Annotated in this window: 42 protein-coding genes; 30 read left to right on the top strand and 12 right to left on the bottom strand. The window is 64.4% G+C overall.

Annotated features, from left to right (window positions below; genetic code table 11):
- The first annotated feature begins 116 nt into the window (after positions 1 to 116).
- From V6M52_RS12825 to gltX, 3 genes are all read left to right on the top strand, one after another.
- Complete coding sequence (locus V6M52_RS12825) at positions 117 to 1079, top strand: hypothetical protein (RefSeq protein ID WP_332701297.1); 963 nt, start codon at positions 117 to 119, stop codon at positions 1077 to 1079.
- A 131-nt stretch (positions 1080 to 1210) separates the two neighbouring features.
- Complete coding sequence (locus tag V6M52_RS12820) at positions 1211 to 2878, top strand: NAD+ synthase (protein ID WP_332701296.1); 1668 nt, start codon at positions 1211 to 1213, stop codon at positions 2876 to 2878.
- A complete protein-coding gene (gene gltX / locus V6M52_RS12815) occupies positions 2875 to 4200 on the top strand; it encodes a glutamate--tRNA ligase (RefSeq protein WP_332701295.1) in 1326 nt (441 codons plus the stop codon). Before V6M52_RS12820 ends, gltX begins: the two co-directional genes overlap by 4 nt.
- On the opposite strand, the gene V6M52_RS12810 is transcribed toward gltX, so the two are convergent.
- Positions 4145 to 5296: a DUF2865 domain-containing protein gene (locus V6M52_RS12810; RefSeq protein WP_332686823.1), complete on the bottom strand. Its 1152-nt coding sequence runs from the start codon at positions 5294 to 5296 to the stop codon at positions 4145 to 4147. The genes gltX and V6M52_RS12810 overlap by 56 nt on opposite strands.
- Positions 5297 to 5443: 147 nt before the next feature.
- Here V6M52_RS12810 and V6M52_RS12805 point away from each other — a divergent pair, with 147 nt between their 5' ends.
- The 12 genes from V6M52_RS12805 to V6M52_RS12750 all read left to right on the top strand — a co-directional run bounded on the left by V6M52_RS12805 (position 5444) and on the right by V6M52_RS12750 (position 16874).
- A complete protein-coding gene (locus V6M52_RS12805; protein WP_332701294.1) occupies positions 5444 to 6445 on the top strand; it encodes a fumarylacetoacetate hydrolase family protein in 1002 nt (333 codons plus the stop codon).
- 120 nt (positions 6446 to 6565) lie between these two features.
- A complete protein-coding gene (locus V6M52_RS12800; RefSeq protein WP_332686821.1) occupies positions 6566 to 7015 on the top strand; it encodes a cytochrome c in 450 nt (149 codons plus the stop codon).
- A 238-nt stretch (positions 7016 to 7253) separates the two neighbouring features.
- Positions 7254 to 8717 carry a cysteine--tRNA ligase gene (gene cysS, locus V6M52_RS12795; RefSeq protein ID WP_332701293.1) on the top strand — a complete coding sequence of 488 codons (1464 nt, stop codon included), beginning with the start codon at positions 7254 to 7256 and terminating at the stop codon, positions 8715 to 8717.
- Between the two features lie 83 nt (positions 8718 to 8800).
- Positions 8801 to 9208: an endonuclease domain-containing protein gene (locus V6M52_RS12790; protein WP_332701292.1), complete on the top strand. Its 408-nt coding sequence runs from the start codon at positions 8801 to 8803 to the stop codon at positions 9206 to 9208.
- A complete protein-coding gene (locus tag V6M52_RS12785; protein WP_332686818.1) occupies positions 9205 to 9681 on the top strand; it encodes a GFA family protein in 477 nt (158 codons plus the stop codon). The genes V6M52_RS12790 and V6M52_RS12785 overlap by 4 nt, the downstream gene beginning before the upstream one ends.
- Positions 9682 to 10185 (top strand): GFA family protein, encoded by a 504-nt coding sequence (locus tag V6M52_RS12780; RefSeq protein WP_332701291.1) that lies wholly within the window; start codon positions 9682 to 9684, stop codon positions 10183 to 10185.
- A complete protein-coding gene (locus tag V6M52_RS12775; RefSeq protein WP_332701290.1) occupies positions 10178 to 10687 on the top strand; it encodes a GFA family protein in 510 nt (169 codons plus the stop codon). Before V6M52_RS12780 ends, V6M52_RS12775 begins: the two co-directional genes overlap by 8 nt.
- A gap of 5 nt (positions 10688 to 10692) precedes the next feature.
- On the top strand, positions 10693 to 12309 hold the full coding sequence (cimA, locus tag V6M52_RS12770) for a citramalate synthase (RefSeq protein WP_332686815.1): 1617 nt from the start codon (positions 10693 to 10695) through the stop codon (positions 12307 to 12309).
- A 176-nt stretch (positions 12310 to 12485) separates the two neighbouring features.
- Complete coding sequence (locus tag V6M52_RS12765) at positions 12486 to 14009, top strand: LysM peptidoglycan-binding domain-containing protein (protein WP_332701289.1); 1524 nt, start codon at positions 12486 to 12488, stop codon at positions 14007 to 14009.
- Positions 14010 to 14104: 95 nt separating this feature from the next.
- On the top strand, positions 14105 to 14425 hold the full coding sequence (locus V6M52_RS12760) for an ArsR/SmtB family transcription factor (protein WP_332701288.1): 321 nt from the start codon (positions 14105 to 14107) through the stop codon (positions 14423 to 14425).
- Entirely contained in the window at positions 14425 to 16320 is a 1896-nt protein-coding gene (locus tag V6M52_RS12755) for an ABCB family ABC transporter ATP-binding protein/permease (RefSeq protein ID WP_332686812.1), read from the top strand. Before V6M52_RS12760 ends, V6M52_RS12755 begins: the two co-directional genes overlap by 1 nt.
- 29 nt (positions 16321 to 16349) lie before the next feature.
- Complete coding sequence (locus V6M52_RS12750) at positions 16350 to 16874, top strand: GNAT family N-acetyltransferase (protein WP_332701287.1); 525 nt, start codon at positions 16350 to 16352, stop codon at positions 16872 to 16874.
- A gap of 71 nt (positions 16875 to 16945) precedes the next feature.
- Here the strand turns inward: V6M52_RS12750 and V6M52_RS12745 are convergent, their stop codons facing one another.
- From V6M52_RS12745 to V6M52_RS12715, 7 genes are all read right to left on the bottom strand, one after another.
- A complete protein-coding gene (locus V6M52_RS12745) occupies positions 16946 to 20299 on the bottom strand; it encodes an efflux RND transporter permease subunit (protein ID WP_332701286.1) in 3354 nt (1117 codons plus the stop codon).
- 4 nt (positions 20300 to 20303) lie between these two features.
- Positions 20304 to 21779, bottom strand: coding sequence for an efflux RND transporter periplasmic adaptor subunit (locus tag V6M52_RS12740; RefSeq protein ID WP_332701285.1), 1476 nt, complete (start codon positions 21777 to 21779; stop codon positions 20304 to 20306).
- Between the two features lie 15 nt (positions 21780 to 21794).
- On the bottom strand, positions 21795 to 22343 hold the full coding sequence (locus V6M52_RS12735) for a PadR family transcriptional regulator (RefSeq protein WP_332690572.1): 549 nt from the start codon (positions 22341 to 22343) through the stop codon (positions 21795 to 21797).
- A gap of 131 nt (positions 22344 to 22474) precedes the next feature.
- The gene (gene cysQ / locus V6M52_RS12730; protein WP_332690569.1) at positions 22475 to 23293 is read right to left on the bottom strand and encodes a 3'(2'),5'-bisphosphate nucleotidase CysQ; all 819 of its coding nucleotides are present in this window, start codon (positions 23291 to 23293) and stop codon (positions 22475 to 22477) included.
- Positions 23294 to 23307: 14 nt separating this feature from the next.
- Positions 23308 to 24180 carry a carboxylating nicotinate-nucleotide diphosphorylase gene (gene nadC, locus V6M52_RS12725; RefSeq protein ID WP_332690566.1) on the bottom strand — a complete coding sequence of 291 codons (873 nt, stop codon included), beginning with the start codon at positions 24178 to 24180 and terminating at the stop codon, positions 23308 to 23310.
- Positions 24181 to 24251: 71 nt separating this feature from the next.
- A complete protein-coding gene (locus V6M52_RS12720; protein ID WP_332701284.1) occupies positions 24252 to 25526 on the bottom strand; it encodes an AGE family epimerase/isomerase in 1275 nt (424 codons plus the stop codon).
- 196 nt (positions 25527 to 25722) lie between these two features.
- The gene (locus V6M52_RS12715; protein ID WP_332690561.1) at positions 25723 to 26736 is read right to left on the bottom strand and encodes a class 1 fructose-bisphosphatase; all 1014 of its coding nucleotides are present in this window, start codon (positions 26734 to 26736) and stop codon (positions 25723 to 25725) included.
- A gap of 217 nt (positions 26737 to 26953) precedes the next feature.
- Here V6M52_RS12715 and V6M52_RS12710 point away from each other — a divergent pair, with 217 nt between their 5' ends.
- The 4 genes from V6M52_RS12710 (at position 26954) to V6M52_RS12695 (ending at position 29826) form a co-directional block, all read left to right on the top strand.
- Positions 26954 to 27736: a transporter substrate-binding domain-containing protein gene (locus tag V6M52_RS12710; protein WP_332690558.1), complete on the top strand. Its 783-nt coding sequence runs from the start codon at positions 26954 to 26956 to the stop codon at positions 27734 to 27736.
- 62 nt (positions 27737 to 27798) lie between these two features.
- Positions 27799 to 28467 (top strand): amino acid ABC transporter permease, encoded by a 669-nt coding sequence (locus V6M52_RS12705; protein WP_332690555.1) that lies wholly within the window; start codon positions 27799 to 27801, stop codon positions 28465 to 28467.
- Complete coding sequence (locus V6M52_RS12700) at positions 28467 to 29126, top strand: amino acid ABC transporter permease (RefSeq protein ID WP_332701283.1); 660 nt, start codon at positions 28467 to 28469, stop codon at positions 29124 to 29126. Before V6M52_RS12705 ends, V6M52_RS12700 begins: the two co-directional genes overlap by 1 nt.
- Complete coding sequence (locus V6M52_RS12695) at positions 29104 to 29826, top strand: amino acid ABC transporter ATP-binding protein (protein ID WP_332701282.1); 723 nt, start codon at positions 29104 to 29106, stop codon at positions 29824 to 29826. Before V6M52_RS12700 ends, V6M52_RS12695 begins: the two co-directional genes overlap by 23 nt.
- 4 nt (positions 29827 to 29830) lie before the next feature.
- Here V6M52_RS12695 and V6M52_RS12690 read toward each other — a convergent pair whose 3' ends face one another.
- Entirely contained in the window at positions 29831 to 34495 is a 4665-nt protein-coding gene (locus V6M52_RS12690; RefSeq protein ID WP_332701281.1) for an NAD-glutamate dehydrogenase, read from the bottom strand.
- A 310-nt stretch (positions 34496 to 34805) separates the two neighbouring features.
- Here V6M52_RS12690 and V6M52_RS12685 point away from each other — a divergent pair, with 310 nt between their 5' ends.
- Entirely contained in the window at positions 34806 to 34970 is a 165-nt protein-coding gene (locus tag V6M52_RS12685; protein ID WP_332690543.1) for a hypothetical protein, read from the top strand.
- Positions 34971 to 34991: 21 nt separating this feature from the next.
- On the opposite strand, the gene V6M52_RS12680 is transcribed toward V6M52_RS12685, so the two are convergent.
- From V6M52_RS12680 to V6M52_RS12670, 3 genes are all read right to left on the bottom strand, one after another.
- Entirely contained in the window at positions 34992 to 35270 is a 279-nt protein-coding gene (locus tag V6M52_RS12680; protein ID WP_332690540.1) for a DUF6894 family protein, read from the bottom strand.
- Between the two features lie 91 nt (positions 35271 to 35361).
- Entirely contained in the window at positions 35362 to 35913 is a 552-nt protein-coding gene (locus V6M52_RS12675) for a flavin reductase family protein (RefSeq protein WP_332690537.1), read from the bottom strand.
- Between the two features lie 91 nt (positions 35914 to 36004).
- Positions 36005 to 36607, bottom strand: a complete 603-nt coding sequence (locus V6M52_RS12670; protein WP_332690535.1) for a superoxide dismutase — start codon at positions 36605 to 36607, stop codon at positions 36005 to 36007.
- An 83-nt stretch (positions 36608 to 36690) separates the two neighbouring features.
- On the opposite strand from V6M52_RS12670, the gene V6M52_RS12665 reads away from it, so the two are divergent.
- The 10 genes from V6M52_RS12665 to V6M52_RS12620 all read left to right on the top strand — a co-directional run bounded on the left by V6M52_RS12665 (position 36691) and on the right by V6M52_RS12620 (position 45614).
- Complete coding sequence (locus tag V6M52_RS12665; RefSeq protein ID WP_332701280.1) at positions 36691 to 37377, top strand: helix-turn-helix transcriptional regulator; 687 nt, start codon at positions 36691 to 36693, stop codon at positions 37375 to 37377.
- The gene (locus V6M52_RS12660; RefSeq protein ID WP_442881861.1) at positions 37374 to 37865 is read left to right on the top strand and encodes a group III truncated hemoglobin; all 492 of its coding nucleotides are present in this window, start codon (positions 37374 to 37376) and stop codon (positions 37863 to 37865) included. Before V6M52_RS12665 ends, V6M52_RS12660 begins: the two co-directional genes overlap by 4 nt.
- Before the next feature lie 98 nt (positions 37866 to 37963).
- On the top strand, positions 37964 to 39001 hold the full coding sequence (locus V6M52_RS12655; protein WP_332690529.1) for a sulfate/molybdate ABC transporter ATP-binding protein: 1038 nt from the start codon (positions 37964 to 37966) through the stop codon (positions 38999 to 39001).
- Positions 39002 to 39081: 80 nt separating this feature from the next.
- The gene (locus V6M52_RS12650; protein ID WP_332701279.1) at positions 39082 to 39705 is read left to right on the top strand and encodes a hypothetical protein; all 624 of its coding nucleotides are present in this window, start codon (positions 39082 to 39084) and stop codon (positions 39703 to 39705) included.
- 32 nt (positions 39706 to 39737) lie between these two features.
- A complete protein-coding gene (locus V6M52_RS12645; protein ID WP_442881860.1) occupies positions 39738 to 40694 on the top strand; it encodes a diguanylate cyclase in 957 nt (318 codons plus the stop codon).
- Positions 40691 to 41185: a GAF domain-containing protein gene (locus V6M52_RS12640; protein WP_332690523.1), complete on the top strand. Its 495-nt coding sequence runs from the start codon at positions 40691 to 40693 to the stop codon at positions 41183 to 41185. Before V6M52_RS12645 ends, V6M52_RS12640 begins: the two co-directional genes overlap by 4 nt.
- A gap of 160 nt (positions 41186 to 41345) precedes the next feature.
- Entirely contained in the window at positions 41346 to 42275 is a 930-nt protein-coding gene (locus V6M52_RS12635; protein WP_332701278.1) for an ABC transporter permease, read from the top strand.
- Entirely contained in the window at positions 42272 to 43444 is a 1173-nt protein-coding gene (locus V6M52_RS12630; protein WP_332701277.1) for an ABC transporter permease, read from the top strand. The genes V6M52_RS12635 and V6M52_RS12630 overlap by 4 nt, the downstream gene beginning before the upstream one ends.
- On the top strand, positions 43441 to 44475 hold the full coding sequence (locus tag V6M52_RS12625; RefSeq protein WP_332701276.1) for an ABC transporter ATP-binding protein: 1035 nt from the start codon (positions 43441 to 43443) through the stop codon (positions 44473 to 44475). Before V6M52_RS12630 ends, V6M52_RS12625 begins: the two co-directional genes overlap by 4 nt.
- A 119-nt stretch (positions 44476 to 44594) precedes the next feature.
- Complete coding sequence (locus V6M52_RS12620) at positions 44595 to 45614, top strand: ABC transporter ATP-binding protein (protein WP_332701298.1); 1020 nt, start codon at positions 44595 to 44597, stop codon at positions 45612 to 45614.
- Positions 45615 to 45868 lie beyond the last annotated feature (254 nt).

Raw genomic sequence — 45868 nt, 5'->3', positions numbered from 1 at the left:
GGCGAATAAACCGGCTGGCCGTGGGAAAACGGCTGGACGCGGGGCATTTAGCGGAACCTTAACCCTAACAGAGGATAAATTCTCCGGGACGACACGGCATCACCCCGGAGGATTAGATGAAGCGCACCATACCAGCGGCCGCCGCAATTCTGGCGACCTGCGCTTGCATCCCGGCTCTGGCCGCCGACTATCCCGAACTGCGCCCCGCCTATGACGAGGGCTGGGAAAACACCGACGACGACATCCGCTTCGAATTCGGCACCGCCTACTGGTATTCCTGGGGTGGCCGCGACGCTGGCTTCGCCGGCAGCGCGCCGCTGGGCAATATAGCGGTCACCTCCCGCGACCAGACCCATATCGGCGAACTGCATGGCAAGATCGAAGATCTGTCGACCCAGAGCTACGTCGCCGGCCGCGCCGGCATCGGCCTGCATACCACCGGCACCTACAAGATTACCCCTGCGGGCAGTGGCGCCATCGGCAACTCTTCGCGCATCGGCTATGCCGGCGCCGACTTCGGCTGGCTGCCCGCCGGCAATATGATCGGGGGCTTCGCCTTCGGCGGGCTGGTCGGCTACCAGTACTGGAAGGACGCGCCCGACATCGGTACCGGCCAATATGCAACCGGCTTTGCCGGTGGCGTACCGACGAGCTTTGGCGAGGCGCGCAACGAACTGGACATCCACGCGCTGCGCCTCGGCCTCAAAGGCACCGCCGATTTCGACATGTTCGACCTCCAGGGTGAGGTTGCGGCCGTTCCCTATGCCCACGTCTCCGGCGTCCTCGGCGGCAGCTCGCCCGGCGGCTATAACTTCGGCGGAACCGTCTACAACGAGAATGCCCCGACCACCTTCTCCGGCCGTGGCTATGGCGTCATGGCCGAGGGCATGGTGGGCTTCCACCCCACCGAAAACCTCATTCTGCGTCTCGGCGGCCGGGCCTGGTACCTCGAGAGCAACCTCGATGCCGTCTTCAGCGGCACCTCTGCCGGCGGCGCACAGCCCGCCACGACCATGCCCTCCACCTACGCCTCGCTCTTCCGCTACGGCCTGCGAGCCGAACTGACCGGCCGCTTCTGAAACTCCGGTATGGGGCGAAATGCTGCCCGACACGCCGGACAGCACCTCCCCCCTTGCGGGGGAGGCTGGGAGGGGGGTATGGCAGGGCAAGTATGTACCCGTCCTGCCCACGACCCAGTTAGGCCAATCCCGTGACAGACCGCCTCCGAATTGCGCTTGCCCAGCTCAATCCCAAGGTCGGCGACCTCGTGGGCAATCTGGCTCTGGCCCGCGCCGCGCTTGCCGATGCCGTGGCCGCCAAGGCCGACATCCTGATGCTGTCCGAGCTCTTCCTCACCGGCTATTTCCCCGATGACCTGCTGTGCAAGCCAAAATTCGTCGCCGACGCCATGCAGGCCGCCCGCGATCTGGTGGCGGACACCGCCGGCACCGATGTGGTTCTGGTCCTGCCCACCGTCTGGCGCGAAAAGACCGGGCTGCACAATACCGTGCTGGTTGCCGAGGACGGCAAGATCATCGCCACGCGCTTCAAGCGCGAATTGCCCAATTCCGACATCTTCTACGAGAAGCGCTATTTCATCGCCGGCCCGCCGCCTGAGCCTGTGCTGATCAAGGGCGTGCCCATAGGCATCCCGATCTGCGAAGATATCTGGCACGCCAGTGTCTGCGAACACCTCGCCATGCGCGGCGCAGAGATTATGCTTTGCCCCAATGGCTCGCCCTATTGGACCGATAAGCAGCATGTCCGCAAGGATCTGGTGCGGGCCCGTGTCGCCGAAGACGATGTGCCCATGCTCTATCTCAACCAGGTCGGCGGCCAGGACGAACTGGTCTTCGATGGCGCCTCCTTCGGCATCGAGCCGGGCAACCGGCTGGTGTTCCAGGGCAAGTCCTTCATCACCGATTTCATCATCTCCGACTGGGTCCGCGGCGACAGTGGCTGGACCTGCGCCCAGGGCGAAGTCACCGAGCTGACCACCACCGACGAAGCCCCCTGGCTGGCCTGCGTGCTCGGCCTGCGCGACTACGTGCACAAGAACGGCTTCAAGCAGGTCGTGCTTGGCCTGTCGGGTGGCATTGACAGCGCGGTGGTCGCCGCCATGGCGGTAGATGCCTTCGGCCCCGAAAACGTCCACTGCATCATGCTGCCCTACCGCTACACCTCCGAGGCCAGCCTCAAGGACGCCAAGGATTGCGCCGAGCGGCTCGGCGTTCGCTACGATATCGTCTCGATCGGCAACCCGGTCGACGATGCCCTGATCGAACTGGCCCCCATCTTCGACAATCGCGCCCCCGATCTGGCCGAGGAGAACATCCAGTCCCGCATGCGCGGCGTCGTGCTGATGGCCGTCTCCAACAAGCTCGGTTCCATGCTGCTGACCACCGGCAACAAGTCGGAAATGGGCGTCGGCTACGCCACCATCTATGGCGACATGAACGGCGGCTACAATCCGCTCAAGGACATGTTCAAGATGGAGGTCTATCGCCTCGCCGCCTGGCGCAATGCCCATGTGCCCGGCGACTGCAGAGGTCCGGCCGGCGAAGTCATCCCCCAGGCCATCATCGCCAAGGCCCCCAGCGCCGAACTGCGCCCCAACCAGACCGATCAGGATAGCCTGCCGCCCTATCCGGTACTCGACACCATTCTCGGCGCCCTGGTCGAGGATGAGATGTCGATCGCCGAAATCGTCGCCAACGGCTACGATCAGGCGCTGGTCGAGCGCGTCGAGCGTTTGCTCAATATCGCCGAATACAAGCGCCGCCAGTCCGCCCCCGGTCCCAAACTGACGCCCAAGGCCTTCGGCCTCGGCCGCAAGTACCCGATCACCAATGGCTATAAGGATCGGACCCTCGGATGACCGTTGTTCGCTGGGCGCCGTCCCCCACTGGCCGCATCCATCTCGGCAATGCCCGCCCGGCTTTGCTCAACTGGTTCTATGCCCGCCGCCATGGCGGCCGCTACGTGTTGCGCATGGACGATACCGACCAGGCTCGCTCCACCCGTGAATTCGCCGACGGCATCGAGGTCGATCTCGCCTGGCTCGGCATCACGCCCGACCTGCTGGTTCGCCAGTCCGACCGCACGGCGCTCTATGACGCCGCTCGCGACCGCCTCATTGCCGCCGGCCGGCTCTATCCCTGCTACGAAACCGAAGACGAGCTCGACCGCCGCCGCAAGCGCGCCCGCGCCCTCAACAAGCCGCCAATCTATGACCGCGCGGCGCTGAAACTCACCGCCGAGGACCGCGCCCGGCTCGAAGCCGAAGGCCGCAAGCCGCACTGGCGCTTCCAACTGGACGGCCGTCCGGTCCACTTCGACGATCTCATCAAGGGACCCCAGACCGTCAACACCGCCTCCATGTCCGATCCGGTTCTGGTGCGCGAAGACGGTTCCTACCTCTATACGCTGCCCTCGGTGGTCGATGACATCGATCTGGCCATCACCCACGTGATCCGCGGCGAGGACCACGTCTCCAATACCGGCACCCAGATCGAGATATTCGAGGCTCTGGGTGGCGCGGTCCCCACCTTCGGTCACCATAATCTCCTCACCGACGCCGAAGGGCAGGGCTTCTCCAAGCGCCTTGGTTCGGAGTCCATCGCCGATTTCCGCGCCGCCGGCTATGAGCCGATGGCCGTTGCCATCATGGCCAGCATCACCGGCACCAGCCTGCCCATAGAGACCTATGAGACGCTCGACGAGATCGCCAATCGGCTCGATTTCTCGATGATTTCACACGGCCCGGCCCGCTTCGATCCCGCCGAACTCGACGGTCTCAATGCCCGCCTCTTGCACACCATGCCTTACGAGGCGGCCCAGCCGCGCCTGTCCAGCCTTGGCCTCGAAGGCGAGGCGCTCTGGCTGCTGCTGCGCGACAATCTGCACAAATTTGGTGACATCACCGCGCTGGCCAAGCTGGTGACCGGCCCGGTCGAGTCCATCGTCGCCGACGAAGACCGCGATTTCCTCGCTCTGGCAAAAGCCCTGCTGCCGCCCGAACCCTGGGATCAGACGACCTGGTCGCATTGGACCGACGCGCTCAAATCCGCCACCGGACGCAAGGGCAAGCCACTCTTCCTGCCGCTGCGCCTGGCCTTGACCGGGCGCCACGACGGGCCCGAGCTTAAGTCCCTGCTCCCGCTGGTTGGGCGTAGGGCGTGTCTGGACCGACTACCCTGACAATCCTGTCGCCGAACTGCACCAGCCGCAGTTCGCTCTCCGCCTCGGCCTGAACTGGCCGTGTCACCGGTGTTTCGCCGGGGCCGGCGGGGCGCCGGCGGGGCAGGGGGATATCCACCAGCGTGGCAGTTTCCAGCGGCGCCACAGTCGCGGCCTGCACCGGCGCCTGCCCGCGCGGATCGCGCAACGGTAGCGGGAAACTGACGCCAGCCACTTCGATCATCATGCGCGCCGAGCCATCGCCCCCCGTCGCCACGCTCATCTTGCCATCGAACTGCGGCGCCACCTTGCAGCTGGCGCCGACGCTGGTGTCCAGCTCGTCGCGATAGCGGAACGCCGTCGGCAATGCCGAATAGGGTTCGCCAAACAGGTTCCGCATCTGCTCCGGCTCCTGGCCCGGATTGTCGTACATATAGAGTTCAACGGGCGTCGTCGGACAGCTCGCCTCGCATTGCATGGCATCATTGCTGGCATAGTCGGGCAGGGTGGCGTAGCTGATCGGCCAGAAGTAGCCGTCGCTGAGCCGCACGCAGACTGTGCGCACCGTCTGGTACCCCTGGTAGCCCCAATAGTCGCCGCCATCCACCATCTGCCCGTCGGTGAAGTCGCCCTCCGACGTTGTGCCGAAGATGCGGTCGAAGACCGACTGCCGCTCTCTGGTGAAGGTGGCGCTGGAGCCCTGGTTCGCGCCGCAGCCGAAGCGCGCCATTTCCTGCAGGATCGCTTCGCGCTGGCCGGCGACGGCGTTGGCCGTTTCCACCTGCCGCGATACGTCGGCGGCGACATCACGCAGCCGCAGCACTTCGCGCCCGATCTGCCGGCACTGGTCCGTCAGCGTGCGCCCCGCCTTGGCGTCGTCATTGCATCCGTCGCGGACATAGCGGCTTTCCATGGCCTGCACATCCTGCGCCGCCTGGCGCGCTGCCTGGGAATTGCCGCCCATTTGCCGGAACTCGGCATTGCTGTCGAACTGCCTCAGGGCATTGTCCAGCTGGGCACACTGAGCGGCCTGCGCATAGGCGGTGTTGACGTCCATGATCAGGCAGACCGCCGCCAGCATGATGAGAATGAGCGCGCGTCCGCCGTTCCTGCCCAAGCCTTGTCCTCGAATTCCATTCGCGGCGCGCCGCGCGCCTGCTCGTGACGGCCCTTAAGACAACGCTAGGACCGTTGGCAACACTATAGTGGCGGCGCCGGCCCCGTGGTAGCGCTGCAAGGCCACACAACTTCGAGATTGCGCCCGATGAAACTAGCAACGCTCCGCAATGGCCGACCCGATGGCCAGCTCGTCGTTCTCTCGGCCGACCTCGGCCGCTGCGTGTCCGCCGGCCGCATTGCGCCGACCCTCCAGGCGGCCCTCGACGACTGGGACGCCCACGCGCCGGCCCTTGCGGCACTGGCGGCCCAGCTCGACGCCGGTTCCATTGCCGGCCAGCGCTTCGATGCCGATCTGGCGCTCGCCCCCCTGCCGCGGGCCTATCAGTGGATCGACGGCTCCGGCTATCTCAGCCACCTCGAACGCGTCCGCAGCCTCAAGGGCAGCAAGGATGAAGAGCTGCAGTCGACCCGTCCCTTGCTCTACCAGGGCGGTTCCGATTCGCTGTCCGGTCCCACCGACCCCATCCGCGTGACCGACCCAGATCTCGCCATCGACTTCGAGGCCGAAGTCGCCGTCATCATCGGAGCGGTGCCCATGGGCGCCACGCGCGGACAGGCCGCCGCCGCCATCCGCCTCGTCACCGTCTGCAACGACGTGTCCTTGCGCCGGCTGGTTGTCGATGACCTGCAGAACGGCTTCGGCTTCTTCCACGCCAAGCCCTCCACCGCCTTCGCCCCCATCGTCGCCACGCCCGAAAGCCTGGGCGCGGCCTGGCGCGACAACCGCCTGCATTTGCCGGTGCGCGTCGAGGTCAACGACGTCCTGTTCGGCCAGCCCAATGCGGGCACCGATATGCATTTCGATTTCGCCGACCTGATCGTCGAGGCCACCCGCACCCGCAGCCTTGCCGCCGGCACCATTATCGGTGGCGGAACGGTATCCAACCGGCACGACGAAACCCTGCCCATCAAGCGCGACGGCATCGGCTTTGCCTGCATTGCCGAGGCCCGCACCGTCGAAAAGCTGAAATATGGACGCGCCCGCACGCCCTTCCTCAAGCCCGGTGATGTGGTCCGCATCGGCGCCGTCTCCGCCACGGGCCAGTCGGTGTTTGGCGACATGCTCCAGAAGGTCGCGCTCGCCTAACGCCTTGCAATTGCTGATAACATTCCCGTGTAGGCGTTGGGCGCGTCACGCAGCCATGCCAGACTTTAGTCCAGCGGATGCAGCTATGCTCCGCTTCGATAAATCCTTGAGGGTGCACTCATGTCGATCAATAAGATTTCCGCGATGGCCATTGCTGGCCTGATGACGCTTGGCGTCGTCGCAAGTGTGGCACAGGAGGCCTTCGTTGCCCCCGCCACCGCGGAAGAGGCCCTTGCGGCCCGCAAGGCGCTGATGCGCGAAGATGGTGGTCTGCTGCGTACCGCTGGCAATCTCTCCGGCGCCGAAGCCGCAGCCGCCATGCAGACGCTGCTCGACAACTATACTCACATTCCCGATCTCTTCCCCGAAGGCTCGATCGTCGGCGACAGCGAAGCTTTGCCCGCCATCTGGGAAAACTGGGATGCTTTTGTTGCCATCGTCGAAACCGGCAAGCAGGCCGCAACCGATGGCCTCGCTGCCGCCGAAGCTGGCGACGCCACAGCCTATGCCGCCGCCGTCCAGGCCCTCGGCACCACCTGCGGCGCCTGCCACCAGCAGTTCCGGGGCTAATACGCATCGCCTCCAAAGCGATTGGGCGATCCACCCGGATCGCCCTTTTTTCTTTTCGGCTTGATTTCCCGTCGGGCAGCGGTCAATCTCCGCGCCATGAAGACCCAGACCATTCTGATTAACCGCTGCATTATTACCTGCTAACCACTCGTTGGCGGCGCGGTCTTCTTCATCCTGATTTTTGATACCCGAAGAGCCCGTCAGCCAGCGCAACTCCGCATGGCCAGGATTTTTGACGATGACCTCGGGCACACCGCAGATAACCCTCTACAACACGCTGACGCGCACCAAGGAGCGCTTCGTTCCTTTGGATGCGAACAATGTGCGCATGTATGTCTGCGGCCCCACGGTCTATGACTTCGCCCATATCGGCAATGCCCGCCCGGTCATCGTCTTCGACGTGCTGTTCCGCCTGCTGCGCCACGTCTATGGCGCCGAGCATGTCACCTATGTCCGCAACATCACCGACGTCGACGACAAGATCAACGCCCGCGCCCTGCGCGATTTTCCCGATCTGCCGCTGAACGAAGCCATCCGCCGGGTCACCGAAAAGACCGAGACGCAGTTCCTCTCCGATGCCAGGGCGCTCGGCACGCTGGAGCCCACCGTCCAGCCCCGCGCCACCGACAACATTGCCGAAATGCAGGCGCTCATTGGTAGTCTGCTCCAGCGCGGCCACGCCTATAATGCCGCTGGCGAAGTGCTGTTCGACACCACCTCCATGCCCGATTACGGCCAGCTTTCCGGAAGGAATCTCGAAGACAATCTCGCCGGCGCCCGCATCGCCGTCGATGCACACAAGAAGAACCCGGCCGATTTCGTGCTGTGGAAACAGTCCTCCGACAGCGAACCCGGCTGGGACAGCCCATGGGGCCGCGGCCGCCCCGGCTGGCATATCGAATGCTCGGCCATGTCCGAGCGCTATCTCGGCCAGACCTTCGACATCCACGGCGGCGGCCTCGACCTCATCTTCCCCCACCACGAAAACGAAATCGCCCAATCCCGCTGCGCCCATGGCACCCACGCCATGGCCAATATCTGGATGCACAACGGCTTCCTTCAGGTCGAAGGCCAGAAGATGAGCAAGAGCCTGGGTAATTTCGTCACCATCAACGAGTTGCTGGAGACCGACAAGTTCGGCGGCCGGAAATGGCCGGGAGAAGTCCTTCGGCTGGCAATGCTGATGACGCACTACCGCGAGCCGATCGATTTTTCGGTGAGGCGGTTGGAGGAGGCCGAGAGCATCCTGCAGCGGCTTCGGCGAGCGCGAAACTCTGCAATGAATAGCCGGGGTGGTGAAATCCTGGGCGATGCCAGCGTTGAGCAACACGTCCCAAATACACTGGACATCGGGTATGAGGGTATCGTGAGATTTTTGGCGGATGACCTAAATACCCCTGCCGCAATTCAGACGATGCAGTCCCTGGCTAGGGCTGCGAGCAATGGCGTGGTCGCGGCGGGTGCTTCCTTGATAAATGCAGCCTTGCTGCTTGGAATCCGCCTTGATCCTCCGACGCAGCAACCGGCCGGTGAGGACGTGGCGGTCGATATGTCCATTGCCGCCCGTCTCGCCGCCCTCAACGCCAAGGACTTCGCCAAAGCCGACGCCATCCGCAACCAACTCGCCGAACAGGGCATCGCCCTGATGGACTACAAGGACGAGGCCGGCCAGCGCCAGACGAGGTGGGAGGTCAAGCGGTGACACCGCAAACCCCCTCATCCGGTCCTTCGGACCACCTTCTCCCGCACGGGGAGAAGGGGAGCTCCGAGTGCGGGTCCGGCACCATGCCCCCCTCTCCCCTCGCGGGAGAGGGTGCCCGAAGGGCGGGTGAGGGGGGCGATGCCGCCAAGCACGAAAGGCTGAAGACCTTCGCCCGGAGCATGCGCCACGCCCCCACAGAGGCGGAACGACAGCTCTGGCTGTTGTTACGAAACCGCCGTTTGGTTGATTTTAAGTTTCGGCGGCAGGTGCCCATCGATCACTTCATTGCAGACTTTGTCTGCTTTAGTGCGCGCCTCATCGTCGAACTCGACGGCGGCCAGCACGCCGAATCCACCTACGACACCGCTCGCGATGCCTACCTCCGCGCCCAGGGCTTCCGCATCCTCCGCATCTGGAACTCCGACATCCTTGCCCGCCCGGACGCCGTGCTCGATGCCGTCTGGGCCGCCCTACACGAGGCTCAATCATGACTGACAAGCCCGAAGCCCATACCGGTGGCTGCCAGTGCGGCGCGGTGCGCTTCCGCGTCACCCGGCTTGGCCGCCCGTCCATCTGCCACTGCCGCATGTGCCAGAAGGCCTTTGGCGGTTTCTTCGGCCCGCTCGTCACCGCCCACAATGCCACCTGGACCCGCGGCGAGCCCAAATGGTTCCAGAGCTCCAACGCCGCCCGCCGCGCCTTCTGCGGCGATTGCGGCACGCCCCTGGCCTATGAAACCCGCTACGGGCTGGAACTGGCCATCGGCGCCTTCGACGATCCCACAGTGGCCGCCCCGGTCATCCAGGTCAATCTCACCGACAAGCTGCCCTTCTTCGACGGCCTCACCGCGCTGCCGGCCCGTACCGAATCCAGCGACGAATGGCGCGATTTCCTCGCCGGCATCCACTCCAACCAGCATCCCGATCATGACACCGAAGATTGGCCACCCAGGGAGGATCGATAGATGAAGCGCTACGCCCAGGAGGTCAGTGGCGGCTGCCAATGCGGCGCCGTGCGCTACCACGCCACCGAAATGCTGGACAATTCCCACATCTGTCACTGCCGCATGTGCCAGAAGGCGGCGGGCAACATCTTCATTGCCCTTGTCGCTGCCCCACGGGAGGCGATTGCGTGGACCCGCGGGCAACCGGCCCGATTTCGCAGTTCCGAGCATGTCGATCGCGGCTTCTGCGCGAACTGCGGTACCCCGCTTTTCTATGAGAACGTGAAAGGCGGGCACCTCAATTTCACCACCGGTTCTCTGGACCACCCCGAGCTTTTCCCGCCGCATGTGCATTGCGGTATCGAGGGGCGCGTCTCCTGGTTCGCGGCCTTGCCGACCATGGAATGGCTTGGCACCACCGAGGCTGAAATGAGCGCAGAGGCGCCGGACATACGCGCCACCAATCGGCAGCACCCCGATCACGACACCAATGATTGGCCTCCCCGGAGCAGCGATCATGAGTGAGACCTGGTCCGGCGGCTGCCAATGCGGCGCCGTGCGCTATCGCTTTACCCAGAAGCCCAGCGGCTCCCATATCTGCCATTGCCGCATGTGCCAGAAGGCCTTCGGCGGCTTCTATGCGCCGCTCGTCGGCGGCCCGCGCGACAGCTTTACCGTCACGCGCGGCGATATCTCCATCTTCCTTTCGTCCGATCAGGCCGAGCGCGGTTTCTGTGCCAGGTGCGGCACGCCGCTGACCTTCGCCTATATGGAGGGCAACTGGATGAGCGTCTCCATCGGGTCGCTCGATGACCCCGAGGCCTTTCCGCCCATCGACCAGCACGGCGTCGAAAGCCGCCTGAGCTGGGCCAACGGTCTCGGCCATCTGCCCGATCGGCAAAGCACCGACGCCGAGGCGCCCGAGACTGCCGCCTTCATCAAATCCACCAATCACCAGCATCCCGACCACGATACCGAACGCTGGCCCCAAGCGGTTGGCCCGGGCCAGAGCCAGAAAACGAAGTAACGCCCATGTCCAAAGACCGCCTCTACATCTTCGACACCACGCTGCGCGACGGCGCGCAGACCGCCGGCATCGAGTTCTCGCTCGAGGACAAGATCTCGATTTGCGGCCTGCTCGAAGAGCTGGGCGTCGACTATGTCGAGGGCGGCTATCCCGGCGCCAACCCGGTCGACACCGAATTCTTCGAGCAGCGCCGCACCAGGAAAGCCAAGTTCACCGCCTTCGGAATGACCAAGCGGGCAGGGCGCTCCGCCGCCAACGATCCGGGCGTCCAGGCCCTGCTCAACTCACAGGCCGATGCCACCTGTTTCGTCGCCAAGAGCTGGGATCATCAGGTGACGGTGGCACTTGAAATTTCGCTTGAAGAAAACCTGGCAAACCTGCGCGACAGCGTTGCTGCTTCGGTTGCTGCCGGCAAGGAAGCCCTGGTCGACTGCGAGCATTTCTTCGATGGCTTCAAGGCCAATCCGGATTATGCCCTCGCCTGCGTGAAGGCCGCCCTCGATGCGGGCGCCCGCTGGGTCGTGCTCTGCGACACCAATGGCGGCACCATGCCGAGCGAAGTGCGCGACATCGTCGGCAAGGTCATGGCTATTGCCCCTGGCGACCGCCTCGGCATCCATGCCCATGACGACACCGGCCAGGCCGTGGCCAATACGCTGGCCGCCGTGGAAGTCGGCGTGCGCCAGATCCAGGGCACGCTCAATGGCCTGGGCGAACGCTGCGGCAATGCCAATCTGGTGACGCTGATCCCCACCCTGGTGCTCAAGCCGCTCTATGCCGACCATTTCGAAACCGGTATCGACGCGACCCACCTCGAACGCCTCACCCAGATTTCGCGCGCCTTCGATGACCGTCTCAATCGCGCCCCGACCCGGCAGGCGCCCTATGTCGGCGCCTCAGCCTTCGCCACCAAGGCCGGCATTCATGCCTCGGCTCTGCTCAAGGACTTTTCCACCTATGAGCATGTGCCGCCCGAAAGCGTCGGCAATGAGCGAGCCATCATGGTCAGCCAGCAGGCCGGCAAGTCCAACCTGCTGACCGCGCTGGCACGCCACGGCATCCACCTGGCCAAGGATGACCGTCGCCTCGAGCGCCTGCTGGCCACCGTCAAGGAGCGCGAATCGCGCGGCTATTCCTATGACGGCGCCGATGCGTCCTTCGCCTTGCTGGCCCACGAAGTGCTCGGCACCATGCCCAGCTACTTCACCGTCGAGAACTATCGCGCCAGCGTCGAGCGCCGCCACAACGCCCGGGGCGAAGAAATCAGCGTCACCGAAGCAGTGGTCAAGCTGCGCGTCGAAGGCGAGTTGTTGATGTCGGTTGCCGAGGGCAATGGCCCCATAAACGCCCTCGATCTGGCGCTGCGCAAGGATCTCGGCAAATATTCGAGTCGCATCGAGGATCTCGAACTGGTCGACTTCAAGGTGCGTATCCTGGACGGCGGCACGGGCGCGGTCACCCGTGTATTGGTCGAAAGCCGCGATGGCAGCGGCGAACGCTGGTATACGATCGGTGTTTCCCCCAACATCATTGATGCGTCCTTTGAAGCTCTGTATGAATCGATAACCTACAAGCTGTTGAAGACTGAAACGGCGCGGGGGACGACAGACAAAGTGGCTTAACCTGGCAGCCCGATTACGGGTCAATTGCCACAACGGTCCTGGAGGACAAACTGGCCGAAACCGCTCCGAAAAAACCTCTTGCGCTCACTCTCGGGGCAGCGGCGGTTACTCTTGTCGTCATCATAGGTATCCTGGCGGGACCATCCGTCGTCTCCTGTTTCAATTCCAGCGACGGCATGGGGCTGTGCCTGCGCGGCAAGATGGCCGATGCCGGCATTCTGCCGCAGCAGGCACCTGCCGCATCCGCCGATGCCCCGGCCGTCGCCACGACCGAACCCGCAATCGCGGTTGGCGAGCCGGCGCTCGATGTCACCCCGCCCGAAGACCTGATTGCCGCGACCTTCGGCCTCTTGCGCGCCGAGCCGGATGGCTCGATCGTCATCGCCGGCAGCGGCACGCCGGGAAGCCAGGTCGAGATCTATTCCAACGGCGTCCTGCTGGGCACGGCAACGGTCGAATCGAGTGGCGATTGGGTATTCGTCCCCGACGCACCGATTGCGCCCGGCGGCACGGAGATCACCCTGGCCGAAGCCGGCAAGCCTGGCCGCGCCGCCCAGTCCTTCGTCGTCGTCATCAATGATGACAAATTCAGCGAACCGCTGGTTGTTGCCAGCACGCCCGGCGCCGCCAGCGAAGTGCTGCAGGGCCTGGATCGTCCAGGCTCCGAGAGCCCGACCCAGATCGCGGCTGTCGATCCCGTTGCGCCAGCATCCGCACCGGCTGCTCCTGCTCCAGCCACCGCACCCGCGACCCAGCCGGCCGAATCGCCGCAAGCCGCCGCGCCGCCGCCGGTTGAGCCTGCCGCAGCACCGGAGCCTGCGACTGCGCCAGAGTCCGCGCCGCCGGCCACCGCCGAGCCCGCTGTTCCGGCTCCATCTGAGCCTGCCGCAGTTGCTGCGCCAGCAGTTGAGCCGGCGCCCACAGCTACCCCCGCCGCCGCCTCCCCGGCTCCGGCCGCCGATGCACCGGCCACCGCCGTCGCTGCAGCCGATCCAGCTCCCGTTACGCCGCCCGCACCCGCAATTACATTCGACGGCATCCCGCCCACCATCGACGCCATCGAAATCGAAGATGGCCGCACCTTCTTTGCCGGTGCGGGCCCCGACGGCGCCACCATGCGCCTCTATGTCGACGATAGCTTCATCGCCGATGCGCTCGTCTCCGCCGGCCGCTGGCTGGTCGAGGCCGGTAATGTGCTGACCAAGCCCGAGCAACGCGTCCGCATCGATATGCTCCAGCCCGACAGTGCCGAAGTCGCGGCCCGCGCCGAGGTGGATTTCGTGGTGGATGTCCCTGTGATCGATGCGCCACCCATCGCAGTCGCTGAAGCACCCGCCGCCGCCGTTCCGGCAACTGAACCGGTTCCAGCGCCTCAGGCTACCGAGCCAGCACCAGCCACTGCTGCTACAACTGAACCAGCAGCTGTTGAACCAGCTCCCGCTGAGATTGCCGCTGCCACGCCAGCGCCAGTCGCCACACCAGCCGTTCCCACCTTGATAGGCGTCTCGATCGGCGGTCCCGACGCCGAGCGCTTTGCCGCCGGCAAGGCCATCATCCGCCGCGGCGACAATCTCTGGACCATCGCCCGGCGTGTCTATGGCGAGGGCATCAAATACACCACGATCTACCAGGCCAATACCGGCCAGATCCGTGATCCGGACCGCATTTACCCCGGTCAGGTGTTCGAACTGCCCAACTAAATGCGTACAAAGTGGCCCGCCCTTCGGCGGGCCATTGATTATTTGTGTGCCAGCCCCCATTTTATCGTCAAATGACGATTAACTCTGGCAAGACCATGCACGACGACGATATTGCCACCATCATGCGAGCGATGGGCCATCCGGTGCGGCTCAATATCCTGCGCATCCTGGCAAAGCAGGAGCGCGGCGAGTGCTGCTGCGCCGACGTGACCGACGAACTGACCCTCGCCCAATCCACCGTCTCCCAGCACATCAAGGTGCTGCTGGATGCGGGCCTCATCGAGCGCAAGCCTCGCGGCACGCGCAATTGCTACATCGTCCAGCATGACCGGCTGGCGGCGCTTGGCGCAGCCTATTCCGGCATGATCGCGGGCTTTAGTCCCGCTCCATCCAAACTGGAAGCGGAACCCGCCTGATGTCGTCTGACAGCGCTGGAAGCAAGCCATCCGTTAGCGCGGACGAAGGATCCTTGCTCTCTACGATGAAGAATCTCTGGTCCTATATGTGGCCGGCAGATCGTCCCGACTTGCGCATGCGCGTGATGCTGGCCATAGGCGCCCTGCTGCTCAGCAAGGTTGCCACCACGCTCATCCCCTTCGCCTATAAGGGCATTATCGACGGCCTTGATGGCTCGGCGCCCAATGGCGCGGTGATCCTTGGCCTCGCCGTGCCCATCGTGCTTGTCATCGCCTATACGCTGGGCAATGTCATCGATGCCGGTTTCCAGCAGCTGCGCGACGTGCTGTTCGCCAGCGTCGGCCAGCACGCCGTGCGCAAGCTGGCGCTCCAGACTTTCCATCATCTGCATCGCCTTTCCCTGCGCTTCCACCTGGCGCGCCGCACCGGCGGGCTCAGCCGCGTCATCGAGCGCGGCACCAAGGGCATCGAAACGGTGGTCCGCTTTGCGATGCTCAACATCGCCCCCACCATTGTCGAATTCATCGTCACCGCCATCATCTTCGTCTGGCTGTTTGGCGTCAGCTATCTCGGCGTGCTGGTGGTGATGATCTGGGCCTACCTCTATTTCACCATCAAGGCATCGAACTGGCGCATCGGCATTCGCCGCGCCATGAACGATTCAGATACCGATGCCAACGGCAAGGCCATCGACAGCCTGCTCAACTACGAGACGGTGAAATACTTCGCCAACGAGAAGATGGAGGCCGCCCGCTACGACGTCTCCATGGCCGGCTATGAACGCTCGGCCATCCGCATCTGGACCTCGCTTGGCTTCCTCAATTTCGGCCAGGCGGTCATTTTCTATACCGGCTTCCTGATCATCGCCGTCATGTCCATCGTCGGGGTCATGAATGGCACGCTGACTTTGGGTGACTTCGTCCTGCTCAACACCTTCCTGATGCAGATCTATCGGCCACTCAACTTCATCGGCTTCGTCTATCGTGAACTGCGCCAGGGCCTCACCGATATCGAGGCAATGTTCAAGCTGCTGGACCAAGCCCCCGAGGTCGAGGACACGCCCGGCGCCAAGCCGCTCACCATCACCGGTCCGGTCATCCGCTTCGACAACGTCACCTTCCACTACGATCCCGATCGCCCCATCCTCAAGGGCGTGAGCTTCGAAGTTCCCGCCGGCAAAACCGTCGCGATCGTCGGCCCGACAGGCGCCGGAAAATCCACCATCTCCCGGCTGCTCTACCGCTTCTATGATGTGACTGGCGGCTCGATCACCATCGACGGCCAGGATCTGCGCGATGTCACGCAGGAGAGCCTCCGATCGGCCATCGGCATGGTCCCCCAGGATACCGTGCTGTTCAACGACACCATCGGCTACAACATCGAATATGGCCGCCCCGGCGCCACCGTCGAGGAAGTCCGTGCCGCGGCCGCCATGGCTCAGGTCGGCCCCTTCATCGAAACGCTGCCCAAGGCCTATAAGACAGCGGTCGGCGAGCGCGGCCTGAAGCTCTCGGGCGGCGAGAAGCAGCGTGTCGCCATCGCCCGCACCATCCTCAAGGCGCCATCCATCCTCATCCTCGACGAGGCGACCTCGGCCCTCGATACCAAGACCGAACGTGATATTCAGTCCGCTCTCGACGTCGTGTCGAAAAACCGCACCACCGTCGTCATCGCCCACCGCCTCTCCACCGTGGTCAATGCCGATGAAATCCTGGTGCTGCGCGATGGCGCCATTGCCGAGCGCGGCAATCACGCTGCCCTGTTGCAGCAGGACGGCCTCTACGCCCAGATGTGGAACCGCCAGCGCGAGGCCACCGAGGCCGAGGAACAGCTCCTGCGCACCGCCAACGATCCCGAAGGCTTCGTCAAGCGCGGCGTTCCGGCAGGGGAATAGCAGACGGCCCATCGCGAAACCGAGCAGGAATGCTCCATCTCGCGATAAGCGCGAACTGGCTCTATCCTGTCCGCATGACCCAGTCCGAGATTCGTCTTGTCGCCGCCACGCTCGAACAGAAGCCGGTCGTCGCCAACCTGGTCCAGCTTTACCTCTACGACATGACCGAGAGCATGCCGTTCCCCGTCGGCGCTGATGGCCGCTTCGAGTATGGCTTTCTCGACCGCTTCTGGTGCTTTCCCTACCTGATCTACGCAGGCGACGAGATCGCCGGCTTCGCTCTCGTCATCGATGAGTGTCCACTAACCGGTCGCCAGCCATGCTTCTTCATGGCCGAGTTCTTCATCCTCAAACCCTATCGGCGGCGCGGGGCAGGGCAGGCCGCGGTCGCCGCAGCGCTTCGCGCCCATCCCGGCGACTGGCACATCGCCGTGCCTCTGGCCAATGCGGCGGCAATGGCCTTCTGGTCTGCTGCGCTGTCCCGACACGAGCCACGTCGGAGCGCCATCAATTTCGATGGCGATGATTGGCTGCTCAACGCTTTCGTCGCCTGAAACCACCGACTGCACGACCGCGGCAACAACAAAGGCCCGCATCGCTGCGGGCCTTTGTTGTTCGTTGTCGCCTATTCGGCGGCTTCGGGTCGGCTGACCACGGTCACGCCGTTCTTTTCCTTTTCCACCAGCCCCGCATCGGGGCTGACGATGTAGCGCTTGCTGCCGTCTGCATCGGCGGGGATTTCCACGGCCATGCCGTCGAACCCGGCGGGAACTGCCGCCGCCGTCCGGCCGCGACCAGTGACCGATTGCCCAAGGCGGGCGAACTGGTGGCCGAGCCACTTGATCTGCCCCCACAGCACGGTCGGGGCCACCACCATGACCGGCACCATGACCAGCGTCAGCGCAGTAGAGACGAACAGGCCGGACACCAGGGCGGCGCTGAGGTGGATGAACCACGAGCCCGCGATGCCACCCACCACGATCTCGCGGCGAATGAAGTCGAATTCGACGTTCATCGCCATCGGGATCACGCCCAGCGACGTCACCGTGGCGGTCAGCAGCACCGGGCGAACGCGCTGGCTGATGGTCAGCAGCATGGCCTTGATCGGCTCGACATGTTCGTCGCGGTTATAGTGGTTATAGGTGTCGATCAGCACGATGCCGTTCTTCACCACGATACCAGCGAGCGCCACGATGCCCAGGCCCGTCATGATGGCCGAGAAGCTCATCCCCGTGACCACCATGCCCAACAGCACGCCACCGAGCGACATGATCACCGTCGTGAGGGTGACCAGCACCTGGTAGAAGCTGTTATACTCCAGCAGCAGGATCAGGAAGATCAGGAACATGGCCGCGCCAAACGCCGACACGATGAAAGCATTGGTGTCGTCCACCTGCTCTGCCGCGCCGCCATAGACGATTTCGATCGACGACGGCCACTCCTGGGTCGCCTGCCATGCCTTGATCTCTTCGATCTTGCTTTCGGCGGCGATCTGCTCGCCCGCCGCGGTAGTCGGGTTGAGGTTGGCCGCCACGCTCATCGCATAGACGCCGTTGCGTCGCGTGATGTTGGCGACCTTGGGCACGGCCGTGCGCTCGATGAAGTTGCTCACCGGCACCAGGCCCTGCGCTGTCACGATCCGAAGCGAATCCAGCGCGTCAAACGTGCGCTCGCCTTCGGGCAGGCGAACCCGGATGTCGAGTTCGTCGCTACCATCGTCCGGACGATAGCTGCCCAGTTTCACGCCCGAAGTCACCAGCTGGACATAGGGGCTGAGCTCGCGCACACCGATACCGTATTTGGCAGCCGCTTCCCGGTCGATCGTCACCTGCCAGTCGATGCCGGGGGCAGGGCGGCCGTCTTCGATGTCGATCGTGTCGCCAAGATCGTTCTCGATGAAGTCGCGCAGCTTGGCCACGGCCGGGGTGACGTCGTCATAGACCGTGCCTTCGACGCGCAGATTGATGGCCTTGCCGGCCGGCGGGCCGTTTTCCTGCGCGGCGATCTGCACGTCGAGGCCCGAAATGTCGGCGACGCGGTTGCGGATATTCTGGAAGATCTCCGCTGCCTTGACGCGCTCATTGTAAGGCAGGAGTTGCAGGTTGAACGAGCCGATCGTATCGGGCGGACCACCGGCGCTCAGCCCGTCGCCACCACCGCCGAAGCTCATGATGACGTCCTGGATGCCCTGGACCTGCAGGATCTCGGTCTCGACCTCAACCAGCATGTCGCGGATTTCGGCGGGCGAGTAATTGCCGCGCGTGATCACGTTGACCGTGCCGAACTCGGGCTCTGATGCCGGGAAGGCTTCCGTGGTCGGGTTGCTGCCCATGTAGAGCACGAACATACCCACCACCAGCGCGAAGCCCACGCCCAGTGTCGGTATCGGCTGGTGCATCAGGTGCTGCATGGTGCGCACATAGACGCCGGTGATGCCGCCGACCTTCTCGGGGTCGAACTTGTCGGCATACATCACCACGTCCGCGGCTTCCTTGGCTTTCGGGTCCACATGGGTCGAAGCGATGAAAGCGCCGATAATGGGCATGAAGATGAGCGCCGAAACCAGCGAGGCGCACATCACCACGATCACGATGATCGGCAGATAGCTCATGAACTTGCCGATGATGCCCGGCCAGAACAGCAGGGGCACGAACGCACCCAGCGTCGTGAAGGTGGCCGCAACCACCGGCACGAACATCTTGCGGGCCGCCAGGATGAACGCTTCCTTCTTGGAAACGCCCTCTTGCAGCTTTCGTTCGGCATATTCGACCACCACGATGGGGTCGTCCACCAGCACGCCCACCGCCAGCACCAGGCCGAACATGATCATCATGTTGATGGTCATGCCGAGCATCTGCACGACGAGGAAGGCGATCATGAACGAGATCGGGATCGACATGCCGATCATGATGGCAGGGCGCACGCCGAGCGTGGCCACGCAGGTGATCATCACCAGGGCCACGGCAGTCAGCACTGCGGCCTCGAGCGACCGGAACAGGCCCTTGGTCGTGTCCGCCTGGTCGATCAGGAAGCTGGTCTCGATGCCCTGCGGCCAGTTGGCCGTGAACTTCTCGGTGACGCGGCGCACGTCATCGGAGATGGTGATGACATTGGTGCCCAGCTTTTTGACCACGCCCAGCGTGATCGCCGGCTGGCCATTCACATGCGCATATTGGGTCGCGTCCTCAAAGGTGCGGGTAATCGTGGCGACGTCGCCAAAGGTCACCACCGTGTCGCCGACGGACTTGAGCGGCAACGAATAGACGTCGGCGGCATTCTTGATCAGGCCCGGGACCTCCACGTTGAACGAGCCCTGGCCGGTATCGAGCGTACCGCCCGGCACCACCATGTTGTTCTTGCTCAGCGCGTCCAGCAGCTGTGCGGCGGTCAGGTCATAGGCTTCGAGGCGGTTGAGGTCGATGGTGACCTCGAGCACTTCGTCGCGCGACCCGGACAGTGTCACGCTCTGCACGTCGCCCATGCCTTCGAGCTCTTCCTGCAGGTCCTTGGCCCGCTTGACCAGCTCGCGCTCGGGCACCGAGCCATAGACCGCCACGGACAGCGTCGGCATGTCCGAGAACGAAATCTCGGTAACCGTCGGCTCGGTGGCGTCGTCGGGCAGCTCGGAAGCAATGCCGTCCAGTTCCGCGCGGATATCAGAAAGCGCGAGGTCCTTGTCGGCATTGACGTTGAATTCAAGGAACACCGAGGCGTGGCCGGTGGTCGCGGTGGAGGAATAGTTCTCCAGCCCGTCGATTTCCTTGATCCGGTCTTCGATCGGCTTGGCCAGCAACTGCTCGGCATCGCGCGGCGCTACACCGGTCTGGCTGACCGAGATGTAGAAATAGGGGATGTCGATCGCCGGGAAGCTTTCCTTGGGCAGCGCGACATAGGCCGCAAGACCCGCTCCCAGCAGCAATACCATGACCGTCAGAACAACTCGCGGCATCCGCAGGATGCGTTCGATAAAGTCCAGCATGATGTCAGCTCGCTGTTACATTGGTGGCTTCGACGGCCTGGCCGTCCGTGACATACTCCTGGCCGACGGTAATGACGTCGACCGATACTGGCAGGCCGAGCACCCACACGCCATTGCGCGTGTCGCTGGCAATCTGGATGGGCAGGAACTTGACCGATCCATCGACAACCGTGCTGACCCCGAGCACGCCGTCGTCATTGAGCGTCAGCACCGACTGCGGCAGCAGATGCGCCGGCGCGGAGCCCATGTTGACGGTGGCCGTTGCCGTAATGCCGTCGCGAATGGCGCCATTGGCATTGGGGATCTCGATTTCCACCGGGAACGAGCGGGTCGCCGTATCGGCCGTAGCCGAGATATAGGTCACCTTGCCGGCAACGCTCTGGCCGGTCACGGTGCTGATGGTGGCATCCAGGCCCAGTCTGGCGAGGCTGACGCGGGCTTCCGGCACCTGGCCGATGAAGACCATGGGGTCGAGCTGGACGATGGTGGCGCAGGGCTGGCCCTGGGGCAGCATCGAGCCGGCCACGGCGATCGGATCCTGCACCACGCCGGCCACCTTGGCCTTGATTTCAGTGCGATCGAGTTCGGCCTGGGCGTTGTCGAGACCAGCCCGGGCGGAGCTGATCGCCGCCTTGGCGCTGGTCAAGGCAACTTCAAGGCTGCGCTCGGTATTGGGGGCCGCCAGGCCCTTTGCGCGCAGTTCGGCATTGGTGTCGAAATCGGCCTGCGCCTCCACCAGGCCAGCATTGGCCTGTTCCAGCCCGGCCTGGGCCTGTGCCACCGCAGCGGCGCGGGTGCCTTGGTCGAGTGTGCAGAGCAGATCGCCCACGGCCACATTCTGGCCCTTGGTAACGTGCACCGTATCGACGATGCCGGCCGTTTCCGCCACGGCACCAACCGAGGCCTTGGCCTGGGTGCGCCCGCGCAGCGGCACTTCGATGGCCATGGCCTGAGCCACGAAGGTCGAGGTGCGCACCGACTGCACCGATATGCTCGCGCCCGTCTCGGCGGCATTGCGCTCAGCAATCGTCATCGTCGAATTGAGTTCGCGTTCAATACCGGCTGCCTCCGCCGTCGCAGCGTCGGCTTCCTTCTTCACCGCTTCTGCCGCCGCCGCAGCTTCGTCGGATTTCTTCTTGGCCTCTTCGGCCGCCACGCGCTTTGCCTCGAGTTCTTCGGCAAGCTCTGCTTTCATGGCTTCGGTATTCGCAGCGTTCAGAAGCCGCTGAGCTTCCGCGGCTTCCGCCGCAAGCCTGTCGGCCTCGGCCTTTGCCGCAGTGGCAGCCACGGTGCTGGTCTCAGCCTGGGCCGCCAGAGATTCGTCGCTCGTGTGGGCGCCCTCACCGGAGACAACCCCGATGATCTCCCGCTCCCCCTGGCCCGGCCCATTGCCGCCAATGACCAGGTGTCCGGTGAGAAACCATGCCCCCGCCACGACCAGGATCAGTAACGCAACGCCGTAGGAATACAGTGCACGCATCGAGAATTCGCCCCTTTACTCAGCCGCGTCTTTCTTAGGCTCGGCTCGCGCTAATGTGATCAGTTCGTGCATATGGGAGCGCAGGTGTTGTTCTGCAACCTCCATAATTGCACGTCCGTAATTGATGACCCATGTATCCGCTGCGTTGCAGCCGCGTTCTCCAAAGGTCTCATCCAGCTTGCGGCGGTCCTCTACGGTCCTCTGCAAGAATTCGTTGACCCGCATTTCCACCAGGTCGCGCGGCAGGATATGCGCGAAACGGGCGAATAGCAGGAATGGGCTGCGGAACACGTCCTCGCCTAAAGGCGCGCCGAGTTCCTCGGCAAAGGCGGCGCGGCCCGCCTCGGTAATGGAGTAGACTTTCTTGGCCGGCTTGCCCGTCTGTTGCTCGGTTCGGCTGGTGACGAGCTTTTCGTCTTCCAGCTTGGCAAGCGCAGGGTAGATCGAACCGAAACTCGCTTCGACGAAGTACGAGCATTCGCCTTCGACGCAAAGCCGCCGGATCTCATATCCGGTTGCTTCCTCCTCATAGAGGATCGATAAGCAAAGAGTTCTGACGTTCATGCGCGGGATCCGTCGACCTATGTCGGTCCGATATATGCCGGTTGTCTATATCCTCGGCGTAAATCGCGCAAGTTGAGAGAACTACCAGATCAGGCAGAGCAGTTACGATCAGGTTGCATGGCTCTCCCCGCTCAGGCCAGCAGGCGGGTCATTTCCGCGGCGGCGCGTTGCGCCAGCGCCTCGCTCGAGGCGGCGACGAAATAGGGGTTGAGGAAACCCAGATCGTGTTTCCCATAGCGCATCCGCGCCCCGTCCAGCGTAACCACCGCGCCGCCCGCCGCTTCCAGGACAGCCTGTCCGGCCGCCGTATCCCACTCGCAGGTGGGCGTGAAGCGCGGGTAGAGCTGGGCGTCGCCGCGCGCCAGGAGGCAGAATTTCAGCGACGATCCGACCGAGACATCGGCCTCGACCTCCAGCGTCTCGCACAGCATTGCCAGCGCCGCATGGCCGTGTGACCGGCTCGCCACGATGCGCGGCCGCGTGGCCGAAGCCACTGAAATGGCTCGCCGTTCCGACGCAATGCCGCTCTGCGTATCGCAGAACCAGGCGCCTGAGGCATCGCCGATAAAGGTCTCGCCGGTGGCCGGCGCCAGCACCACGCCCAGCACCGGCACGCCATGTTCCACCAGCGCGATATTCACCGTGAACTCACCGTTTCGCTTGATGAATTCCTTGGTCCCATCCAGCGGATCCACCACGAAATAGCGCTCGCCCAGCGTTGGAATGATCCCGGCCGCCACGCTCTCCTCGCCCAGCACCGGAATGCCGGTCGGCTTGAGATAGTCCAGGATCACCGCTTCGGCGGCCGCATCTGCCTCGGTCACCGGCGAGCCATCGGCCTTGATCGCCGCAGAAATGGGCCGGGCATACACTTCAAGGATCAGCCGTGACGCAGCGATCGCCGCATCCAGCACCAGCGTGGTCAGGCTTTGGTCCGTCGGTACTTGCATGGTCATCGCCATAATCAGCGTCCGATCTCGACATCGAGCCCGAGATCGAGCGGCGGGGCCGCCATGGTGATCTGGCTGGTGGAGATATAGTCCACCCCCGTCTCGCCGATCGAGCGAACCCGGTCGAGCTTCACCCCACCCGAGGCTTCGAGCTTGGCGCGACCCGTATTGATGGCCACTGCCTGGCGCAGCATATCGTTGTCCATGTTGTCGAGCAGCACCACGCGCGCTCCGGCGGCCAGCGCCTCTTCCAGCTCCGCCAGCGTTTGGACCTCGATCTCGATGGCCACCAGATGCCCGGCAAAGGCTTCCGCCGCCCGGTAGGCCGCCGTCACGCTGCCCGCGACGGCGATGTGGTTGTCCTTGATCAGGATGGCGTCGCTTAGCGAATAGCGATGGTTGGCGCCCCCGCCACACCGCACCGCATATTTCTGGAACGCGCGCATACCCGGCGTTGTCTTGCGTGTATCGCAGATCTGCGCCCCGGTCCCTTCCACCGCATCGGCATAGCTTCGCGTCAGCGTGGCAATGCCGCTCATGTGGTTGAGGAAGTTCAGCGCCACGCGCTCGGCCGACATGACCAGTCGGGCAGGGCCGCTCACGCTCGCCACCAACTCGCCCGCCGCCACCCGGTCGCCATCGGCAAGCCTGGGCTCGAACATCACGCCATCGCCGACCAGCCGGAACGCGGCCGCGGCCAGGTCCAGTCCGGCGATCACGCCGGGCTCGCGGGCGGACAGGTTCGCCCTCGCCGTCGCCTCCGGGGCCAGGGTCGCCTGGCTCGTCAGGTCGCCGGCCAGCCCCAGGTCTTCTTCCAGTGCAGCGGCAACCGCGCGCTCCACCAGCAGGCGCGGCAATTGGGCGGGCAGGCGGTCGGGACGCGACATTGGCTCAGTCTCTCAAATGTCGCGCTGATGTACCCGCGCCCCGCGCCGCTGGCAACAGGGTGCCAGCGCCACTAGATGTAGTGCCTGATCGTGTGATCCGCCTCGATGATCGCCTTGGTCAGGCTTCCGGTCGCCGGATAGAGCGGGATCAGGCAGGCTTGCAGCGCGTGATAGATATCCGGCTTGCCAACGAACAGCCGCGAGGTCGGCGTCAGGTCTTCCTTGAGCTCGCTCAGCCAGCCGCCACTGGCATGGTCGATCACATGGTTCTCGGCATAGTCCCAGAGCTTGCGATACCAGATCTGGAAATAGTCATGGGTCGTGTCATAGGCCGATAGGAACGCCGCCGCCCCGATAGCCTCGCTCACCGGCCACCACAGCTTTTCGCGCATGATGGGTTTGTTGTCCCAGTCCAGCGTGTAGAAGAACCCGCCATGGGTCTGGTCCCAGCCCAGCTCGATCGACTGGTGAAACAGTTCTCGCGCCGCGCCGGTCATCCACGACAGCCGTTTTTCTCCCAGCACCCAGAGCTGGTACAGCAGCCGCGACCATTCCAGCCAGTGTCCCGGCGTCGCGCCGGACGGGCGGAACATTTCCGACCCCTGGTAATTCTTGTCGAGCACCCAGTTCTCGTCGAAATGCTCGGCCACCCGGTGCCCCAGCGGCACGGCATGCTTGGCGATGACTAGCTCGGCAATGCGCTCGGCCTTGGTCAGATACGCTTTGTCGCCCGTCGCCTCAAACGCCGCCATCAGCGCCTCGGTCAGGTGCATGTTGGAGTTCTGCCCGCGATACCTGGTCCCGCCCGACCAGTCATTGGCAAACTCCTCGCGCACCGCGCCGACCTTGTCGTCCCAGAACCGGCGCTCGATCACCTCGGTCACATCGGCCAGCATCCCGTCGGCCAGCGGATGCCCCAGCAGCTTAGCGCTCGATGCTGCCAGCATGACGAAGGCATGCCCATAGGCCTGCTTGCTGGCATCCTTGGGTCGGTTGTCGTCCAGCGACCACACATAGCCGCCATGGCGCTGGTCGCGGTGCTTCTCCCATAGATAGCGCATGCCATGATCGACGATCTCGTCTGACCCCGGCCGCCCGATCAGGCTGCCAATGGCGAAGCAGTGGACCATGCGCGCGGTGCCATGAATCTGTCGTGTCGAATTGGCCGCGTCGATCGGCGTGCCGTCGTCATTGAGCTCGAAGAACCCGCCCTTGGGATTGAGCGAGGGCGCCTGGAAGAAATCGAACAGGTTATTGGCCTGCCGCATCAGATACTGCCGATGAAACGGCCGGTTCGGCCACGGGGTCGAATTGGTCTGGGACAGTGTCGTCTGCGCGTCGGTCATAGTGGCTCCTCATCTGGGCAGAGCTATAGCTAGCCAGTGAGAACGTTGCAATTCTTCGAACCGGCCGAAGGCAAAATCGCTCCGGCTTCTGAGCGTCACGCAGTGCAAATCGCTCCGGCGGAGCGATTTGAGTGAAGAAGGCCAGGAGACCTATGGTCGAGTGGCAGCGGGGTCCTGCTGAGACAGCGAGGGGAAACTACCCCCGCGCGTACCACGCCTCGACCCGCCCCACTTCCTCCGCCGATCCCAGGATCACCGGAATCCGTTGGTGGATTCCCGTCGGCACCACATCCAGCAGCCGTTCCCGCCCAGTCGTCGCCTTGCCACCGGCGGCCTCCACCAGAAACGCCATCGGGTTCGCTTCGTAGAGCAGCCGCAGCCGGCCCCCCTTGCTCACCGTCTCGCTGTCGAGCGGATAAAGGAAGATGCCGCCGCGCATCAGGATGCGGTGCACGTCGGCCACCATCGAGCCTACCCAGCGCATATTGTGCCGCTTGCCGGATGCCCCGGTTTCGCCCGCCACGTTCTCGGCAACATAGCCCTTGGTGGCCGCATCCCAAAAGCGCTCGCGCGCCGTATTGATCGCATATTCCGCCGAGGCTTCCGACACCTGCACATCGGTATCCGTCAGCACATAGCGCCCATCGGCATCGAGCGTGAACACCACAACCGATGCACCAAAGCTCAGTACCAGGCTTGTGGCCGGGCCATAGGCGACGTAGCCGGCCGCCAGTTGCGCACTCCCCTTCTGCAGCAGCCCACCGGCTGCATCCAGAATGGAAAAGATTGTGCCAACAGTGACGTTTACGTCCAGATTTGAAGACCCATCCAGCGGATCGGTCGCCACCACGTAGCGCCCCTGATTCTGAAACTGAAGCGGTTCATCCAGTTCCTCCGAAACCAGAATCGAAATCTCGGGATTTTGCTCCAGGTATTTGACGACAATGTCGTTTGAGATGATGTCGAGCTGCTTCTGCTCCTCGCCCTGCACATTGACACGACCGACCAGCCCCACCTGTCCGGCAACCGGTGCTGTCCGCAGGATCGCGGCGATCTCGACGCTGGCCGCGGCCATGCTGGCCGCCACGGATGCCAACCCGCTTGGCACGCCACCCGCACGCGTGAGTTCTGCAAGCCAGTCGGGAAGCGTCATTTGTTGCGGCATGGCGTGGGTGTCCTGCGATACGGGTTTCGGGCGCAGTGTGGTCAAGGCACCCCGGGTTGCAACCACGACTTTCGCCGCAGCATCGGTCGCTGCCTAACAATTGCACATTGTATACCGGGCGATGGTCAAATCGTGTGCAAGTTCTCCCGCAACATCGTCGACCCGGCCAAACGGCGGCAGTTTTGTCAGCGATTTCAAGAGACCTACTCTGGCACGGGACTTGCAAAACGGTCCGCACCACGACCCATCCAAGGAGAATTCAATGCGCCGTCGTTCACTCATTCTCATTGCTGCTGCCGGATTGGCCCTTGGGCTGGCTGCGCCCGCTCAGGCCGACGCGCTGTCCGATATCCAGGCCCGCGGTTCCATCCGCATCGCCGTGCCGCAGGACTTCCCGCCATTCGGCAGCGTCAGCATCGACATGACGTCGGTCGGCTATGACATTGATGTGGCCAAGGCCATCGCCGAGCACCTTGGCGTCTCGGTCGAGCTGGTCCCGGTGACCAGTGCCAACCGCATTCCCTATCTGCAGACCGGCCAGGTCGATCTGGTGATCTCCAGCATGGGCAAGAATGCCGAGCGCGAAGCGGTGATCGACTTCACCGACGCTTACGCGCCCTTCTTCAATGGCGTCTTCGGCGAGGCCGACGTGACGCTGGCCGGGCCGGAAGATATGGCCGGCTATTCGGTCGGCGTCACCCGTGGCGCGGTCGAGGATCTGACGCTGACCGATCTTCTGCCCGAGGGCGTCGAGATCAGCCGCTATGAAGACAATAACGGCACCATTTCGGCCTTCCTGTCCGGCCAGGTCGATCTCATCGCCACCGGCAACGTGGTGGCGGCCGCCATCATCGAAAACAATCCGGCCCGCCGCCCGGAGCTGAAATTCCTGGTGCAGAATTCGCCCTGCTATATCGGCCTCAACAAGAACGAGCCCGAACTGCTGGCCGCCGTCAATACGATCGTCGCCGAGATGAAGGCCGATGGTTCGCTCAACACCATTGCCCAGACCTGGCTCAAGGCCGACCTGCCGGCCGACCTCTAGCCTCCATTGCGGCGACCCGCTCTGCGGGTCGCCGTTTCCACTGAACGAGGCAGGGCAGGGCGATGGGTTATCAATGGAATTTCGACTGGCTGGTCGGGTATCTGCCGATCTTTGCCAAGGGCATCTCGATCACGCTGGAGCTGATCCTCGTTGGCGCCGTCATTGGCGTCGCGCTGGGCACCGCCTGCGCCTGGGCGCGCGCGCTGGGTCCGACATGGCTCAAGCCCTTCGTGGCGGTCTATGTGGAGCTGATCCGCAATACGCCCTTCCTGATCCAGCTGTTCTTCATCTTCTTCGGCCTGCCCTCGCTCGGCTTCAAGATGAATGCCCTGCAGGCCGCCAATCTGGCCATGGTGATCAATCTGGGCGCCTATAGCTGCGAGATCATCCGGGCCGGCATCCAGGCCACCCCGCGCGGCCAGTTCGAAGCCGGCCAGAGCCTGGCCATGACGCAGTTCCAGACCTTCCGCCACGTCGTGCTCATTCCCGCGCTGCAGCGGATTTGGCCGGCACTGTCCTCCCAGATCGTGATTGTCATGCTCGGATCGTCGGTAGTGTCACAGATATCGGTCGAGGACCTCACCTACGCCTCCAACTTCGTCCAATCCCGCAATTTCCGCGCTTTCGAGACCTATATCGTGGCGACCGCCACCTATCTGGTCCTGTCGATCCTGGTCCGCAAGCTGCTCGACGGCCTGGGCTGGGCGCTGTTCCCCAAGAGGGCAGCATAATGGCCCAGTTCACCATTTTCGACATCGCGCGCAATCTGCTCATCGCCACGCAATGGACCGTCCTGCTGTCGCTGGTCTCGTTTGTGGGCGGTGGCATCGTGGGCGGCATCGTGCTGCTCCTGCGCATCGGCAAGTCGCCCTGGCAGCGCAACGTGGCCAAGGTCTACATCGAAATCTTGCAAGGCACCCCGCTGCTGATGCAGCTGTTCCTGGCCTTTTTCGGCCTGGCACTGTTCGGCATCGCCGTCCCGGCCTGGCTGGCCGCAGGCCTCGCCCTGACCCTGTGGTCGGCCGCCTTTCTCGGCGAGATCTGGCGCGGCTGCGTCGAGTCCGTTGCCAAGGGCCAATGGGAAGCCTCGGCCAGCCTGGGCATGGGCTATATCCAGCAGATGCGCCACGTCATCCTGCCCCAGGCCCTGCGCGTCGCGGTGCCGCCCACGGTTGGCTTCTCCGTTCAGGTGGTCAAGGGCACCGCGCTGACCTCGATCATCGGCTTCATCGAGCTGACCCGGGCCGGCACCGTGGTCACCAACGCCACCGGCCAACCCTTCCTGGTCTATGGCCTCGTCGCCCTCATCTATTTCTGCCTCTGCTGGCCCCTGTCGCAAGCCAGCCGCGTTCTGGAGAAGAAGCTCAATGTCGCTCATAACCATCACTGACGTGCACAAGAGTTTCGGCGCCAACGAGGTCCTCAAGGGCATCGACCTCGACGTCAAGCGCGGCGAAGTCGTCGCCATTATCGGCAAGAGCGGCTCGGGCAAATCGACCCTCCTGCGCTGCATCAACGGGCTCGAATCCATCGATTCCGGCGCCATCGCCGTGTCGGGCGCTCAATTGCTGCCCGGCGAACAGGCTTTGCGTGCGCTGCGCCTCAAGGTCGGCATGATCTTCCAGCAGTTCAACCTGTTCCCCCATCTCAGTGCCGGGCGCAACGTCATGCTGTCGCAGATGGTGGTCAAGAAGACCCCCAAGCCCGAGGCGGAAGCCATGGCCCGCAAGATGCTGGAGCGGGTTGGTCTGACCGAAAAGTTCGATGCCTTTCCCGATCAGCTCTCCGGCGGCCAGCAGCAGCGCGTCGCCATCGCCCGCGCCCTCGCCATGGAGCCGGCAGCCCTGCTCTGCGACGAAATCACCTCGGCACTGGACCCCGAACTGGTCAGCGAAGTGCTGGCTGTGGTGCGCGAACTGGCGGCCGAAGGCATGACCCTGATCATGGTCACCCACGAAATGCGCTTCGCCCGCGACGTCTGCTCGCGCGTCGTCTTCATGCACCAGGGCCGCGTGCACGAAATCGGCCCGCCCGAACAGGTCTTCGCCAATCCCCAGACTCCCGAGCTGCGACAGTTTCTCGGCGTCTGATCGCCTAGACCTCGCGCGCCAGATCGGCCAGCAGGCCCGCCGCCACCGACAGCCGCGACACCGTCAGCTCGCCCTGCGTCAGCTCGGCCACCGATGCGGCGGTCCGTTCAACGACCGCCTTCTGCAGCGCCGCCCAGGCTTCCAGCCCACCCTCGGCCTGGAGCACATCCGCCGTCAGGTCGCGCTGGGCCCGCATCAGATTGGCCAGCGCCCGGTCCAGCGCCATGCGGTCGAACCGGTCGTTGAGCTGGATCGCGCGTCCCTGCTCGATCACCGGCCACAGCTGGAAAGCGGCGAACACCCCGAAGAACGCGGCCGCACCCTCGGTCACCGAAACGCCCGCCCGCTCGCTCACCAGCACGATGTCGCTGGCATAGCTCAGCACCGGCAATTCGGCGATGGCCCGTGCCGTTGCCTCCGGCACGCCCTGTGCCACCAGCTGGGCCGCCTTGGCCGCAATCCCCTCCGCCAGCGAGGCGGGCAGGGTGGTCCCCAGCATGTCCCGCAGCGCCGCGACGCCCGCGCCATGCCGCGCCACCAGCCCGGCCAGCCCCTGCGTCACATCCGCATTGCGCAGGAACCACAGGCTTTCCTGCCGCAGCAGTTCCATCACCGCGCCATAGAGTCCGAGCTGCACCTCGCCCGCCACGACGCCATCCAGCGCATCGATGGCCGCATTGAGCGCAGTCAGCCCATAGGCATCGCGCGTGCCGGCATAGGCCAGCGCCACCTCGCCCGGGCTGGCGCTGGTCGCCGCCCGCAATTCGCTGACGAAAGCCGGCCCGCCCCGGTTGATCATGGCATTGGCCAGGACGGTCGCGATCACCTCGCGCTTCAGCCGATGGCCCGCCACCGCCGCGGGATAGGCACCGTGCAGCGTCTCCGGAAAATAGCGGTAGAGCTCGCCCGCCAGATAGTCGTCATCGATCGAGATGCCTTCCAAGAGGTCCGCGTAGAGCGTCAGCTTGGCATAGGCCAGGATCACCGCCAGCTCCGGCCGCACCAGTGCCTTGCCCGCCAGGGCCCGCGCATCCATGGTCGCGTCCGATGGCAGGAATTCCACCGCCCGGTCCAGCAGCCCGCGTTCCTCCAACCGCTCGATCAGTTCACGATGGTCCGGCAGTTCGCCCGTGCCTGCCCGCTCCGCCAGCGAAAGCGCCAGCCCCTGCAGATAGTTGTTGCGCAGGCACAGCGCCGCGACTTCGTCGGTCATCGTCACCAGGAACGCATTGCGATCCGCGATGCTCAGCGATCCATTGGCCAGCAAGGGCGCCAGCGCGATCTTGATATTGACCTCGAGATCGCTTGAATTGACGCCGGCCGAATTGTCGATCGCGTCGGTATTGATCCGCCCGCCACTGAGCGCATATTCGACGCGCCCGCGTTGGGTCACCCCCAGATTGGCGCCTTCGCCCACCACCTTGGCACGCACTGCGCTGCCGGTGATACGGATGGCGTCATTGGCGCGGTCGCCGACCTCGGCATCGGTCTCCTGGCTCGATCGCACATAGGTGCCTATCCCGCCAAACCACAGCAGGTCCACCTCCGCCTTGAGGATCGCCGTCATCACCTCGCCGGGCGTCGCCTGGCTGACATAGAGCCCGATGGCCGTCTGCATTTCCACCGTCAGCGGGATGGATTTGAGGCTACGCGGAAACACCCCGCCACCGGTCGAGATCAGTCCCTTGTCATAGTCCTGCCAGCTCGAGCGGGGCAGGGCGAACAGCCGCTGCCGCTCGGCAAAGCTGGTCGCTGCATCGGGATTGGGGTCGATGAAGATGTCGCGGTGGTCAAATGCCGCCACCAGCCTGATGGCGGGCGAGAGCAGCATGCCGTTGCCGAACACGTCGCCGCTCATGTCGCCCACGCCCACCACGGTAAAGGGCTCGCGCTGGATGTCGCGGTTCATCTCGCGGAAATGTCGCTTCACCGCTTCCCAGCCGCCGCGCGCCGTAATGCCCATTTCCTTGTGGTCGTAGCCGGCCGAGCCGCCAGAGGCGAAGGCATCGCCCAGCCAGAAGCCGCGCCCGGTCGCAATGGCGTTGGCCGTGTCCGAAAAGCTCGCCGTGCCCTTGTCCGCCGCGACCACCAGATAGGGGTCATCCCCGTCCCGCCGCACCACGTCCCGGGGCGGCGCCACCGCGCCGTCGGCCAGATTGTCGGTCACATCGAGCAATGAACCGATAAAGATCGTATAGGCCGCCACGCCCTCCGCCTGGAAAGCCTCGCGCGCCATTCCGGGCACCAGCCGTTTGGGCACGAACCCGCCCTTGGCGCCCACCGGCACGATCACCGCGTTCTTCACCTGCTGCGCCTTGACCAGCCCCAGTACTTCGGTGCGGAAATCCTCCGGCCGGTCCGACCAGCGGATGCCGCCACGCGCGATGGCGCCAAACCTTAAGTGCACGCCCTCGACGCGCGGCGAATAGACCGAAATCTCCCGATAGGGCCGTGGCGCCGCCATCCCGTCCACCAGCCCGCTGTTGAACTTGATCGCCAGCGCCGGCATCCGCCTGCCTTGTCCGTCGCGCTGGAAGGCATTGGTGCGCACCGATGCTTCCACCAGGTTGACGAAGCGGCGCACGATCCTGTCTTCGTCGAGCGACGCCATCGCGTCCAGCGCCGCCGCAATGCGCTCCCGCGCCGCCTCGGCGCTGGCCTCGCGGTCCCTCTGCTGCGGGTCGTGCAGCGCGTTGAACAGTCCCACCAGCCCCGTCGCAGCGTCGGTCTGTTTCACCAGCACATTGGCGATATAGCGCTGCGAGTAGGAAATCCCGATCTGCCGCAGGTAACGCGACAGCGCCCGCAACAAAGCTGCGTCGGTCCAGCCCAGCGATGTGCGCGTCACCAGCGCATTGAGCTGGTCGCTCTCGGCCAGCCCGTCCCACACCGCCAGCAGGCCGTCCTCCACCGCCTGGCCTCGGGCCGCTACGTCGAAAGCGCCGCCGTCGGCCGGCTCCAGCACCATGTCGTGCAGATACCGCTCGACCCCGTCGCGCGGCACGACTGTATAGGTGCGCTCGTCGATCACTCGGAAGCCAAAGGCCTCCAGCATTGGCACCCGGTCGCTCAGCGGAATGGGGCTTTCGCGGTGGTAGAATTTGAGCCCCAGCGACCCATCGGCCCCGGTGCGGCTCCGCAGCCGGATCGCAACGCCGGCCCCGTCGCCCAAGCCGCGCAGCACGTTGATATCCTCATGCGCATCCTCAGCCGAATTGCGCGACTGGTAAGCCGCCGAAAACGCCGCGCGATAGTCGCTGATGATCGCCGGATCGCTGGCCGTCGCCACCAGCACGTCGCCAAAATTGGAGGTCAGCGCATCGACGCGAGCTTCGAGCTCCGCCCGGCTTGGCTGCGGCGTCGGCCCGCTCACGCGGCCGATGATCACATGCAGCCGCACCAGTTCCCCTTCCGGAAAGTGCGGATAGAACGCCGAAACCCGCCCGTCATAGACCTGCGCCAGATAGCGCGTGATCCGGGCCCGCGCTTCTCCGTCATAGCGGTCGCGCGGCACATAGACGAGAACGGAGACGAAGTTGTCGAAGCGGTCGATGCGCGGCAGCACCCGCACGCGCGGCCGGTCGAACAGCGCCGCGATTGCCGTGGCGAATTCGAACAACTGCTCGACGCTGATCTGGAACAGCTCGTCGCGCGGATGGCTGTCCAGCGCGCTCAACAGTGTGCGCCCGTCATGCCCCAGCGGATCGACGCCCGATTTGCGCATCACCTCGGCAATCTTGCGCCGGATGATCGGCACATCGGTATGGGGCGCCACCTGCGCCTGCGCGGTGAACAGTCCCACGATGCGGAGTTCGCCTATGGCCTTGCCGTTGGCATAGGTCTTGATGCCCACATAATCCATATGCACGCGCCGATGCACCCGCGCCCGCACATTTGCCTTGGTCACCAATAGAGGCTCGTCCGAAGCCATGAAGGCGGCATGCTGTGGCGTTGATTCCACAAAGGTCGGGCCGCTGCGCAGTACCTTGAGGTCCGGGTCACGCAATATGCCCAGCCCGCTTCCGGCCACCGGCTCCAGCCCGCCATCGGCGATGCGGTAGTCCCGCATGCCCAGAAAGGTGAAGTTGTTCTCGGTCAGCCACTCGAGAAACCGCAGCGGCTCGTCTTTCTGTGCCGAGGGGGATTTCTCCAGCGCCCCGATAGTCGCCCGCATTCGCGAGAGCATCTGTTCCCAGTCGTGCACGGCCCGCGTCACCTCGGCCATGGTCGCGGCGATCTCGGCGGTGAGCGCCGCGACATCGGCGACGGGGTCGCTGTGGATATGCAGCACGCTCAGCGCCCGTCCGCCAGCGTCGCGCACCACGGGATGGGTAAAGAGCTGCACCGTGCCGCCCGCCGCCCGCACCGCCGCGAGCGCGCTGTCGACGATGAACGGCATGTCGGGCGAAACGATATCGAGCACCAGCGGGTCGCCGGCCCGCTCGGGCGGCTTCGCAGCAATCTGGCTGCTGTCGCCCTTATAAGCCAGCAGATGCCGGTAGGACTGCCGCAGGGTAGCCTCGAACCGGTCCGGCGCCTGCCGCGCCAGGTCGTCGCCATCCGTCGCCAGGATCGCGGCCTTGAGGAAATGGGCAAACCCCGCATCCTCCGTCATCAGTGCCGCAGCCCGGTCCAGCAAGGCTGGACGGTTCGATTGACCCAGATCCATTCGGCGACTCCCAAAACGCATACGCAGTCTAGGCACCCTTCAGACGCCTGTCTGCCATACGATTGAATAATAGCGCCGCGCCAAGATGGTGCCATCGCACCGCCAAATGACGGAATGCCGTCGTTATAGTTCTGGTCACACTCTGGAATGAGATTGCGTCAACTCAGTCTGTGGACGTCCATTTGCGTCCATTTTTGCCGAATCCTGTTTGAATGAAGCAAGTTGTTCTCTTGCCGCCGGGCCGGCCGGCAAGCCTCGCCTTGCAATACTCTATCGTTCTGGTAGTCTTATGGCATCAGCGGAGACAGCGATGAACCACGCAACCAGATTGCTTGCCTACGCCGCCCTTGCCGCGGCCCTGACCCTGGGCTTTGTGGTGACAACCAATGCGCAGGATCGCGCCGGGGCCACAGTGCCGGCCCGCGAAATCGCCGCTCGAGTGTCTAAGCTCTTGCTTGCAGAGACCGGCGCGTAACGCCGGACAAGGGTCGTCCCTTTAGTGCACCGTTACCGGCTCCACAGGCGTCTCTGACCCGCCCGTCAGCTTTGGGCCGGCCCAGAACACCAGATACAGCAGTTCCTCGCCCGCCGCGTCGGTGATCTCGATCGAGCGCGGCACCCGCGTATCGCCGCCGGTGCTGGCGGCCCGCTCCACTATGGCCTTGGCTAGCGCGGCGGCATTGTGCTCCGCCGCGTCGAGGTCCGGCAGCTCGCTGCCATCCATGTCGCGGACCAGCTCGTCATCGGTGCGGTAGTGAAAATAGAACCGGGGCACAACTGCCTCCCTCGGCGAGGATTGGTCAAAGCGGCCCGCCGGTTTCCCGGACCGGGCGATCAGTTATGCCAGCTTGCCAGTTTCGCGCCTGTCAGTCGAGCCCGCCCAGTTGGTGATATTGGTGGCGTTGCCAGAGCAGGGGTGACCGGCTCGTCGTTGTTTCCGCTTCGACGACTGCCCCGGCGAACAGCACATGCGTCCCCGTCTCCATAGAACCGACCACATCGCAGTCAAGCGCCGTCACCGCACCCAGCAGCATGGGATGTCCCGACGGCCATTCGCTCCAGCTTGCCGCGCTGAACCGCTCTTGCGGTGCCACCCGGCCGGCAAAGGCGTCCGCCACTGCCGCCTGGTCGTCAGCCAGCATGGCGAATGAAAATCCACCCGTCTTGGCGATGAGATCGGCCAGCCGGCTCATGATGTCGATGGAGATCAATATCGTTGGCGGGTTCATCGACAGCGACAGCATTGAGGTCACCGTCCGCCCGATGCGCTCCTCGCCCCGGCGCGCCGTCACCACGCTGACCGTGGTGGCCATCGCCGCCATGGCCGAACGAAACTCGGTATTGCCGATCAGCGGCCGCCGGGGCGGTCGCAGTCGCATGGCATCGGGCAGCTCGAAATCAGCCATCGCTGTCGTCAATTTCCTTCTCCGGCTGTTCGGGAACACGCCGCAAACACGCGCTGGCCGAAGGCAATCCCGGCCAGCGCGTACAGCATAGCCTAGCAGTGTCCTAGGACAAATTGGCTTCCGCGAACTCATAGTTCGCCAGCTTGTCGAGGAAATTGCTCACATAATCCGGCCGGCGATTGCGGAAGTCGACATAGTAGCTGTGCTCCCACACATCGAGCCCCAGCAGCGGCTTGCCCTCGCCGGTCGCCAGCGGATTGGAGCCGTTCGGCGTCTTGGTGACCTTGAGCTTGCCGTCGCTGCCCAGCACCAGCCAGGCCCAGCCCGAACCGAATTGCGTCGTCGCCGCCGTCTTGAACTGCTCCTTGAATGCCTCGACGCTGCCCAGGTCGCTGACGATCTTGGCTTCGAGCTTCCCGCCGAGCTTGCCGCCATTGGGCGACAGCGCATTCCAGAAGTGGATGTGGTTCCAGTGCTGTCCGGCATTGTTGAACACCGGCGCCAGCTCCGCCTTGCCATTGGCAAAGGCGATGATCTCTTCCAGCGACTTGCCGGCCAGCTCGGCATTCTTCTCGACGAACCCGTTGAGCGCCGTCACATAGGCCTGGTGGTGCTTGTCATGATGCAGTTCCAGCGTTTCCTGGCTCATGCCGCGATCGGCCAAGGCAGAATGGGCATAGGGCAGGGCGGGAAGTTCGAAAGCCATCTGGAGTCTCCGTGATAGGGCGGCGCTTGCATTTCCGTGCTGCGCCGTTTAATTTCCAAGCAATGACTTTGAAAACCTCCGGCATGAATATGTCAAGCCAGAACTTGGAAAACGTGACGCCAGAAAACGGGGCCTGGTCGCCGCGCAGTCCGGCCGAGCGCGTGCTGATGGCGCTCAAGATGCACGGTGCTCTGTCGGCCGCCACCCTCGGGCCCATGCTCGGCACCACCGGCGAAGCCGTGCGCCAGCAATTGGCCCGCCTCGCCCTGGATGGATTGGTCGTGGCTACCAGCGAGGCCAAGGGGGTAGGGCGCCCCACCCAGCGCTGGAGCCTGACCGAGGCCGCCCAATCGCGCTTCCCCGACACCCACGCCGCCCTGACCGTTCAGCTGCTGGACATCATCCGTTCATCATTGGGGCAAAATGCTGTCGAAACGCTCATTTCCACTCGTGAGGACCTGACCCGCACCGCCTACCAATCCACCCTCGACAGCCGCGTCACCCTGCGCGACAAGGTTGCCGCCCTCGCCGACCTGCGCTCCGCCGAAGGCTATATGGCCGAGTGGCGCGAAGAGCCCGACGGCTCGCTGCTGCTGATCGAAAACCACTGTCCCATCTGCGCCGCAGCCACGGCCTGTCAGGGTTTCTGCCGCGCCGAACTCGATGTTTTCCGCGCCGTTCTCGGCCCCGATACGTCTGTGGTGCGCACCGAACACATCGTCTCCGGCGGCCGCCGTTGCACCTATTCGATTAAAGAGTCCCGCGCATGAATGACCACAATCCGCGTCCCCCCATCGGCACGCGCCACCAGCGCGTCGGCTGGGAAACGCCCGCAGGCCTCGACGAAGCCATGATCCGCGCCGTCGTCGACCGCTTCTACGCCGATGCCCGCCGCGACCCCGTCATCGGCCCGGTCTTCAACCGCATCATCGCCCCCGAAGCCTGGCCGGATCACCTCGCCACCATCGCCGATTTCTGGAGCTCCATGCTGCTCGGCACCGGCCGTTATGGCGGCCGTCCCATGCCCAAGCACATGGCCATCCCCGAGCTCTCCGACGCCCATTTCATGCGCTGGCTGGCTCTGTTCCGCCGCACCGTCGACGAACTCTGCCCGCCCGATATCGCCGCGCTCTTCATCGAGCGCTCCGAGCGCATCGGCAACAGCTTCCGCATGAACATCGCCATGCGCCGCGGCGAGGATATCACCGCCATGGCCCCGCTGGACCGCGAAACGCCCGTGTGGACCCCGCCACGTTAGAATATGCGCGGGTCACGATTTTCCGTTCCTCGCAAACGGCTCGCCTTGAGAAACGCGGGTGATCCACTAGGGTCGCGGCGTCTATGAGGTCGAGGTATATGGAAGTTCGCGTCCAGAATGTGCGCAAGGAATTCGATCGCTTCCCGGCGCTGCATGACGTTTCGCTCGATATCCGCTCGGGCGAACTGATCGCGCTGCTGGGTCCCTCAGGGTCGGGCAAGACCACTTTGCTGCGCCTCATCGCCGGTCTCGAAATGCCCACCCAGGGCAAGATATTCTTCGGCGACACCGACGCGTCAGAAAAGACCGTGCAGGAGCGCAATATCGGCTTCGTGTTCCAGCACTACGCCCTGTTCCGCCACATGACGATCCTCGAAAACATTTCCTTCGGCCTCAAGGTTCGCCCGCGCTCCAGCCGTCCCCCCGCCGGCGAAATCCGCCGCCGCGCCATGGAACTGCTCGATCTCGTCCAGCTCTCGGGCCTCGAAAAGCGCTATCCCGGCCAGCTCTCCGGCGGCCAGCGCCAGCGCGTCGCCCTGGCCCGCGCCCTTGCCATTGAGCCGGCCGTGCTGCTGCTCGACGAACCCTTCGGCGCGCTCGACGCCCAGGTGCGCCGCGAACTGCGCAAATGGCTGCGCGAAATCCATGACCGCACCGGCCACACCACTGTTTTCGTCACCCACGACCAGGAAGAAGCGCTCGAACTCTCCGACCGCCTCTGCGTCATGAGCCAGGGCAAGGTCGAACAGGTCGGCACCCCCGACACGGTCTATGACCACCCCACATCGCCCTTCGTCTTCGGCTTCATCGGTGAATCGAGCGAACTGCCCGTTACCGTGGAAAAGGGCGAAGTCTGGCTCGGCGGCCACGCCATAGGCGTCCCCGCCGGCGATGCGATGCCGGGCAGGGGCCGCCTGTTCTTCCGCCCGCATGATGTCGAACTGGTCGGGTCCGATGCTGCCCTCGGCGGCTTGATCGGCACGTCGCGCCGCGTTGGCGGCACCCGCCGTGTCGAACTTGAAATCGGGGGCGAAGGCCAGCGTGTCGAGATCGACCTGCCCTTCGATCACCCGGCCGCCGAACAGACCCGCATCGCCTTCCGTCCCCGCCGCTGGAAACTGTTCCCCGCCGCCTAGCGCGCTGCGAGCCTCGATACATTAGCATTCTGGCCACCGAATCCGGCTATGCTGGCCTGCCACCACACTGAGAGCGTCCAGTGTCCGACGTCCCCGCCAGCCTGATCGATGGATTTACGCGCGGCACGCATTTGCTGCGTGCCGGTCTTTGCGACGAAGCCATGGTCGAGTTCCGCGCCGTCTATGCCCAGGCCCGGCACCTGTCGAACGAAGACCTCATGGCTGCCTGCCTCTGCGAGATGGGCTGGTGCAACTACAAGCTCGGCCAGACCGAACATGCCCTGGAATGCGCCATGGGCGCTCGGGGCCTCCGCCAAAGGCAGGGCAATACGATCGAGCTTGCCCGCGCCCTGGCGGTCGAAGCCATTGTCTTCCTCGATCTCGGCTTCAGCGACGAGGCCTTCGACCTGTCGGTCGAGGCCGTCGACCTCGCCCAGGCGGGCGACGATGCCGCCGTCCTGGCCTTTGCGCTCAACGCCAAGGGTATTGTCCTGGCCGTGTGCCGCGAAACCGAACTGGGAATGGCGCTGATAGAGCGCGCCGTTTCGATGGCCGCCGAACAAGCCAATGTCGCCGCCGAAGCCTATTACCTGCTCAATCTCGGCTTCTGCCACACCAAGCCGAAGAGGCGGAGAAGTTCGGCGAGCCTGGCCGGGCCATCGGCGAGCGCGAGGCCGCCATCGACCTGTCCGAGCGCGCCATAGCCAGGGCCGAAAGCAGCGGCGATCACTGGACCTTGCGCGTTGCCCTCTGCAATACCGCCGAAATGCTGGGCCTGCAGGGCCGCCACGACCTGGCTTGTGCCTATCTCGAACGCAGCGCCGGCCTGCCCGGCGATCCGGGTCCAAGCCTGCGCATTCACTATCTCTATACCTTCGGCGACATATTGCTGCGCTCCGGCGATCCCCACCAGGCCCGCACAGTTGTCGCCGAAGCATTGACCCTGGCCGACGCCTGCCAGCAGGTCGACCATCAGGTCAATTGTGCCCACAAGCTGGCAGAAATCCTCGAAGCCTTGGGCGATGCCACGTCGGCTCTGGCCATGTTCAGGCGCTTCCACACCCTCTACGTCACCCAATCGGGCGAAGCGGCCAGGCGGCGAGCTCGTGTCGAGGAAATCCGCTCCGAAACCGAGCAATGGCGCAGCCGCGCCGCCACCCTGGCGGGTCAGGCTCTCAGCGACCCGCTGACCGGCATCGCCAATCGCCGCAGTTTCGATCAGATCCTCAATCGCCTCGCCGGCACGCCGGTCGCCCTTGCCATCCTCGATCTCGACCACTTCAAGGCGGTCAACGATCTGTTCTCCCATATTGTCGGCGACGCCGTGCTGCAGCGCGTCGCGCGGGCCATTGTTGGCCAGATCGGGCCGCACGGCCATGCCGCCCGGCTCGGTGGCGAAGAGTTCGGCCTGATTTTCCCCGACGCCTCTGAAGCCACGGCCGCGGCCTTCTGCGAGGGCATCCGCGTCGCCATTTCCTGTACCGATTGGTCCGATGTGGCACCCGGCCTGCTGGTCACGGCCAGCATTGGCCTGGCTGCTGGCGACGGCACGATACCCTCCGGTGAGCTTATGCAGGCCGCCGACAACCGACTCTATATCGCCAAGACCAATGGACGTGACCGCATCGTGATCACCGACGGTCCGGTTCTCCTCGCGGACGACGCTGCCGACCGCCAAAGGTGGCTGGCATGACCGGCGGAGCCTTTCGCCGGTTCGAAGAAAAGCTCGCCCGTTACACCGATCCCGTCGAAACGGGCACTGCGCTCCATGCGCTGGCGGCCACCATCATCCCCGCCCGCCTGTTCACGCTGACGGCCATCAATATGTCCGCCGGTCACGTCCGCCGCGTCTATTCCAGCCACCCGGACGTCTATCCGCTGCTCGGCACCAAACCACTTGTGATCGATGACTGGTTCCGCGCCATGCAGACCGAGCGCCGCATCACCGCCATCAACACGGCGGCCGGCATGGAGGGCCAGTTTCCCGACCTCGCCCTGATCCGCTCTCTTGGCTGCAACAGCTCCCTCAGCGTGCCCGTCATGGCCGGCAATGACCTGCTCGGCACCATCAACGCGCTGGATGCCGAAGGCAGCTACCCCCAAGCCATGGTCGAGCGTGCCGCCGACCTGATCATCCCGGCCCTCGCGGTCTTCCTGATCCTGCGCGGGCATTTCGAGCTGTAGGCTATCCCACCCACAGCGCGTCCCAGTGTTTGGCAATCGCACAAATATCTCTCCCATCCACCCTTGCAGTAAAAAAATTTTGATGGTGGAATAGCCGCCATGTCAGACATTTGCGGCCGTCCATCTCCTGCCGTTGCCGCCCATTCCGGGACGCGCTGACATGTCCACCTACATCCTCCAGCGCCTCGGCATGATGCTGCTCACCCTCTGGGCCATCGTCACGCTGACCTTCTTCCTCATGCATGCCGTCCCGGGCGGCCCCTTCGTCTCCGAGCGCATGCTCGCGCCCGAGATCGAAGCGGCGCTCAACGCCAAATATGGCCTCGATCAGCCTATCTGGCTGCAATACCTCGCCTACCTGCGCGGCATTCTGACTTTCGATCTCGGCCCGTCCTTCAAGTACCCCGGCATCTCGGTCAACACGATGATCGCCGATGGCCTGCCGGTCACCCTGCAGACCGGCCTGCTCGCCGTCATCTGTGTCGTCGCCCTTGGCATTCCGCTCGGCATCATCGCCGCGCTCAACCGCAATCGCTGGCCCGACACCACGGTCATGCTGATCGCCACCATCGGCGTCGCCATCCCCAGCTATGTCATCGCCACCGTGACGCTCTATATCTTCGCTCTGCGCCTGGGTTGGGTGCCCACCTTCGGCCTCGACGACTGGCGCGGCTACTTCCTCCCCGTCTTCGCGCTCTCGGGCTTCTGGATATCCTTCGTCGCCCGGCTCACGCGCTCATCGCTGCTCGAAACCTTCGAGCAGGACTACATGACCACCGCTCGCGCCAAGGGCCTCCGGCCCGGCCAGGTCCTGTTCAAGCACGGTCTGCGCAATTCGCTGGTTCCGGTCGTCACCGTCCTCGGCCCGGTCGTCGCCAATCTCATCACCGGCAGCTTCGTCATCGAACAGATTTTTGCGCTGCCCGGCATCGGTCGCCAGTTCGTGCTCTCCATCACCAATCGCGACTACACCGCCATCATGGGCATCACCATCTTCTACGCTGCCGCCCTCATGGTGATGATCCTCATTGTCGATCTGCTCTATGCCGTGCTCGATCCGCGCATCAAACTGGCGAGCGCCGCCGCATGAGCGATATTGCCCCCGAAATGTGGGAGAAGCTGTCGCCGGGCGATGCCTCCGTGGTCGCCTCGGCGCCGAGCCTGACTTATTGGCAGGACGCCCGCCGCCGCCTCTGGGCCAGCAAGCCCGCTATCGTCTCGATCGGCTTCATCGTCCTGCTCATCCTCGCCGCCATTTTCGGCCCGCTGTTCAGCCCCTACAGCTACGCCGACCAGAACCTGCGCCTGTCCAATATCCCGCCTGCCTTCGAGACCTACAGCGTCGTGGATGGGCAGGGGGCGACCACCCGCTTCTTCCTCAATGCCTCCAACTTCAACCTCTACGAGGTCGATGCCGAGGGCCACGTCCTTGGCCTGCTGCGCGGCGAGCGCAAAGACATGCTCAGGAAGGCCCAGCCCTTCATCTTCGGCGATACCACCATCACCCTCGATTACAGCAAGCTCCCCGCCAAACTCGTCGCTGCCGACGGCACCACAATCAGCCCTTCCGGCTGGTCCTGGAACCGCACCTATCTCTTCGGCACCGACCAGCTCGGCCGCGACGTCCTCGTCCGCCAGCTCTACGGCGCCCGCATCTCGCTCACAGTTGCCTTCGTCGCCACGCTGGTGAACTTCGTCATTGGCATCTTCTATGGCGGCATTGCCGGCTATGTCGGCGGCAAGACCGACGCAATCATGATGCGCATCGTCGAGATCATCGCCACCATCCCGCTGACGCTCTATGTCGTCCTGCTCATGGTGGTCTTCGACAGCGGCCTCTATTCCATCATCATCGCCATTGGCTCGGTCTTCTGGGTCGATATGGCTCGCATCGTCCGCGGTCAGATACTCTCCCTCAAGAGCCAGGATTATGTCGCCGCCGCCCGCACCATGGGCGCCGGCACATCGCGCATCCTCACCCGCCACCTGCTGCCCAATTCCATCGGCCCCATCATCGTCACCCTGACCATGCTGATCCCCTCGGCCATTTTCATCGAAAGCTTCATGAGCTTCATCGGCCTCGGCGTCACCCCGCCGCTTGCCTCCTGGGGCACGCTGACCTCGGAAGCCGTCGAGACCATGCGCGCCTACCCGCACCAGCTCTTCTTCCCCGCCGCCGCGATTTCCCTCACCATGTTCGCCTTCAACTTCCTCGGTGATGGCCTGCGCGACGCGCTCGACCCGCGGTTCCGCAAATGAACCCGGTCCTTTCCGTCCGCGACCTCACCACCTCATTCTTCTCCCAGCGTGGCGAAGTGCAGGCCGTGCGCGGCGTCAGCTTCGATGTCTATCCCGGGGAAGTCCTCGGCATTGTCGGGGAATCCGGCTCTGGCAAATCCATCACCGCCATGTCCATCCTCCGCCTGCTCAAGGCATCCGGCCGCATCAAGTCCGGCTCCGTTCATTTCGACGGCCAGGACCTCATTGCCCTCGACGAAGATGATCTCCGCGACATCCGCGGCAACAGGATCGGCATGATCTTCCAGGACCCCATGACCTCCCTCAATCCCACGCTCACCGTGGGCGAACAGGTCATCGAAACCATCCTCCGTCACCGCAAGGTCACCCGTGCCCAGGCCCGCGCCCGCGCGGTGGACCTGTTCGAACTCGTCCGCATCCCCTCCGCCGCCGAACGCCTGAAATCCTATCCGCACGAATTTTCCGGCGGCATGCGCCAGCGCGTCATGATCGCCATAGCCCTGGCCTGCGACCCCAAGCTCCTCATCGCCGACGAACCCACCACCGCGCTGGACGTCACCATCCAGCGCCAGATCCTGGGCCTGCTGAAAGACCTCCAGCGCCGCCTCGGCATGGCCGTCATCCTCATCACCCACGACCTCGGCGTCATCGCCGAAGTCACCGACCGCATCGTCGTCATGTATGGCGGCCTCGTCATGGAAACCGGCCCCGTCCGCGATCTCTTCAAGACCCCGCTGCACCCCTATACCCGCGGTCTGCTCGCCTCCGTCCCCGACCTGCGCGACGACACCCATCGCCGCCTGACCCCCATCCCCGGCAGCCCGCCCGATATGGCCCATCCGCCCACCGGTTGCCCCTTCACCCCAAGATGCCCCCACGCCATGCGCCAATGCGCGGCGGAACTGCCACCGATTTTCGGCGAAGGGCAGGGGGCAAGATGCTGGCTGCATCACCCGGACGCGCCTTCTCTTACCTCTCCCTTCGGGGGAGAGGTCGGCGCGCAGCGCCGGGTGAGGGGGCCTTCCCCATGACCACAAGCCCAACCACAAACTCGATGACACACCTCCCCCATGATGGGGGCCTTTCAAGCGGCCCGAAGGGACAAATCGCTCCAGTGGAGCGATTTGAGCGAAGGAAGGCCATGAGAGCTATGCTCGAATGGCGGGAGGAGGTGGACGCACCGACCGCTCCCCTCGTCTCCATCCGTAACCTCCACAAACACTTCGCCACCGGCCGCTCCCTCTTCGGCCCACGTCCCATCCTCCGCGCCGTCGACGGCGTCACCCTCGATATCCATCGCGGCGAAACCCTGGGCCTCGTCGGCGAATCCGGCTGCGGCAAGTCCACGCTGGCCCGCACCCTCATCCGCCTCTATCAGCCCACCTCAGGCTCGATTGACTTCGACGGCCTCGACGTCGCCACCGCCTCCGAACGCGCCCTCGCCCCCTTCCACCGCCGCGTCCAGATGATCTTCCAGGACCCTTACGCCAGCCTCAACGGCCGCATGACCGTCCGCGACCTCATCGCCGAGCCGCTGGAAATCGCCCGCATCGGCACGCCCCAATCTCGCACCGCCAAGGTCCACGACCTCCTCGCCCGCGTCGGCCTCCATGCCGACCACGCCAATCGCTTTGCCCACGAATTCTCTGGCGGCCAGCGCCAGCGCATCGGCATTGCCCGGGCCATCGCCCTCGAGCCCGACCTGGTCATCTGCGACGAACCCATCTCGGCCCTCGACGTCTCCGTCCAGGCCCAGGTCGTCAACATGCTGGAAGACCTGCAGGATCAGCTCGGCCTCACCTACCTCTTCATCACCCATGACCTCTCGATGGTCCGCCACATCTCCGACCGCATCGGCGTCATGTATCTCGGCCGCATCGTTGAGCTCGCCTCCGATACCGATCTCTACCGCCGCCCCTCGCACCCCTATACCCGCGCCCTCCTGGCCTCCATTCCTGTCCCCGATCCCACCGCGGCCCGTCCCGTCGAGCCCATGCGTGGCGAAATCCCTAGTCCCCTCCACATTCCCTCCGGCTGCCGCTTCCGCACCCGCTGCCCCATGGCGACGGACCTCTGCGCCAAAACCGAACCGGACCTCAGAGACATCGGCGGGGGGCACCTCGCCGCCTGCCACTATGCCGGCGATGCGACGCCTCAACCGGCGGCGTAAGCCAATCGCAAGCAGGCTGGCAGCAAACGACAAGCTTGCTGCCGGCAAAACGACGCAAAGGCTGGGTCACACCCCGCCAAAAAACAGGAGAGAAGACGATGACCAAGCACTTCCTGCCGCTGCTGACCGCAGCCTTCCTCGCCTCCACCGCCGGTGCCTTTGCCGCGGGCGAGCTGACCTATGTGGTCAACAATGAAAGCGCCAAATACGACCCCGGCACCACCGCCGAAACCTTCGCCGCGCCCATCATCGGC

The sequence above is a fragment of the Devosia sp. genome (assembly GCF_036676215.1).
Classification (GTDB): domain Bacteria; phylum Pseudomonadota; class Alphaproteobacteria; order Rhizobiales; family Devosiaceae; genus Devosia.
The sequence above is the reverse complement of the archived record's forward strand: the minus strand, read 5'-3'. Positions and strand labels throughout refer to the sequence as shown.

Bases quoted from the DNA above. Each gene is read 5' to 3' on its own strand.
- V6M52_RS12825 (WP_332701297.1), top strand. From the start codon at position 117: ATGAAGCGCACCATACCAGCGGCCGCCGCAATTCTGGCGACCTGCGCT.
- gltX (WP_332701295.1), top strand. From the start codon at position 2,875: ATGACCGTTGTTCGCTGGGCGCCGTCCCCCACTGGCCGCATCCATCTC.
- V6M52_RS12805 (WP_332701294.1), top strand. From the start codon at position 5,444: ATGAAACTAGCAACGCTCCGCAATGGCCGACCCGATGGCCAGCTCGTC.
- V6M52_RS12800 (WP_332686821.1), top strand. From the start codon at position 6,566: ATGTCGATCAATAAGATTTCCGCGATGGCCATTGCTGGCCTGATGACG.
- cysS (WP_332701293.1), top strand. From the start codon at position 7,254: ATGACCTCGGGCACACCGCAGATAACCCTCTACAACACGCTGACGCGC.
- V6M52_RS12790 (WP_332701292.1), top strand. From the start codon at position 8,801: ATGCCCCCCTCTCCCCTCGCGGGAGAGGGTGCCCGAAGGGCGGGTGAG.
- V6M52_RS12785 (WP_332686818.1), top strand. From the start codon at position 9,205: ATGACTGACAAGCCCGAAGCCCATACCGGTGGCTGCCAGTGCGGCGCG.
- V6M52_RS12780 (WP_332701291.1), top strand. From the start codon at position 9,682: ATGAAGCGCTACGCCCAGGAGGTCAGTGGCGGCTGCCAATGCGGCGCC.
- V6M52_RS12775 (WP_332701290.1), top strand. From the start codon at position 10,178: ATGAGTGAGACCTGGTCCGGCGGCTGCCAATGCGGCGCCGTGCGCTAT.
- cimA (WP_332686815.1), top strand. From the start codon at position 10,693: ATGTCCAAAGACCGCCTCTACATCTTCGACACCACGCTGCGCGACGGC.
- V6M52_RS12765 (WP_332701289.1), top strand. From the start codon at position 12,486: ATGGGGCTGTGCCTGCGCGGCAAGATGGCCGATGCCGGCATTCTGCCG.
- V6M52_RS12760 (WP_332701288.1), top strand. From the start codon at position 14,105: ATGCACGACGACGATATTGCCACCATCATGCGAGCGATGGGCCATCCG.
- V6M52_RS12755 (WP_332686812.1), top strand. From the start codon at position 14,425: ATGTCGTCTGACAGCGCTGGAAGCAAGCCATCCGTTAGCGCGGACGAA.
- V6M52_RS12750 (WP_332701287.1), top strand. From the start codon at position 16,350: ATGCTCCATCTCGCGATAAGCGCGAACTGGCTCTATCCTGTCCGCATG.
- V6M52_RS12745 (WP_332701286.1), bottom strand. From the start codon at position 20,299: ATGCTGGACTTTATCGAACGCATCCTGCGGATGCCGCGAGTTGTTCTG.
- V6M52_RS12740 (WP_332701285.1), bottom strand. From the start codon at position 21,779: ATGCGTGCACTGTATTCCTACGGCGTTGCGTTACTGATCCTGGTCGTG.
- V6M52_RS12735 (WP_332690572.1), bottom strand. From the start codon at position 22,343: ATGAACGTCAGAACTCTTTGCTTATCGATCCTCTATGAGGAGGAAGCA.
- cysQ (WP_332690569.1), bottom strand. From the start codon at position 23,293: ATGCAAGTACCGACGGACCAAAGCCTGACCACGCTGGTGCTGGATGCG.
- nadC (WP_332690566.1), bottom strand. From the start codon at position 24,180: ATGTCGCGTCCCGACCGCCTGCCCGCCCAATTGCCGCGCCTGCTGGTG.
- V6M52_RS12720 (WP_332701284.1), bottom strand. From the start codon at position 25,526: ATGACCGACGCGCAGACGACACTGTCCCAGACCAATTCGACCCCGTGG.
- V6M52_RS12710 (WP_332690558.1), top strand. From the start codon at position 26,954: ATGCGCCGTCGTTCACTCATTCTCATTGCTGCTGCCGGATTGGCCCTT.
- V6M52_RS12705 (WP_332690555.1), top strand. From the start codon at position 27,799: ATGGGTTATCAATGGAATTTCGACTGGCTGGTCGGGTATCTGCCGATC.
- V6M52_RS12700 (WP_332701283.1), top strand. From the start codon at position 28,467: ATGGCCCAGTTCACCATTTTCGACATCGCGCGCAATCTGCTCATCGCC.
- V6M52_RS12695 (WP_332701282.1), top strand. From the start codon at position 29,104: ATGTCGCTCATAACCATCACTGACGTGCACAAGAGTTTCGGCGCCAAC.
- V6M52_RS12690 (WP_332701281.1), bottom strand. From the start codon at position 34,495: ATGGATCTGGGTCAATCGAACCGTCCAGCCTTGCTGGACCGGGCTGCG.
- V6M52_RS12685 (WP_332690543.1), top strand. From the start codon at position 34,806: ATGAACCACGCAACCAGATTGCTTGCCTACGCCGCCCTTGCCGCGGCC.
- V6M52_RS12670 (WP_332690535.1), bottom strand. From the start codon at position 36,607: ATGGCTTTCGAACTTCCCGCCCTGCCCTATGCCCATTCTGCCTTGGCC.
- V6M52_RS12665 (WP_332701280.1), top strand. From the start codon at position 36,691: ATGAATATGTCAAGCCAGAACTTGGAAAACGTGACGCCAGAAAACGGG.
- V6M52_RS12660 (WP_442881861.1), top strand. From the start codon at position 37,374: ATGAATGACCACAATCCGCGTCCCCCCATCGGCACGCGCCACCAGCGC.
- V6M52_RS12655 (WP_332690529.1), top strand. From the start codon at position 37,964: ATGGAAGTTCGCGTCCAGAATGTGCGCAAGGAATTCGATCGCTTCCCG.
- V6M52_RS12640 (WP_332690523.1), top strand. From the start codon at position 40,691: ATGACCGGCGGAGCCTTTCGCCGGTTCGAAGAAAAGCTCGCCCGTTAC.
- V6M52_RS12635 (WP_332701278.1), top strand. From the start codon at position 41,346: ATGTCCACCTACATCCTCCAGCGCCTCGGCATGATGCTGCTCACCCTC.
- V6M52_RS12630 (WP_332701277.1), top strand. From the start codon at position 42,272: ATGAGCGATATTGCCCCCGAAATGTGGGAGAAGCTGTCGCCGGGCGAT.
- V6M52_RS12625 (WP_332701276.1), top strand. From the start codon at position 43,441: ATGAACCCGGTCCTTTCCGTCCGCGACCTCACCACCTCATTCTTCTCC.
- V6M52_RS12620 (WP_332701298.1), top strand. From the start codon at position 44,595: ATGCTCGAATGGCGGGAGGAGGTGGACGCACCGACCGCTCCCCTCGTC.